Raw genomic sequence first — 57,074 nt, 5'->3', positions numbered from 1 at the left:
AGATGCGATGGTGAATCCGGCGCAGCCAAGGCCCAGAACGAATGGGCTTTTGAGGGAGCGTCATGGGAATTGAGCGCAGCTACTCACCCGAACATTTTCGCAAACGAGCCGAACAGTTCCGGGCCAAGGCGGAGAGCTCAGGTCAGGGCGAAACCAGAGACGCGCTGTTGAAGGCCGCAATGCGGTTCGATGAGCTTGCGCGTCGCGCCGAGAACGTCCGCAGCTTTGAGGACCTGGAAGAGTAGTCTTCTGGTCCGGATCAAACCTCGACGTACTCCGGAACGATCGTGAACGGGGCTCGTTGACTTGGCTCTTTGGCCAGGAAGATCCAACCGCATGAGAATGACGACCGTCACGTGGGCGCTGGGGACGGTGGTGGTGCTCAGTGCTGCAGCCGCCGCCAGCCCGCGAGTTGAGGCGCGAGTTGAGGTTCGACCTGCGCTGCACAGGCCGGTTTGGCGGCACAGGCTGGTCATCGTGCCCGTGGTGAGGCGAGATCCTTACTGGATTCCCGACTACAACATCGTTCCCCGTTATCGCTATCGTCCGGAGGACGACCGCGTCGACACCAGCCCCTACGCACCGCCCGTCGCGCCGGGCGATGTGGAGCCCGGCGGATTTGGCATCGGGCAGTAACGCTGATTTGGCAGAATGAGGAAGGTAGATTTGCAGCATATGTTGTAGCGCTGACGGCGATTAGATGCGTCGATAGTCGGGAAACAAGGCTCGTCCGCGATGCAATCCCAAAGGGCACCGTGGAGATCCCGTGTCCAAAGTGGACCTTGTGGCGTCTCAGCCGGATCGGCGAGCAGCCGGGCTGCCTTCACTTCGAACAGCCGGCGCTACCGCGTTCCTGCATCACCTCCGCCAAGTGGACTGCGGCCAGCATGGATCCAGGCATGCCCCACATCAGCTCCGAATTGGAGGTCCAGTATTCGCTTCCGCGCCCGCATGCACCAGATCGGCGAGGCTCGATGTGGGAGCAATGCGCATGGCGAGAAGTGCGGCGCTCACGTCCGCAAACAGCAGAGAGCCGTGTTTCGCATCATCGGTCGGCGAATTGCTTTGGAAGTGGGCAATCGCCCGCTCGAGGAGCTTGGGCATGACGGGACGAAATCCTCGGTGATGCCGGTCGCGCCAATCCGACATGCTGGCTTCCGCGGCAACTGACATCTGGCGCTGCCGTCAAACTACGCGGGCTCACTTTGCGATCGACGTCCGAATGCGCTATCCACTTCGAGGTGGGGTAGGAAGGGCATGGGCATGATGGGCTCTGTCGCTTGCGCCGGTTCCCGCCCGAAGGTTCGAACGGGAGCGGAAGGATTGGCATGAAACTTTCGCAGATCGATGTCGGCGGCGCAGAACTTCAGGTCGCAGAGACGGGCCACGGCCGCGCTGTCCTGTTCTGTCACGGCTTTCCCGCCATCTGGTCGGTATGGCGCTCACAGATGCTCGCATCGGCAGATGCCGGGTGGCGGGCGATCGCGCCCGACATGCGAGGCTATGGTGGCAGCAGCGCTCCAGCAAGTGCTGAGGCCTACACGCCGTTCGACACGGTCGGCGACCTCGTCGGCCTTCTGGACCGGCTGGAGATACCCTCGGCCGTGGTCGTCGGGCATGACTTTGGAGCCAATGTGGCGTGGAACGCCGCGATGATGCGTCCGGATCGCTTTTCGGCAGTGTTCGGCTTGAGCGCTCCATTCCGATCGCTTCGCGGCCCGAGCTTTCTTGAACAACTCCGACTTGCCGGAAAACACGACTTCTACATGTTCGCGCAGATGCGTCCTGAGGCTGAGGACGCATGGGCAGATGCGGCGACCACGATTCCGGGTGTTTACTATTGGACATCGGGCCAAGCACCTGATGAGACCCGCTGGGATCCCTTCGATCGAGCGAGAGGGTTGCTTCGGCGAGCGCCCGAACCGCTCCGGACGATCGATCCGACATACATCGCGGAGGCAATCAGCGCGTTCTCTCGAACAGGATTCCGAGGCGGTCTAAACTATTACCGTGCGATCGATCCGTTCTTTGCCCGCGCCCGTGCATTCGCGGGGGCCACGATTCGGCAGCCTTCCTACTTCCTGACCGGCTCAAAGGACGGTCTCAATCGCGTTTCGCAGCCAAGCGAGACCGCTCTCCGGGCTTCTCTCTCTGACCTGCGTGGTTTTCAGATGCTCGAAGGAGTTGGCCATTGGCCTCAACTCGAAGCCGAGGAACAGGTGAACGAGGCGCTGCTCTCTTTCCTGGCCGGGTTGTAGTTGTTCACCGCAGGGAGGGGGCGTTCCGCTTCAGGCAGCGAGCAGGTGCCTCGCATGAGTTGGCGATATGCGGGTCCTTCGCAGCTATGAGTGCATCCTTGCGCCGCCACGGCCCCGGATATCGCTGCGGCAAGTGATATTGGCGTGGCCGGCAACCCGGACATCGCTTCGCTCCTCCGGGCTAGGTCTGCTGTTCTGATCGGAGCGCTATCTTCGATTCCGTCATTGGAAAGCGTTCGATAAGACTTCGGCGGTGCGGTTAGCCAACCCCGCGAGCCCAAGCTTCCTTTTGATCGATTTCCGGCTGAAGGGACTCCAGCGCGGCTGCTTGCCAATGCCGCCTCAGTTCACCGAACGGCAGCGCGTCCGTCTCGTAGGCAATGCCAACGAGGGGCAGCAGATCGGCATCCCTTTCGTCATGTCGCGTGGTCGTCCAGACCGCCAGGATTTCCCGTTCGCCTTTGATGTAAGACAGCTTGGCGGCCAGCATGTCCTGCTCAAAAAGGTGCGCGCCAAAACACGAAGTTCGCGAGCGTTTTCAACATGACTCGGCCTGTCCAGATCTCCAGCGAAAAATATTCTTGTTTCGCAATTTCAGAAATCGTGGTTCTCTACCGGCAACCCGCCTCATGCAGAGGGGCGTACGCGTCGTCACGATACGTAGAGGCGGGCTGTGATGGACGCTTCGGGACCGTCAGACGAACGGTCTTCGAGGCGTACGGTCAAGTCGCGCGGTCCTGATACTCCGACGCTAGTATCAAGTTCGCGACGAGGCTCTGTCTCGCGCGGATGACGGTGGCCAGAAAGCCCGGCGCACCGGGGAGAACGCGAAGCAGCCGTTAAAACCGTCGCGCAGGGAAGGCCGGGATGTCTCGGCCGATCCTGTGGTGACTGCCGCCTGCTTTTTTTGTTGCAGGCGGGCCATGGGAGCGGCGAGCTCCCGGCCTTCCCTGCGCCCTCGCATTTGAAGAGGGTCATGAAGGATACATCCCTCGGGCGTCAGGCGCCGCGAGATCGCGCAGCTATGCCCGGTGACGATGACAGGATGAATGGCAGCTTCAATCGGCAGGAGGACGTGATGTTCTCACGCGCTCTGTGCCGCAGCCGGCTCACCCTTGTAGACGCGCGTATAGCGCTTGCCGAGGCTGGTCAACACCTCATAGCCGATGGTGCCGAAATGATGCGCGAGTTCGTCGACCGTGATGCCCTCGCCGAGCAGGGTGGCCATATGGCCGCGCTTGACGGTTTTCGGCGGCACATCGGTGATGTCGGCCGCGATCAGATCCATCGAGATGCGCCCGGCGATCGGGCAGCGCTTGCCGGCGATGATCACGTCGGCGCCGCGGGTGCCGTCGTTGGAGCCGGCGGCGCGGAAATAGCCGTCGGCATAACCCGCCGAGATCACCGCAATCCTGGTCGGGCGGCGCGCGGTCCAGGTGCCGCCGTAGCCGACGGTGTCGCCGCGCTCGAGTTCGCGGAGCTGAACGATGCGGGCCTTGATGTCCGCGACCGGCTGCATCGGGTTGTCGGCTTCGGGGGTCGGGTTGACGCCATAAAGCGCAGCGCCCGGCCGCACCAGATCGAACTGGAACTGTGCGCCGAGGAACGTGCCGGACGAATTGGCGAGCGAAGCCGGCACGCCGGTGAATTCACTGGCGATCTCACGGAAGGCAGCGAGCTGGCGTGCGTTGATGGGCGCCTGGAGCTGTTCGGCGGAGACGAGATGGCTCATCACCAGAGTGATGCCGTGGTCGCCGGCTCGGATCCGCGGCACGATGCTCTGCGCCTCGCCGATGGTGAGACCAAGCCGGTTCATGCCGGTGTCGATGTGGATGGCGGCGCCGCCGTTCCAGCCGGTGCGGCGGCAGAACATGTCCCACTCGGCGAGCTCATGAAGGTCGCCGATCACCGGCCGGCAATTGTATTTTGCGTACTCGTCGCCGGTGTTCTGGAAGAAGCCGTTGAGCACATAGAGCGCGGCCGCGTCGGGCAGCGCAGCGCGGGCAGCACGCGCCTCCGACAAAGTGGCGACGAAGAAGGTCTTGCAGCCGGCGGCGGCAAGCGCGCGTGCCACTGGCGCCGTGCCGCAACCATAGGCATCGGCCTTGATCAGGCCGGCGCATTCCGCGGGCACCGCGGTCTTCTCCAGCTTGCGCCAGTTCGCCGCCAGCGCATCGAGGCCGACGGTCAAAACGCCGGTGGCGCTGGGCGGCACGTGATCCGGTTCGAGCGCCGGCGCGTCCACGTCGCCAGCCGGTTTCGGGCTTGGAACTGTCATGGAGGGCTTTTACGCGCCGCAGCGTTCCCGTTCAACCGCGCAAGGTTAGTAATCGTGGCTGGGTGCCATGCCGTCATGAGCGAGGTCACCGAACCGCGTGACCGAGGCGTCGAAGTGCAATTCGACCGTGCCGGTGGGACCGTGACGTTGCTTGCCGATGATGACCTCGGCCTTGCCGAGAGCCAATTCCATTTCGGTCTGCCACTTGGCGTGTTCCTCGGTCCCCGGGCGCGGCTCCTTGGCGGCGAGATAATATTCTCCGCGGTAGACGAACAGCACGACGTCGGCGTCCTGCTCGATCGAGCCGGATTCACGCAGGTCGGAAAGTTGCGGGCGCTTGTCGTCGCGGTTCTCGACCTGGCGCGAGAGCTGCGACAGCGCGATGATGGGGACGTTGAGCTCCTTGGCCAGCGCCTTCAGGCTGGTGGTGATCTCGGTGATCTCCTGCACGCGGTTGTCATTGCCGCGCTTGCCGGAGCCGCTCAAGAGCTGGATGTAGTCGATGACCAGCAGGTCGAGCCCCTTCTGCCGCTTCAGCCGCCGCGCCCGGGCCATCACCTGCGAAATGGAGATGCCGCCGGTCTCGTCGACATAGAAGGGCAGGGACTGCAGCTCGATCGAACATTCCCGCAGTTTTTCGAAGTCGGCTTCGGTGATACCACCGCGGCGGATCAGGCTCGACGGGATGCCGCTGCGTTCGGCGACGATACGGGTGGCGAGCTGCTCGCCGCTCATTTCGCAGGAGAAGAACCCGACCACGCCGCCATTCACGGCCTTCATGGAGCCGTCGGGCTGCAGCTCGCCGCGATAGGCCTGCGCCACGTTGTAGGCGATGTTGGTGGCGAGCGAGGTCTTGCCCATGCCGGGACGGCCGGCCAGGATGATCAGGTCGGAGTGCTGCAGGCCGCCCATCTTGGCGTCGAGATCGCGCAGGCCGGTCGAGATGCCGGACAGCTTGCCGTCGCGCTGAAAGGCCTTGGCAGCCATGTCGATGGCGACGGTCAGCGCCTGGGAAAATTTCTGGAAGCCGCCATCGTAGCGGCCGGATTCCGCGAGCTCGTACAGCCTGCGCTCGGCATCCTCGATCTGGGTGCGGGGTGTGAAATCGACCGGCGCATCATAGGCGACGTTGACCATGTCCTCGCCGATGCCGATCAGGTCGCGGCGCAGCGACAGGTCGTAGATGGTGCGCCCATAATCCTGGGCGTTGATGATGGTGGTGGCTTCCGCCGCGAGCCGTGCCAGATACTGGCCGACCGTCATGCCGCCGATGTCGACATCCGCGGGCAGAAAGGTCTTGAGCGTCACGGGCGTGGCGATCTTGCCCATCCGGATCAGGCTGGAGGCCGTCTCGAAGATGGTCTGGTGAATCGGCTCGAAGAAATGCTTCGGCTCGAGGAAGTCGGAGACGCGGTAGAACGCGTCGTTGTTGACCAGGATGGCGCCCAGGAGACCCTGCTCCGCTTCGATATTGTGCGGTGCGCTTCGATAGGCTGGCGCCGAAGCGTCGGGAGACAGTTTCAGAACGTTCGAATCAGTGGCGGCCATGACAGCGTGTTTAACAGCTTTCGAGGGGAGGCGATAAAGCGCCCGTCCTCACCGAAGCGAAAGCGAAAGCTCGCCGATATTCACCGCCGGGTAATAGCAGTGGATGAATCCGGCTTCGCCGGATGCCAAGCTTGACCGGAGGAGGCCGAGGTAAGTTCCGCGCAATGCAGGAGCCGTCACGAGTTTGGGAATTGGTCCCGCCGATCTGAACCGGGAACGTTTCGCCCCGACCAAAGTTTGAAAGGTTTCGTTAACCTCGTGGCGGATCGTTCGGCCGGCTCAGACAAGCAGGAGATAGAGCAACGCGACGAGGGAAGCGCCCACGCCGGCTGCGATCAGCGCGTAATCGGTGCTGAAGTCGGTCTGGGGGTCCAGCATGGCCTGGTGCGTGTTCCGCGTCATTCCGCTGGCTTTACGGAAAGGCGCCGGCATTCTCTGTGAGCCAGTTCACACGGACCGGTATTTCTTTGGGAGCAGGGCGTTCCCGCGGGCAGGAGGCGGCAGATGAAGCGCCGATTTCGGAACTGGCGGTCGGAGCGGCAGAGCCGGAGCTGGCTGGCCCTGCTGGTGCGCACCTTCGATGACGTCGCGGAGTCCCGTGCCTCGGCCCAACCGGTCCCGACGCCGGAGGCGCTGCGGGCGCAACTGCTGCGCCCGCCGGCGGCGGCCCGGCTCGGCCGCGGTTCACTGCATCGGATTTTGGGCGGAACGAGCCCGCGAACTGCCGCACGCGGGACTTCCGGCGGGACGGTGTGACTATTCGCCGGCCATCTTGAGCACGGGGCGGCTGCCGCGCTCCCGCGCGCGCAAGCGGGCCTCTTCATGCGGGATGTAATCGCGGGTCATCGGCACGACGTCCTGCCGCTTCGTGAGCTGGATCTGGAAGTTCATCATGTTCTGCTTGCGAAAGGCCATTTCCGATGCGGCCAGGTAAAATTCCCACATCCGCGCGAACCGCTCGTCGTAGAGCTGCACCGCTTCTTCGCGCCGCGCCATGAAACGCTCCCGCCACGCCTTCAGCGTTTCGGCATAATGCAGGCGGAGGATTTCGATGTCGCAGACCAGGAGCCCCGCGCGCTCGATCGCCGGCAGCACCTCCGACAATGCCGGGATATAGCCGCCGGGGAAAATGTATTTCGCGATCCACGGATTGGTGGCATCCGGTCCTTCGGAGCGGCCGATCGAATGCAGCACCATGACGCCATCGTCGGAGAGCAATTCGGCGCAGCGGCGGAAATAGGTCTCGTAGAAATCGACCCCGACATGTTCGAACATGCCGACCGAAGCGATGCGGTCGAACGGGCCGGGCACGTCGCGATAGTCCTGCAGGATGAAGCGGGCCCGGTCGCTCAGACTCTTCTCGGCCGCGCGGGCATTGGCCACCTGGACCTGCTCGGTCGACAGCGTCACACCGGTGACTTCGACGCCGGCAGTCTCCGCAAGGTACAGGCCGAGCCCGCCCCAGCCGCAGCCGATGTCGAGCACCCGGTCGCCCTTGTCGAGCAAGAGCTTCGCGGCGAGATGGCGCTTCTTGGCGAGCTGCGCGTCGTCGAGCGTCGTGTCCGGCGTCTCGAAATAGGCGCAGGAATATTGCTTATCGGCGTCGAGAAACAGCGAGTACAGCCGCCCGTCGAGATCGTAGTGATGCGCGACATTGGTACGGGAGCGGCCACGGAAGTTGAACTGCCCGAAGTGCCGGGTCAGATAGCGCAAGCACCACTGCAGTTTGGCCCAGCGCGGCAGCACGTCGGGCTGGTCCATCACGATCGCAAGCAGGTCGGCAATCGAGCCGCGCTCCATGACGAAGCTGCCGTCCATGTATATCTCGCCCAGCGCGAGCTCCGGGTTGGTGATCAACCTGCGTTGGGCTTGCCGGGTCAGAAACCGCGCCGCCACGGAGGCTTCTGCGGCATCGCCGCAGCGGAATCTGACGCCGTCCGCGGTCGTGAACTCGACCGAACCACGGCGGATGAAGCCCCTCAAGAGGCTACGCAACAAACGGTCCATCTACACCACCCAACGAGCTATCCCGTGAGATGCTGACTTTCCCGGCCGTCGCACTCGACGCGTTGGGAACCGATTGGTTCCCTTTCAACAGATTTTTATGATAGTAAGCTCCCAGTTCGGACGGTACTGCGTTGCAGACAAAGCGGATATTCCAAAAGTGACATTCGCCCGTACCGCATCTGCGCGCTTTCCTTCGCACGATATTGCGCTAAAAGGTGACGCCGCAAGCGCCGATGCGGCGCTCCGCGCTTATCGCTCCTCACGGCACGCGCATGTGAGGGATGAGGGATCGCCGGCAAAGACATGAATTTGAGGCGGTTTCGGATTTGATCTTCGCCATGATGGTGAGCGAAAGCACGGGCGCGACTATTCCCTTGAACGATCGCGAGGCGCGCGGTCGGGACCGCAGCTGGAGAACGAGAATGGTGGGCCGGGCGCTGGGTTTGGGCGCGGTGATGCTTACGCTCTGCATGGCAGGGCCGATACAGGCGCAGGAAAATCTCGAGGCTGGCAAGAGCCCGTCGCAGATCTTCGCCGGAACTTGCGTGGCTTGCCATAAGAGTCCGCGGGGCCTCGTGAAGAGCACTGCACCGGGATCGTTGCCGGGCTTCCTTCGTCAGCACTACACGACGAGTCCCGAGATGGCCGGCGTGCTCGCCAACTACCTGCTGTCGAACGGGGCAACCGACGCCCGCTACATGGGCAAAGGCAAGGACGGCAAGGAAGCAAAGCCGGATCCGAAACCGGAGTCTCGTTCGGAGACGGGACCGGGCGGCCCCGAACAAGCGCAACCTTCGCGGCGCGGGCGCCGACACCATCCGGCCGCCGCGTCGGAGGTGCGTGAAGCTGCTCCGGAATCCGAGGGAGCGGCTTCGCAAAACGAGCCGGCGCCGCGCAGCGGCCACCGCAAGCGCATGTCGCGGCATGGGGCTGCGACGCAGGCGGGGACCGATGCCGACGGTCAGCAGCCTGCGGCCGAACATCCCGCGGTCGAGGGCCGCAGGTCCGTCACCAAGCGGAAACACGGCAAGCCGTCCGGCGACGACGCTTCAAAGCCCGATGCATCGGCCGGGCAGCCGTCCGACGCTGCGCTGGAAGCTCCGAAGACGGAGCCGTCGCGGACTGAGAATACGGGGTCAGTGGATCGTGTGGAGACGCCGAAGGTTGAGGCGCCCGCGACCGAGAGCTCGAAGACAAGGGAGTCAGCCGTGCAGCCGGCCGATCCGGTGCCGCCGGCCGCTGCGCCGACGGTCACACAATCGATCCCGACTGCACCGCCGCCATCGAGCGCAGCGAGCGATCCGGCCGTCCCGTCATCGCCGGCCTCGCATTGAGGGCGTGGCCGTTGTCAGGCAAATATTAGCGATTACGCAGAACGTAAAAGAGCCCGGCCGTCGAGGCCGGGCTCTTGCTTTGACACGCTTTGAGAAAACTATGACGCGGACTCGCCAGCCGGGACAACATCCTCTTGCTGGGCTTCCGGATCGAAGAACTCGCCGGCGGCCGCTAGCGCTTCGGCCGCTGCATCGAGATCCTCCTGGCGCGTCGAGATGTCTTCACCGCGCTTGATCCGCTCGGCTTCGTCGGCGCTGCGAGCCACGATCACGGTGATCGATGCCTCGACTTCCGGGTGAACAGCGATCGTCACCTTCTGCAGACCGATCGCCTTGATCGGAGCGTCGAGCCAGACCTGCGGGCGGCTGACGGTGATGCCATCCGCGTCAAGCGCCACAACGATGTCGCGCACGGAGACCGAGCCGAACAGCTGGCCGGCTTCGGAGGCCTGGCGGATGATGATGATGTCGCGCCCGTCAATCTTCTCGGCGACTTTGCTCGCTTCCGACTTGGCCTTGATGTTGTTGGCCTCAAGCTCGGCCTTCATGCCCTCATACTTGGCTTTGTTCTCGGCCGTCGCACGAAGCGCCTTCTTGCGCTTCAAGAGGAAGTTGCGGGCAAAGCCGTCCTTCACCTTTACGATCTCGCCCATCTGGCCGAGCTTGGCGACGCGTTCCAACAAAATGACGTCCATCGGTATTCTCCTTGTCGTACTGTTCAGGTTCGAGGGTTGAAGTTAGGGGACTGGCAAAGGTGGCGGCCGGCGCTGCCAAAATCGCTGGCGTAGCCCAAATGCAAGATCGGCGAGGCCGAGCACGGCTAATGCGCAAAACAATATCGGCCAGATCGGTGTGAAGATGAGCGCGTAGATCAGGCCGAGCCAGAGCGGACGGGCGCTCCAGGTGAGCGACAGCGTATGGAGCACTGCAAGACCGGTCAGCGCATAGGCCGCCAGGAGCACCGACGTGACGATCGTTGCGATGATCGCGACCAGACCTCCGACAAAACTGAAGCCGATCGCCGCAAACAGTGCAGCGACCGTCAGCGGCGGCAAGGCGACGCTGCGGAGGTCGGGCCAGGGACGACGGAGCAGGCCGGAGGTCGCGGCGATCTTGGCGGCCAGCCATAGGTTCACGGTCAAAGTCGCCGTGGCAAAGATAGCGGCAAAGGCCGGCGCGACCTTGATCAGCGCATCGATCCATTGATCGGCATCTGCCGATATCGGCGAATCCGCCGCGCTTGCGACGCGCGAGAGCGCCCGGTGCAAGGTGCCGGTGATTGTCGCGGCGTCGCTGCCGAGTGTGAGCAGGGCGGCAAAAGTCGTCAGTGAAGCAACCCCGGCGATCCAAAGCAGGATGCGCTCGATCGGGTACCATTGAAAGGCGGCTGCAGCGTCTGCCGGCTGAAGTGGCGCCCCAGGGGCATGGTTGTCGGCCGGACGTCCGAGCAGGGCAAGATGGCCGAGCCACCACGCCGGCAACGCCACCGCGATGGAAAAAGCAATGCAGTAGGAGAAGCTGACCGCTGCGCCGAGGCAAGTCGCGGCCGCAATGCCGCCAATCGCGGCGTAAAGCGGGCCCCAGGCGATCGCCGCAACCATCAGGGGCAGCGGAGCCAGGCAATAGAGCACGAGCGAGATCAGCGCGCCCGAAATGATCGAGGCGAACATCAAGGCCGACGCAGCGCCGGCCGCAAGCGCAATGGCGAACAGTCCAATCATCAGCTGTCCCGCTCCTTTCGAGCGGTTAGAGGTCAGCTTGACCCCAACCATCGGCGACCGGACGATCCGGAAGCCTTATGAGCAAGTGAGATGCAGTCGGCAGCCTACGCGGCCGCCGACTGCAGACGTCTTAGCGAATGACGTAAGGCAGCAGACCGAGGAAGCGGGCGCGCTTGATCGCGCGCGCAAGCTCACGCTGCTTCTTGGCCGATACCGCGGTAATCCGGCTCGGCACGATCTTGCCGCGCTCGGACACATAACGCATCAGGAGCTTGGAATCCTTGTAATCGATCTTCGGCGCGTTGGGACCCGAGAACGGGCAGGTCTTGCGACGGCGGAAGAAGGGGCGACGTGCAGGAGCTTCAGCCATTGTTCTTACTCCTCGTCCGGAGTTTCTTCGTCACGGGGCCGGCGCGGGCCGCGATCGCCGCGGAAACCGCCACCATCGCGATCGCCGCGGAAGCCTCCGCCGTCACGATCGCCACGGAAACCGCCGCCACGGTCATCGCGCTCGCGATCGCGGTCAGCCTTGCGCATCATGGCCGACGGGCCTTCCTCGAGCTCTTCGACGCGGACGCTCAGATAGCGGAGGACGTCCTCGCTGATGCGCTCCTGGCGCTCGATCTCGGCGATCGCCGCTGACGGTGCGTCGATGTTGAGCAGGACGAAATGAGCCTTGCGGTTCTTGTTGATGCGGTAGGTGAGCGAGCGAACGCCCCAGTTCTCGGTCTTGGTGACCTTGCCGCCGAGTCCCTCGACGATGCCGGTCATTTGGGTCGTCAGTTCTTCCACCTGTTGGGTGCTCGCGTCCTGACGCGCGAGAAAGACATGCTCGTAAAGCGGCATGGATGTCCTTTCCAAGTTGGCGCGGAGCCCGGCGTCAAGCCCTTCGAGCCCTTCATGGAAAGGACTCGTAGACGTCAGCTCAGAAGGCGGAAACACGGGACGACGGGCCGACTGGCCCTGCCACATCAAAGTCGCCTGATCGAGGTGATTTTGCTGAGACCGTCCGTTCAGCTCCCGGCTCGGGACCCACGGATGGCGCGCTTATACCCATTTTCGGCCCGATGGCAAGGGAATCCTGCCTGATTCGGTGGGGGGAGAGCGGCTGAAACGTGACATGCGCTTGACATCCGCGCCTCCGGCGGTGTCTTTCCGGCCAAAGTCAGCGGATTCCAAATTTAGCGGATTCTAGGGATTTCGGAACGTTTCGAGGAGCGGCCGATGACGGCAGCATTTACTTTTCCGGGGCAGGGCTCTCAGTCGGTTGGCATGGGCAAGGCCCTTGCCGACAATTTCCCGGTGGCGCGTGCCCTGTTCGACGAAGTCGATGCCGCGCTGGGCGAGAAGCTGACTGCGATCATCTGGGATGGGCCGGCTGAGACCCTGCAATTGACGGAGAATGCGCAGCCGGCGTTGATGGCCGTGTCGCTCGCGGCATTGCGCGTCTTGGAAACGGAGGCGGGTTTTTCCGTTGGCCGGGATGCGGCGTTCGTTGCTGGGCATTCGCTCGGCGAATATTCGGCGCTGGCTGCGGCGGGCAGCCTGACGGTTGCCGACACGGCCCGGCTGTTGCGGACCCGCGGGTTGGCCATGCAGAAGGCGGTACCCGTCGGGGTGGGGGCGATGGCCGCGCTTTTGGGGTTGGAGTATGAAGTCGCCGTGGCCGTGGCCGCGGAGGCGGCGCAAGGCGAGGTCTGCCAAGCCGCCAATGATAACGGTGCGGGCCAGGTCGTGGTGTCCGGCAATAAGGCCGCCGTCGACCGTGCGGTGGAGATTGCCCGCGCCAGGGGAGCCAAACGCGCAATGCTCCTGCCGGTGTCCGCGCCGTTCCACTGCAAGTTGATGCAGCCGGCCGCCGAGGTCATGGCCGAAGCTCTTTCCAAGGTGACGATCCACAAGCCGGTTTCGCCGCTGGTTTCCAACGTCCTGGCGTCGCCCATCAGCGATCCCGACGAGATCCGGAGGCGCTTGGTCGAGCAAGTGACGGGGACGGTGCGCTGGCGCGAGTCGATCGCCTATATGTCCGCCCAGGGCGTCACCCGGTTCTTCGAGATCGGAGCCGGGAAGGTGCTGAGCGGCTTGGTCAAGCGTATTGCAGATGGGGCGGTTGGAATTGCCGTTGGGGGACCTGCCGACATCGCGACTGCGAAAGATGCTTTGATCGCCGCGACGGCGGCGTAAGTGCGGCCGCAACTGACGCGGCGTTGAGGAGAGTTGGATGTTCGATTTGAGTGGCAGGACCGCGCTGGTCACTGGGGCAACCGGGGGCATCGGAAACGCGATCGCCAAGGCGCTGCATGCGCAGGGCGCCACGGTTGCGATTTCCGGTACGCGGCGCGAGGTGCTGGAAACGCTGGCTGTCGAGCTCCGTGAGCGTGTTCATGTGCTGCCCTGCAACCTTTCGGACACTGCCGAGGTCGAGGCACTGGTCCCGGCTGCCGAGCAGGCCATGGGGCAGCTCGATATCCTGGTGGCCAATGCCGGCATCACCCGCGACAACCTGTTCGTCCAACTCCGTGACGAAGACTGGGACGAGGTCATCAAGGTCAATCTGACTGCAACCTTTCGCCTGGCGCGCGCCGCCACCAAGCTGATGATGCGCAAGCGATTTGGCCGAATTATCGCGATCACCTCGATCGTGGGGGTGACCGGCAATCCCGGGCAGGGCAACTACAGCGCCTCCAAGGCGGGAATCATTGGCATGATCAAGACGCTCGGGGCCGAATACGCCAAGCGCGGCGTGACCGCCAACTGCATCGCCCCAGGCTTCATCAAGACGCCCATGACGGACGCGCTCAACGAGAAGCAGCGGGAAGCCATCCTGACCAAGGTTCCGGCCGCACGTCTCGGTACGCCCGAGGATATTGCTGCAGCTGCGGTCTATCTCGCCTCGAACGAGGGCGGCTACGTGACGGGGCAGACCATCCACGTCAATGGCGGAATGGCAATGATCTGAGCCGCCGGGCATCTGGATGGTCCCTGGGACGAATGCGGCGAAAAGACGTCCCAGGCCGTGCTGATAATGAAGGTTTTGTGGGTATGATAACCGAACCGCCAACGGAGGGACAAAGAACGCCATTGCAGGATTTCCAAACCCTGTATATTGGCGGGGCGAAGCTTGCCGTCGTTCGCCGGGCCTTCCGTCGGCTGGTGCGACCGATCTGAGGTCCCTCTGCGGGACCATCAATCGGAGGTGCACTGGATTTATGGAGTTTGTGGTGGTCCCGCTTCCGAAGTCTTGGTCCGCAGGGGTCGGCGGATTTCGGAAAGGGGCTCACTGCGGGGCACATCTGTTTTGCGCGATCGCGAAGGAAGTTTACCAGCCGGGATGACGCCATCATCCGGGGGTCGGATCTTAAGGGAACAAGCACGAGGTTTGGACGATGAGTGAGATTGGCGAGCGGGTAAAGAAGATCGTGGTCGAGCACCTCGGTGTTGAGCCCGACAAAGTGGTCGACAACGCGAGCTTCATTGACGATCTCGGCGCTGACAGCCTCGATACGGTCGAGCTTGTGATGGCTTTCGAAGAAGAATTCGGCTGCGAGATTCCGGACGACGCGGCGGAGACCATCCTGACCGTCGGCGACGCCACGAAGTTTCTGGAAAAGAACGCCAAGAGCTGACGCCTCGGCGATCTCAAGCGAAACCGGCCGGACCGTTGCATGCGGCCGACCGGTTTCTTGCTATTGGCGGGCTGCGCGATCCGGAAGCGGCGCAATTTCCGTTACGTGATGCACAGCAAACAACAGCCTGACGCGCGCTTTCGATCAATTGGACGCGGTCGCGCCTCAGGCCCGGTCTGGAGAAAACAAAGATGAGGCGGGTTGTCGTTACGGGCCTCGGCATGGTGTCGCCACTCGGCTGCGGTGTTGAAACGACCTGGAAACGCATCCTCGAAGGCAGGAGCGGTGCCCGCAGGATCGAGACGTTCGACGTGTCCGATCTGCCCAGCAAGATTGCTTGCGTGGTGCCGCGGGGTGACGGCAGCGATGGCACGTTCAATCCCGACCAGTGGATGGAGCCCAAGGACCAGCGCAAGGTCGACGATTTCATCATCTTCGCGATGGCTGCGGCGCGCCAGGCGCTCGACGACGCCAACTGGCATCCGGCGACCGAAGAGGACCGCTGTGCTACCGGCACCATGATTGGCGCCGGCATCGGTGGACTGACGGGCATCGCCGAAACGGCAATTCTTTTGAAGGAACGCGGCCCGCGCAAGGTCTCGCCGTTCTTCATCCCCGGGCGCCTGATCAATCTTGCCTCCGGCTATGTCTCGATCGAGCACGGCCTGAAGGGGCCGAATCACGCCGTGGTCACGGCATGTTCGACCGGTGCGCACGCGATCGGCGACGCCAGCCGTCTGATCGCACTCGGCGATGCGGACGTGATGGTCGCGGGCGGCACTGAATCGCCGATCAGCAGGATCGGTATCGCGGGCTTCTGCGCTGCGCGCGCACTGTCGACCGCGTTCAACGATACTCCAGAGCGAGCGTCGCGGCCCTATGACAAGGATCGTGACGGCTTCGTCATGGGCGAGGGGGCCGGCATCGTGGTGCTCGAGGAATACGAGCATGCCAAGGCGCGGGGGGCACGGATCTACGCAGAGGTGACGGGATACGGCCTCTCTGGCGATGCCTATCACATCACTTCGCCGGCGCCCGACGGTGACGGCGGCTTCCGCAGCATGAGTGCGGCGATGAAACGGGCCGGCATCACCGCTGCCGATATCGACTATATCAACGCCCACGGCACCTCGACCCAGGTTGGTGACGAGATCGAGCTCGGTGCGGTGGAGCGATTGCTGGGCAACGCGGCCTCGAAGGTTACGATGTCCTCGACCAAATCCTCGATCGGCCATTTGCTCGGTGCGGCCGGGGCCGTCGAAGCGATCTTCAGCATTCTGGCGATTCGGGATAATATCGCGCCGCCGACCATCAATCTCGAGAACCCGTCGGTGCAGACAGCGATCGATCTCGTGCCGCAGGCCCCACGCAAGCGCGAGATCAACATCGTGCTGTCGAACTCGTTCGGATTTGGAGGCACCAACGCCTCTCTGATCCTGCGACGGGTCGTCAACTAAGTCGATGCGCGGCTAGGTCGATGCGCGGCGCAACCACCGTTTCGCCGTATTCGACAACGAATCGTTAGGTGGGCGTAGAGTTCGGGTCGCTTGCGTGAGGAATCGCAAGCCACGACTAGTGTTTCGATTCCGAGGTTCGCATCTTATCGCGGTTAGATTCGTTTGCGACATCGGAACCGTAGAGCGCTAGCAGAACCACCTGAATCGAGTGCGGCTTAGGATTTGAAGTTCCGATGAAGAACGCGCTGAGAAACCGGTCGGAACTTCAAATTCGCCGCACTTGGCGACAGGACTGAAGGTTGCATCGATGAGTGAACGGCCGCCCATCTCGCCCCGCAGTCCGCGCGCCGCGCTCGAGCCGGAGCAGGTTCCGCCACCGCCGCGGCGTTCGGATCGGGCGCGCAATCCGTTTGTGGTCGTCGGCAACGCCATCATTACTCTGCTGTTGTTCACGATGATCGGAGCCGGCGCCGTCTACTACTACGGCCGGCAGATCATCGAAGCGCCCGGTCCGCTGCAGGAAGACAAGATCGTCAACATCCCCGCGCGTGCCGGCAAGCGCGACATCGCCGACGTGCTGACGCGTGAGGGCGTCATCGACGTCAATCCCTGGGTGTTCATCGGCAGCGTATTTGCGCTCAAGGCGAGCTCGGACCTGAAGCCGGGCGAATACGCCTTCCAGAAGAACGCATCGTTGCGCGACGTGATCGGGGTGATCGTCGAAGGCAAGGTGGTGCAGCATTCGGTCACGATTCCCGAGGGGCTGACCTCGGAGCAGATCGTGGCCCGGTTGTCCGATAGCGACATCTTTTCCGGCGGCGTGCGCGAAATTCCGCGCGAGGGAACTCTGCTGCCGGAGACCTACAAATTTCCGCGCGGCACCAGCCGCGATCAGGTGATCCAGCGCATGCAGCAGGCGCAGAAGCGCGTTCTTGCCGAGATCTGGGAGCGCCGCAGCCCCGACCTTCCGATCAAGACGCCGGAGCAATTGGTCACCTTGGCCTCGATCGTCGAGAAGGAGACCGGCAAGCCGGACGAGCGCAGCCGTGTCGCTGCGGTGTTCGTCAATCGATTGAAGCAGAGGATCAAGCTGCAGTCGGATCCGACCATCATCTACGGTCTTGTTGGGGGCAAAGGCACGTTAGGACGACCGATCAAGCGCAGCGAGATCACGCAGCCGTCGCCTTACAACACCTATGTGATCGAGGGCCTGCCGCCCGGGCCGATCTCCAATCCAGGGCGTGCCTCGCTCGAAGCCGCCGCCAATCCTGCGCGCACGCGCGACCTTTATTTCGTCGCCGACGGCAGCGGGGGCCACGCCTTCACCGAGACCTACGACCTGCACCAGAAGAACGTCGCCCGGCTGCGGGCGATGGAGAAGCAGACCCAGAACGACACGGTCGAGCCGGAAGACGCGCCACCGGCCAACGCCAATGCGGCTGCGACGGAGCCGACCGCGAGCGCCCCCGCTCCAAAGCCGGCTGCCAGGAAGCCGGCGTCGCGCACGGGCGGGGCTGGTGCACGACAAGGGGCGGTTCAACCGGCGGCGCCTGCGGTTCCGCAGTAGCCTTGCACCCACCATTCGCAGCTGCAGAACCGGACTTAACATTTCGGCAAAAGGCCTTAAGGTTCGCGCAACTTTTATGCGGCGAATCTGCCGCCACCTGATCTGCCGGAGAAATTGATCAAATGGGGCTGTCGAGCATGACCGGCTTTGCCCGAAGTCACGGGGCGAGCGGACCTTACGCGTTCGAGTGGGAGTTGAAGTCGGTCAACGCCAAGGGGCTGGATGTGCGGTTGCGGTTGCCGCAGGGCTGGGACGACGTCGAGGCCTTCGCCCGCAAGCGGGTCGCCGAGGTGCTGTCGCGCGGAACGATTTACGCCAATCTGACCGTCAAGCGCGCCGATGCCGGCTCGACCGTGCGGGTCAACGAGGATGTGCTCGCCTCCATCGTCAAGGTCGCAAGCTCGCTTGCCGGCAAGCTGGATGCGGTGGCGCCCAGTATCGACGGGCTGCTTGCGATCAAGGGTGTGATCGAGGTGGTCGAGCCGGAGAGCGACGAGGCCGAGGACAAGGCTGCACGGGATGCGGCGATTGCCGCGTTCGACGCGGCGCTGAGGAATCTGGTCGAGATGCGACGCCGCGAAGGCGAAACGCTCGGGCAGATCCTGAACCAGCGGGTCGCCGAGATCGAGGCGCTGGCGCAGAAGGCCGAAGCATCGCCAGGCCGCAAGCCGGAGGCCGTGAAGGCTCGGCTCGCCGAACAGGTTGCGGCGCTGCTGGAAACCTCCGACCGGTTCGATGCCGACCGCCTTGCCCAGGAAGCCCTGCTGATCGCCGCGAAGGCCGATGTGCGCGAGGAACTCGATCGCATCGCCTCGCACGTCGCGCAGGCGCGCGAGATGCTCAAGAAGGGGGGCGCTGTCGGCCGCAGGCTCGATTTCCTCTCCCAGGAATTCCATCGCGAGGTCAACACCTGCTGTTCGAAATCGAACGATATCGAACTGACCAATACGGGCCTCGAGATGAAGACGGTGGTCGAGCAATTCCGCGAGCAGGTTCAGAATTTGGAGTGACGGATGACGGCTCACGGCGGCAGCTTCGATGGAGTGGAGCGGCGCGGGCTGATGTTCGTGCTGTCGTCTCCGTCCGGCGCCGGCAAAACCACGCTGTCGCGCCTGTTGATCGAGCGCATGCCGGGGCTGCAGATGTCGGTGTCGGCGACGACACGCGCGAAACGACCTGGTGAGGTCGATGGCCGCGACTATCTGTTCGTCGACTTGGCCCGCTTCGACGACATGGTGAAGCGCGACGAACTCCTCGAATGGGCGACTGTGTTCGGCAACTGCTATGGCACGCCGCGCGCGCCAGTCGAGGCGGCGCTGTCGGTCGGACAGGATGTGTTATTCGACATCGACTGGCAGGGCACCCAGCAGCTGCGCGAGAAGGCGCGCGCCGACGTCGTCAGCGTCTTCATCCTGCCGCCCTCAGCCGCCGATCTTGAAAAGCGCCTGCACACCCGCGCCCAGGATTCCCACGAGGTGATCCGTGCCCGCATGAGCCGCGCCAGCGACGAGATGAGTCACTGGGCCGAGTACGATTACATCGTGATCAATCACGACATCGACGAGGCATTTGCAGAGGTTCAATCGATCCTCAAAGCCGAACGGTTGAAGCGCGAGCGTCGCGTCGGACTCACCACATTCGTTCGCAAGCTGCAGCGCCAGCTGGATTTCTGACGCGCGAGTCTGGCGCAGGTTTACCCGTGGCGTGCAAGCCGCGCCAAGATGTCCTGGATGCCGTCGAGGGACTGGTCCTGTTTCACGTCTCGGGTGCGGGGACGCAATGCTTGCGGGCGCGGGATGAAGTCGAGCGGAGGCAACGCTGCGTCATCGTCATTGGACGCTGTGATCGGAATGCGCTGCCATGGCGGCAACTCGTCGGAGCGCGATTGAGCGGCGGCGGCCGCGAACTCGGCGGCCGGCGGGCGATCTTCAGGCGGAGCGAAACGCGATTCGAGGAGATCTATCAGTTCGGCGGCTGGGTCGGTGTCTTCCAGCGCCGCTTGCTGGCCGCCGCCAGATGCGACGTGAAGGTTTGCGGGAGGTGTCGCTGCAGCGGGCCGCACCGCTGATGCGCCGGCGGATTCCAGCAGGTTTTCAATTTCAGCGGCGCGATCGAGGATGGTCGGCGCTGCGCTCGGGCGCGCTGCGGACGGATCCGCCTCGTAAGCTGCGGGATTGGCCGGTTTGACGGCACGAGATCCTAGCAGATGTTCCAGCTCCTCGACCGTATCAGGATGGATGACCCGCCGATCGAGCGCGACAGCTGCAGAACTGCCGGGCGTCATCGGATCGAAGGCTCGGACGGCGGACTGTCCACCGCGGGAGTCTAGATTGTCCTCGATCGCCGCAGCATGATCGGGGGCGTTCGCCGGAGCCAGGCCGGAGCCGGTCACCTCATGGGCCCGAGCGGTTGCCGGCAAGTCGGCCGGCGTTGTCGCTGATTTGACCGCGCGGGTTTCGAGCAGTTCTGCAAGTCCGCTTCTGTTGTCGATGGTCGTTGAGGCCTGCGCCATCTCGACGGGCGCCGATGCGTGCGCAACGACGCGCGGCGCGGCTGCCCTCACGGGTTTCTTCTTGCCGCCTGTGGGCCGGCTAGCGACATGGGCAGGCTTTGCCTTTGTACGCATTTTGCTGCGCGCGCGGCGTGTCCTGGCGATCGCCATCTGCCAGTTCGCATTGCGCCGTCGCCGTTGTCCAATCCTGCCCAAGCGATAAAGGCCGCTCGCCATCAGGCCCGAGATCGACAGGGCGCCGACCACGACCAGCAGCAGCATGGGAATTGGCGCGACGGGCTTTGACGGCTTGGCCGGGGGGATCGTAGCCGCCTCCGGCTGCGGTGCGCCGGCGTTCGTGTCCGGATCGAGCGCGGCATCGTCGCCGGTGAGCGTGGCCGCTGCCGGTCCGGGGTCGGGCATGGCAGCGTCGAGCAGCTGCGACTGAGCCGCAGGCGATGGCATGGCCGCCATGGCATCGGCCGGGCTTTCGAGGCCCGCTCGTTCGGTTGTCGTGGCGGGCGCCGAGATCGCGGTCTTCTGCGCCGTTCCGGCATCGTCATCGTTGCGCAGACGCATCGGCGCGTCGGTGGATGCCGCGGAAGAGCTGCGCGGTGCGGCCGTATCCGTTCGGCGCGGCCCGGCCTTCGGCGGCGCCGGCTGAGCGAAGTCCCAGGCGGACGGCTGCTGCGCCTGCTTGACGACCGGCGTCCCGTTCGACGCCCGCTCTTTCAGATACCAGCAGCGCTGGTTCTTGGCGCGGTCGAAGCGGTAATACCAGTGCTGGCCGTCAGGCTTGTCGCCGGTGGGTTCGGGGAGGCAGTCGTCGGCCGCAACGGCGAGGGTGGCGCAAGCCAGCGAGATCAGAAGGGCGCTACCAGCGATCGCGGGAATGATGGCGAATGCAAATCGTGCAGTTCGTTTTGCCATTCATCACTCCGGATACGCGATCGAACGCTGCGTTCTCGGAGAGAAGTTGGGTCGCAATGAGCCGCAAATCCGGATTAATTCCGGCTCGGTGTTTTCAATTGTGGATGCGGCATTTTTCCCACATCGCGACGTGAGAATGGTGCGGTTTGGGCATCATTTCGAGCGCAGATCTGTGACCTGTGAGATCACAGGCCGCATCCTTCGCCTCCTCGTTTTGATCACAGCTACCAGCAACCTTGGCTAGCTGCTCAGACGTTGCGAGATGCTGCTGCGCCGCAGAGCCGAACCTCCGCTTGGCGGAGGTGGATGCGCGGTCGTCAGTTCTTGAGCAGCACACGTCCCACCACTTGGCCGGCGCGCAGCGCGTCGATCCATGTCTGCACGTCGCTCATCGGCTCTTCCCGCATCGGCGGCGGCTTGATCTTGCCGGCGCGCGCAAGCGCCATCAGTTCGTGGCTCTCGGCGAGGGTGCCGACCATGAAGCCCTCGATGGTCATCCGCTTGTAGACCCATTGCACCATCGGCAGGGTGAATTGTCCGCCCATCAGGCCGGAGACCACGATCTTGCCGCCCCGCGCCAGGACGGAGACTGCGAATGCCATCGACTTCTCGTTGCCGGCGAAATCGACCACCTCATCGAAGCCGCCGTCGGTCTCCTTCAGGATGCGCCTTGCGACCTCCGGCTCGGCCGGATCATAGGCGACCGCCGCGCCGTTCTGCAGCGCGGTTTCGCGCGCGGCCGCGCTGAGATCGGCAACCGAGATCGGCTGCTTGAACATAGCCTGTGCGAACGACAGGCCCATCATGCCGACGCCGCCGAGGCCGATCAGCAGCAGATTGCGCTGCCGCGGGCGGTCGACCAGCCGCTTCAGCGCGCCGTAGGCGGTGACGCCGGAGCACATCAAGGTCGCGGCCTGGTTGACCGGAAGCGGGTCGTATTCGAGCAGGTATTTGGCGTCCGGCACCAAGACGTGGGTGGCGAAGCCGCCGTCGATCGAAACACCGAGAAACCGCTGCCTGGTGCAGAGATTCTCGTCGCCATTGGCGCAGTCGCGGCATTGGCCGCAGCCGATCCATGGAAAGACGGCGCGCTTGGCGCCGAGCAGCTCCCGCGGGGCGTCGGGACCCACTTCCTCGACGATCCCCGCGATCTCGTGCCCAAGCGTGAACGGCAGGGTCATGCCACGCGTCGTGTCCAGCCGCTTGCCGCCGCCGAGATCGGCATAGCCGTCCTGGATGTGCAGGTCGGAATGACAGAGGCCACAGCGCTCGACGCGGACCAGGACCTCGCGTCCCTGCGGCTTCGGGGTTTCGACGATGGTTTCGCAAAGCGGCGCGTCAAACTTGACCAGCGACTGCCGGCGCATCAATGCCATCGGTTTTCTCCCTTGAATTGATTGGATTTGATCAGCTGTTTTCGGCCCGAATATTCGTCAATTCGCGCGCCATGGCAACAAAGCCTGATACCGGAATGGTCTCCGCGCGGCGGGTCGGGTCGACACCGGCTGCGGCAGCAAGCCGCGCCGGATCGGCAGGCAATGACTTCAAACTTTGCCGCAGCATCTTGCGACGCTGGCCGAACGCGGCCGCCGCGACCTGCTCGAGCGCGCGGCGCTCGCACGGTTCGGGCACGGGGCGCGGCACGAGGCGCACGACGGAGGAGGTGACTTTCGGTTGCGGCACGAAGGCCGATGGCGAGATATCGAACAGGATCTTGGTTTCGCAGCGCCAGTTCGCGAGCACGCCGAGTCGTCCATAGGCTTCCTCGTTCTCGCGCGCGACAATGCGTTCGGCAACCTCGCGCTGAAACATCAGCACCATCGTCTCGTACCAGGGCGGCCAGGGTTCGACCGAGAGCCAGCCGATGAGGAGATTGGTCGCGATGTTGTAGGGCAGGTTGGCCACGATCTTGGCCTTGCTCGTGCCAAGATAGGGCTTCGGATCGAAGGTCCGCGCATCGGTGCAGACGATCTCGAGCCGGCCGGGATAGCGCTCGGCGATCATCTCCAGCGCCGGAATCGCGCGCTCGTCGTGCTCTATGGCGATCACATGCCGCGCGCCGAGCGCGAGCAGGGCGCGGGTCAGGCCGCCCGGTCCGGGGCCGATTTCGACCACGGTGGCCTCGTCGAGCGGTCCTGCTGCGCGCGCGATCCGCGCGGTCAGGTTGAGGTCGAGCAGGAAGTTCTGGCCCAGCGACTTGCGCGCCGAAAGCGAAAGCTCGCGAATGACCTCGCGCAAAGGCGGGAGATCATCGATCGCGCTCATGAGACGGCGGCGGCCATGCGCGCGGCAAGCTTGATCGCTGCGATCAGGCTGTCAGGGTTCGCGCTGCCGGTGCCTGCGATGGCAAAGGCCGTGCCGTGATCGGGCGAGGTGCGGATGAAGGGCAGGCCCAAGGTAACATTGACGCCCTCGTCGAAAGCCAGCGTCTTGATCGGGATCAGCGCCTGGTCGTGATACATGCAGATCGCACAGTCATAGGTCTTGCGTGCGGCCTCATGAAACATCGTGTCTGCCGGCAGTGGTCCTTGCACATCGAGCCCGGCGTTGCGCAACGTGGCGATCGCAGGCGCGATGATCTCATCGTCCTCGGTGCCGAGCGTGCCGTCCTCCCCGGCATGCGGGTTGAGCCCGGAGATCGCAAGGCGCGGCCGCGTGACGCCGAAATAACGGCGCAGGCTTGCCGCCACGATACGCGCCGTCGAGGTGATCAGAGGGCTCGAGAGCTGCTCGATCGCATCGCGCAGCGCCACATGGATCGTGACGGGCACCACCGCCAGCATGGGCGACCACAGCATCATCACCGGCTGCGGAACCTTGCCGTCCACGGCGGCGAGTTCGGCGAGGAATTCCGTATGTCCGGGATGGCGGAAACCGGCGCGGTAGAGCACGGCCTTGGCGATCGGATTCGTGACCACGGCACTGGCGCGACCCGCCGTGACGTCGCCGGCGGCGGCGCGGATCGAGGCGATCGCAGATGCGGCGCTGGACTGGTCCGGGCGGCCGGGAAGGGCAGTGGTGGCCACCCCGGTGTGCACCACAGGCAGCGCCTCGGCGAAAGCGCCAGCGGCGGCTTCCGGCGTCGTTGCTGCGATCGGAACGGCGAGCCCAAGCAGGTTGGCACGCTGCGCCAGAAAATCCGGATCGCCCAGAACATAGAAGGGCGGAAGCTGAAGCTCCTTGCGGCGTATCCAGGCCTTGAGGGTGATGTCGGGACCGATGCCGGCGGGTTCACCCAATGTCAGCGCGAGCGGCCTGACCATCAGCGATATTCGATCATGGCCGCTTTGCGGACTTCCTGCAGATAGGCCTTCGACGTCGCCTCATATTTCTCCGTGTACATCTTCTCGCGCATCTCGCGCCGCTTCGGCGTGTCGACGGTCGTCGGGTTGCGCGCGCACAGGGCGACCATTTCGACGCCCTGCTTGGTCACTTCCGGCGGGGTCAGATGACCGATCGGCGTGTCGTCGAGCAATTTGCGCAAGTTGGGCGGAATGTCGGCCGAGGTCTTGACCACGATTTCCTTGATCGCCGCGTTCTGCATGGAGCGGAAATAGGAATTGGCCTCCTGGCAGGTCTGCACGCGGGCGCGCAGGGCTTCCGCATCCTTCTGGCGTGCCTCGAACGTACTCTGCGGTGCCCCCTTCGGCACGATCAAAACCACCGGCTGCATCTTGTATTCGAAGGCCTGTCCCTGCTGCTCGGCGTCGCCGCCGGCAGCGGCCACCGCCGCTGCAACGTCCTTCTCGCCGACCTGCAGCCGCTCCTTGTAGCGTCCGCGCACCAGGCTGGTCCAAACGATTTCGGCCTTGATGCGCGCTTTCAGGGTCTCCGGCCGGATCCCCTGGCTCTCCAGCGACTTCGCCAGCTGATCGGGCGTTAGCCGCATCCGCGAGCCCATATTGGCGAAAGACTGGTCGATGTCGGACGAGGAGGGTTCGACGCCGAACTTCTTGCCTTCCTTGATCTTCACCCTTTCGTCGATCAGCTCGTTCAGCACGTCCTGGCGGCTCTGCTGCTTGTGCGTGCTCAGGAAGTTGAGCTTCGTGCGCTGCTCGATGTCGTAATCGGTGATCGGGTCGCCATTGACCATGACGACGATGCTTTGGGCGCGGGCCTCGAACGGGCCGCAGGTGAGACAGGCCGCGGCGATGCAGCCCGCCGCAACAAACCGAACGAGAGAGAGAGAAATCGTCATGACCAAGCTTCGCTGTTCGCAACGGATTCAAACGTGAAGCGGCGCATCTTCGATCCGCGACCGAACTCCCCCTCCGAAACACCGCTCCGCGCTGTTAGAAGCCAACGGACGTATTGGCAAGTGTCCGCAGGCCGATCGTCAGCATGTATGTGTGATTGAGCGTCGGGGCTGCGGTTCCCGCCGTGTAATTGTAGGACGTTACATAGCTCGCGGCCAGCGTGAAGCAATCGTCCACATAGCCTGCGCCGACGGCATATTGATTGATCTTGTTGGCTTGCAGGTCCCATCGGGCGGCGCCAGTAGCCACCCAATTCGACGTGATCTTGACCGAGCCGCTGCCGAGGATGCCTTCGCGCCGGGTCAGATAGCCGATATCGGGCTGGGCGGCATAATCGCCATAGGTCACGCCGACCGACCAGCGATCGAAATTGGCCCTGGCTTCGGCCTCGAAGCGCTGAATGGTCGCGGTCTGCTGGTCGAAGCGCGAGCGGACGCTGAACGTATAGGTCCGGTTGGGCGAATAATCGACGCTCGCGACATAGTCCGAGGCCGCGCGTTGCAGGCCGGAATCGACGCCGGTGTTGGTGACGTCCCGCACCGCGAAGGAGTTCAGCCCGAACAGCTGGTAGGACTGCCCGAACACCGCCTTGACGGTTCCGCCGCGGTCGAACTGGGTGGTGGCCTGGACGCCGACATTGGCGCGGCCGCCGCCTTCAACGCGGTCATAACCGGAGAATTTGTCCACCGCGAACAGGTTCGAAGTGTCGAACACCATGCTCTGGGCGTCTTCGTTCGGCAGCTTGCCGGCATAGGTCTCGTTGGGGCGGACGATGACCTGCGCGATCGGCTCGATCGTGGTGGTTCCCCACGGCTGCACGTTGATGAACGGATAGCGATATTCGAGGCCGACGGTCGGCATCACCCGCAACGCCTGGGTGTCTCCGGTCGGCAGGAAGTTCGACACGCCGGGCTGGTTCGAAATGCTCGCATTGATCGCATCCGCACGCAGGATCGCGAACGGTGTCCAGATCTGGCCGATCGAGTCGGTATAGGAGCGGCGCCACTGCGCCTCGCCGGTGAGGCGGGTATAGGTGCCGGGAACGCCGCGCAGCAGACATTGCGACGGCAGGCGCGCCAGCGGATCGGCCGAGGCGACCGCGCAGAGGCCGGTGGTGCTGGCCGTCGTGTTCACCGGATCGAACGCGGCGGTCTGCCGCGACAGGTTGACGAAATTGGTCTTGTAGCTGACCTCGCCACCCAGGATCGGATAGTTGAACACGTTCTGGTAGTCGATCACGGGATAGACGACCGGCACGGTCTGCTGGTTTCCTGAGAAGCTCAGGAAGTACATCGTGCGCGCGTCGAAGAAGCTGCGGTTGCCGACCCCGGTCAGATAGAGCTGCGAGATCGCTTCCGTCGGCAGGCTCATGAACGAGGTGTAGGGATCCTTGAACTGCGACAGCCGGTAATCCGACATGAAGAAATAGTCGGACAGCGCGACGCCGTCCCAGCCGAACGCCCATTTGTCGTTCAGCGCGAATTGGCCATGGGTCTCCACGCCGCCGCGGAACTGGCGGTCACCGGGCTGACCGGCCAGGGCGTTCCGATCGAGCTGGTCTATGCCATACAGCTTGACCTGGTAGGCGCCATTGTTCAGCCGCTGGCGGAACTCAGCCTGCAGCAGAACGCCCTGCTTGGAGGTGATGCGCGGGGTGAAGGTCGCGTCGTAGTCGGGCGCGATCGCCCAATAATACGGGATCTCGACGCCGAAGCCGAAAGCTGTCGACGAGGAAAAGCCCGGCATCAGGAAGCCGCTCTTGCGCTTCACCGTCGGGTCCGGGGTCGAGAAGTACGGCATATACGCCATCGGAACGCCGAAGAATTCGAGCTGGGCGTTCTCGAAATAGAGCATCTTCTCGTTCTGATCATGGATGATCCGGGCACCCTTGACCTGCCAGAGCGGGGGCTTCTTCGGATCGTCCTTACAGGGCGCGCATGCCGTGTACACACCGTTCTGGAACACGGTGTAATTGCCGCTGGAGCGGTCGGCCCGCGTTGCCGCCATCCGCGTCTGATCCTCGGTCTCGACGCGGAGCGAATCGACGAAGCCGTCGCGATAATCATCCGAGAGGTCGAGGCTGTTGGCGTAGGTGATCTTACCCTCGGAGTCGGTCATGCGGATGTTGCCTTCCGCATGCAGGCGCTTGGTCTTCTGGTCGTAGATCACCCGATCGGCTTCGACGGATGTGCCGTTATAGAACAGCTGCACGTTGCCGACCGCCGACACCCGCGAGTTGTTGTAGTCGTAGTCGACCTCGGTCGCCTGCACCAGCATCTGGTTGTCGTTCGCCACCCGCGGCGGAGCCGGTTTCGGGGGGCGCGGATTGTAGGTGAAGCCCTGAGCCGAGGCGGGCGCGGCGGAGACCAGGTCGAGCGCGGCGGCAACGACCAGGGTCAACGCAAAGGCGAGCAGAGGTCCGAGGACAACGGACGAGAAAATGGACACGACAACAGACGCGCGCGCGCACGCGCAGCGCGCAACGGCTTGCTGCCGGGCTGCGGCAAGAGCTGATTGTCGGACGGCGACGAACGGCACTAACCGTCCTCCTGGTAGAGCAAGGCCAAAAATCCGGTGAGGCCGCCGACGAACACGGGCAGCCACGCCGCAGCGATCGGATGCATCAACTCAGCCTTGCTCAAATCTTCAGTTACTTTCGACAGCACATAGAGCAGAAAGCCGGCGCCCACGCCACTCAAAACCATTTTTTGAACGCCACCCATCCGGAAGAACCTGAGTGACACGGACGCAGCCAACATCACCATCGCAGCCAGCAAAAATGGCTGCGCGATAAGCTTATGATACTGCAGCCGATAGCCCGCGGTCGCGAAGCCTGAGCTTTCCGACGAACGGATGTAGCTCGGCAGTTGCCAAAACGACACAGTTTCGGGGGTGGAAAAGCTGTCGCGGACCTGGGCCGGCGTCAGAGTTGTCGGCAAAATGAAGGTCGGCTGATCGACCGGGGGCTCATCGAGCGAGAATCGGCGCACCGATCGGAACAGCCAGTGGCCTTCCTCGAGCGTCGCCTCTCTCGCTTCGATTCGTTCTTTGAACTGGTTGTCCGTATCGAACCGGAAGAGCGTGAGCCCGGTCAGTCGTGCGCCCTGCTGCTCGCTGCGCGCGGCGTTGATGATGACCTGGCCGTCACTGTTGATCTGGTTGAGCCAGAAGCCGGAGGCATCTTGGACGCCGCCGGCCGGCGCGGAGCCGAGCAGTTCCGCTTCCATCCGCTTGGACAACTCCCGCAAGTTGGCGGAGACCGGGTTGTAGACGGCGGTGGCGAGGATCCCGAGCAGGATCGAGCTGACCAGGGCCGGGGCGATGAATTGCCAGGCGGAGACGCCGGCGGCGCGCGCCACCACCAGTTCGAGCCGCCGCGACAGCGCCAGATAGCAGGTCATGGCGCCGATCAGGACGCAGAACGGCATCATCTTCTCGAGCAGCTGCGGCACGCGAAACAGCGACGTCTCCGCGACCATGATCGCCGAGGCCGAGGCAATGCCGGAGGTTCTGCGCACCATCTCGATGTAATCGACCAGCACGAGCAGCACGAAAATGCTCGCGAACACGCCGATGGCTGAAACCAGAAACCGGCCGGCGAAATAGCGCCCAAGCGTGTTGGTGACCATGCTCATGCGGTGGCCGGCCTTCCGAACAGCCGCGCGATGCGCGCATTGGACCTGTTGATCGCCTCCATCAGGGCCGGCGGCGGCTCGACCACCACGCCGCCAACGATGATCCAGACCGAGAGGCCGATGACGCCGAACAGCATGAGATACTGGACCAGTGCGGCAACCGGGGTCTTGACCGTCATCACCGAGCAGGCGAAGCCGGCCATGCGCACCCCGAACACGGTGAGAATTGCGCCGCCCATCGAGAAGTTGCGGCTCTGACGGGTGGTGCGTGGGGCCCCCAGAAACGCGAAGGTCAGGGCGGCGAAGGCGAAGGGATAGAGCGGCGCCAGGAAACGGTCGTGCAGTTCCTGCCGGAACTGTCCCGGGATCTGCTTGTAGATCGGGTCGTTCTCGTCCGGCTCCAACAATTCCCACAGATAGCGCTCGCGAATGCCGAGCGCGACATCGTGGCCTTGGCTGGAGAATTTCGACATGTCGAAGGCGTAGCGAGCGAACGCCACCAGCGCCGGCTCACGCTTGCCGATCTCGAATCGCTCGAGATTGCCGTCCTCGAGCACCAGGAACGAGCCGTCGCCGTTCTTCACGACAGTGCCGCGGTCGGCGATGATCGTGTTGCGCTCCTTGGGATCGCGCCGGTCGTCGATCATGATCCCGGCAAGCTCGCCCCCCGGCTTGCGTTCGCGGATGCGAATCGTCAGCCCCTGATCGAGCTGCTTGAAGCTGCCGGGCTGCAGAATGTTGGTGAGCACGTCGGCCGTGATCTCGGCGTCCCATTGCTTGATCCGGCGCAGGCCATCGGGCGCCATATAGGCGGCGATGAAGGTCACCAGCACCGCCACGACACAGGTAGCGTAGACGAATGGGCGGAATAGCCGGAATGGCGACATGCCGGCCGCGTTCATCACGATGATCTCTGAATCGGTCGCGAGCTTGTTCAGCGTGTGCGAGATCGAGATCATCACCGCGATCGGCGAAATCACCCCAATCAAGGACGGGATCACCAGACCCGTGATGCCCAGGAAGGTCAGGATCGTCTGGCCCTGGCTCGTCATCAGGTCGATACCGCGCAACGCCTGCGTAATCCAGATCACGCCCGTGAGGCTGATCAAGACCACCGCAAACGACGCCAGGGTCGTGCGGAAAATATACCTGTCGATCGACCCCATCCTGACCCGCACAACCCGCTCGCCGCCCCCCGACGAGCACCTGCAAACTACCCCGAAAGCGGCTCCGAGCCTAACGGGTTGAACACTTTCCCGAAGGCCAAGATTCTCACTACCATCCCTTTGATCTGTCAACAAAATGGCTGTGCCATGGCGCCGTTATAATACGGTTAAAATTTAACTGTTGTGGCGCGCTGGCCACGCGGCGCTTGGCAGCGGAGGCAACGGCGGGCCATAGTGTTGCGACGTCGCGTTCCGAAACGCCGCCAATCGTGCCTTGCCCCTCGATTGGGGGACGGATAAGGCGTCCGGCGGCTCATGATTATTGGAGGATTGCTTGATGTCCGACGCCGTCAAGGTCGGCTTCGTTCCATTGTCGACCGCGTTGCGCGGTATCGTGGTGGCGTTCTGTGACGACTCGTTGCGAATCGGTCCCGCCACCGCGAAGGCGCTCGGCGCCGCGCCCGAGTTGATCAAGCGCGCTGCGAGCGCCGGACAGTTCAAAGGCAAGGACGGGTCTGCCCTCGACCTGCTCGCACCCGATGGAATCAAGATTCAGCGCTTGATCGTGATCGGTACCGGGAAGGCCAAGGATGGCGCCAAGGACGGCAAGGACAAAGGCCCCAAGGACAAAGAGCCAAAGGAAAAGGATTTCCTGAAGTATGGCGGGGCCTTGGCGGGAAAGCTCAATGTAAAGAGCGAACCGGTGACCGTGCTTGCCGAGCTCCCCGAGGGGGCCATGACGCCGGATCAGATCGGCGCGCTCGCAGCCGGGATCCGGCTGCGGGCCTATCGTTTCGACCGGTACAAGACCAAGAAGAAGGACGATGACGGCGGGCTGCCCGCGAGCATTTCGATCGCCGTGGCCGACCCCGCGGCCGCCAAGAAGGCGTTCGCTCCACGGTCGCACATTACCGATGGCGTGATCATCGCCCGCGACCTCGTCAACGAGCCGCCCAACGTGCTCTATCCCGAAGAATTCGCCAAGCGGGCGGGGGCGTTGCGTAAACTCGGCGTGACCGTCGATGTCCTCGACGTGTCTGCGATGAAGAAGCTCGGCATGGGGGCGCTGCTCGGCGTCGCCCAGGGCTCGGCCCGGCCGGGTCGCACCGTCGTGATGCGTTACAACGGCGGCAAGCGCGGCGATCAACCGGTCGCCTTCGTCGGCAAGGGGGTCTGCTTCGATACCGGTGGCATCTCGATCAAGCCCTCCGGCAGCATGGAGGACATGAAGGGCGATATGGGCGGCGCGGCCTGTGTCGTCGGCCTGATGCATGCGCTCGCTGCGCGCAAGGCCAAGGTGAACGTCGTCGGTGCCATCGGCCTTGTGGAAAACATGCCCGACGGCAACGCGCAGCGCCCGGGCGACATCGTGACATCCATGTCGGGCCAGACCATCGAGATCATCAACACCGACGCCGAAGGGCGCCTCGTGCTCGCCGACGTGCTCTGGTACGTCGCGACCAAGTTCAAGCCGAAATTCATGATCGATCTGGCCACCTTGACCGGCGCGATCATGGTTGCGCTCGGCACCGAGCACGCCGGCCTGTTCTCCAACAATGACGAACTCGCGGAACGTTTGACCAAGGCCGGGCAGGAGACCGACGAGAAGGTGTGGCGGATGCCGCTCGGGCCCGAATACGACAAGCTGATCGATTCGCAGTTCGCCGACATGAAGAACACCGGCTCGCGCCATGGCGGCTCGATCACGGCCGCGCAGTTTCTGCAGCGCTTCGTCGGCGACACGCCCTGGGCGCATCTCGACATCGCGGGGACCGCGATGGGGGCGCCGAAATCGGAGATCAACCAGAGCTGGGGCTCCGGTTACGGCGTCCGTCTGCTGGATCGGCTGGTGGCCGATTTCTACGAGGCCAAACGATAGGGCGCGCGATGACCGAAGTCCTGTTCTACCACCTGCAAAACATGTCTTTGGAAAGCGTGTTGCCGCCCTTGCTTGAGAAATCGCTCGAGCGGGGCTGGCGGGTGGTGGTGCAGGCGACGTCGCCGGAGCGGACCGATGCGCTCGATGCCCATCTGTGGACCTATCGTGACGATTCGTTTCTGCCGCACGCAACCTGGCGGGTGGCCGACGTGGCCGAGCAACCGGTGGTGCTGTCGATGGAAGAGGGCAATCCGAACGGCGCGACGGTGCGTTTCCTTGTGGACAACGCGCCGCTGCCGGCGGATGCGCATAGCTATGAACGGATGGTCCTGGTGTTCAATGGTGACGATCCGGATGGGCTGGCAAACGCTCGCGCGGCGTGGACCGACTGCAAGGCTCGCGGATTCGAAGTCACCTATTGGCAGACCGACGAGCGGGGACGCTGGCAACGGCGCCAATAGCTACCCCATGCGGTTGATGATAATTTGCCGTTTTGTCGGCAGGGCGTTGGTATAGCCACGAACGTGCCGCAAAGTGGTGGTGGGACAACGGGTTAAATCGCTACTCGGTGGTAATTCGGCGGGGTTTATGGTGCGAGATCACACCCGAAGACTGACGCACATCTTGGTGTTCCTTGCGCTCGCGCCGGTCGTGTCCGGCTGCTCGGGCGCGTCCGATCTGCTTTCAAAGGACGCCGAGTGGTTCTCGCGGCCGAGCCGCTTGTTCATCCGCAACATCTCGATCGATTCGCCGCCGCTCACTCCTGACAAGCCGGTCACGGCCGACGACCTCGTCAGCGCGGAAGGTGGCTGTCCCGGGATGGCCCCTGCGGTCGCTCCTGCCGATGCCAATGCATCGACCGATGCCGCCGGCGGTCCGCCGCAGACCGCCGGCAGTGTCGCGCTTGGTCACACCGAATGCGACGTGGTGCGCGGCATCGGCGCGCCCGACAGCGTCAACATCTCCGGCGCGGGTGATGCGCGGGTTGCGACGGTGACGTGGCTGCATGGTGGGCGCGCCGGCATCTACACCTTCACCGGCGGCCGGTTGAGCTCGGTCGAGAAGGCCCCGGATGCCGGTCCGCCGCCGAAGGTTGTCAAACCGAAGGGCAAGAAGAAGCACGCGGCGACCTGAACGACCTCCGCGAATATTTGTATCGGGCAGGACCGAAATTGCCTTGAGAGGTTCAGGCCACGGACCTCTTTCGCGCTGCTTCGAGCGGATATTTTTTGAACGGAAACAGTCGGCTCTCCGCTAGCCCGCCGCTGCATCCTCATAGGCGCTGCTCGCCAGCAGCCATTGCTCTTCGGCGCGCTGCAGCGCTTCGGTCGCGTTGGCGCGCGCCTTCGACAATTGTGCCGCCTGTTTCGGATCACGGCTGAAAATATCAGGCATCGCCAGCGCCGTGTCGATCTTGGCGATGATGTCGGTAATGCGCGCGATCTCCGCTTCGGCCGCGGAGATCTTCTGCTTCAGTGCGCTCCGCCTGTTGTCGCCGCGTGGCCGCTCCGCCTTCTCGGCCGTCTGAGCACGTTCGTTCCCGCGCGCCGGCGCGCCGCTCCGCGTCGACAGCACCATGCGCCGGTATTCATCGAGATCGCCATCGTAGGTCTTCACGGTGTGATCGGCCACCACCCAAAGCCGATCGGCACAGGCCTCGATCAGATAGCGATCGTGCGAGACCATGATCACCGCGCCCGGGAATTCATTGATCGCCTCCGCGAGCGCGGCGCGGCTGTCGATGTCGAGATGGTTGGTCGGTTCGTCCAGGATGATCATGTTGGGACCGAAGAAGGTCGCGAGGCCCAGGAGCAGCCGCGCCTTCTCGCCACCCGACAGGCTCTTCACCAGGGTATCGGCCGCCTTGCCCGAAAAGCCGATCGCGCCTGCACGTGCCCGGATTTTCGATTCCGGCGCGTCCGGCATCAGCTTGCGCACATGACTGTAGGGCGAGCCGGCCTCATCGAGCTCATCGAGCTGATGCTGGGCGAAATAGGCGATGGAGAGCTTGTCGGCACGGGTGACCTTGCCGGAGAACGGCGCCAGCCGGCCGGCCAGCAGCTTCACCAGCGTGGACTTGCCGTTGCCGTTGGCGCCGAGCAGCGCGACACGGTCGTCATTGTCGATGCGCAAGGTGACGCGGTTGAGTACGGGCTGTGCAGGGTCATAGCCCACTGAGGCATTGTCGACGGCGATGATCGGCGGTGACAGCAACTTCTCCGGTGCGGGGAAGGTGATCTCGCGCACGTCCTGGGTGACGAGTGCGGCGATCGGCTTCATCCGCTCCAGCATCTTGACGCGGGATTGCGCCTGGCGCGCCTTCGAGGCCTTGGCCTTGAAGCGGTCGACGAAGGCCTGCAGGCGGGCGCGCTCCGCCTCCTGGCGCTTCACCGCCTTGGCGTCGAGCATCTCGCGTGTGGCGCGTTGCTCCTCGAACGAGGAGTAGCTGCCGCGATAAAGCGTCAATTTCCCGCGGTCGAGATGCAGGATCTGGTCGACCGAGGTTTCCAAAAGGTCGCGGTCGTGGCTGATCACGATCACGGTGCGCGGATAATGCGCAAGATGATCCTCCAGCCACAACGTACCTTCCAGGTCGAGATAGTTGGTCGGCTCGTCCAGCAGCAGGAGGTCGGGTGCGGCGAACAGGGTCGCAGCCAGCGCCACTCGCATGCGCCAGCCGCCGGAGAATTCGGCGCAGGCGCGGGCTTGGTCCTCGGTCGAGAAACCAAGGCCGCTCAGGATTGCGGCGGCGCGCGCCGGGGCCGAATGGGCATCGATATCCGTAAGCCGCGTCTGGATGTCCGCGATCCTGTGCGGATCGGTCGCGGTTTCGGCTTCGCGCAGCAGGGCGTCGCGTTCCAGATCGGCCTTGAGTACGACCTCGATCAGGCTTTCGGGGCCGTTCGGCGCCTCTTGCGCCAGGCTGCCCACCCGCCAGCGGGGCGGCAGGCTGATCGCGCCGCTTTCGAGCGCGAGTTCGCCGCGGATCGCCCTGAACAGTGTCGATTTTCCGGTGCCATTGCGGCCGACGAGGCCGACGCGGGCGCCGGGTACGATCTGCACCGAGCTGCTGTCGATGAGAAGCCGTCCGGCGAGCCGGATCGAGATGTCGGTGATGGAAAGCATGCGGGCGTTGTCACCGCAGCCGGCACCAAACGCAACCGCTTTGTGATCACGGCCTGCGATATGACCGATTGTGACCTCCGCGCCATACCGGGCTCACTCTGCCCGTCCCATGTCGCGATCCTGCTTTCCCAGTTCGTCGATCAGGCGCTGGAGCTGGCGGGGCAGGCGGCTATCCGGCGGCAGGCTGCGCTGCAGCCGTTCCCCCACGGCGTCGCAGATCGATCGGCTGGTCTTGCGATCCATCGCCTCGCTGAAATCGGTGGTACAGCCGGTCATGGCAGAGTTCCAGAAGCGTGTTCAATATGATGCCGTACCAAGTCATGGCGGGGAGATTGGTTTCCGCTCCCGCTGAGATTGCAGGGGATTTTAGTAAACAAGGAATGAAAAAAAGCCCCGGCGGGGGCTCGCCGGGGCTTCTCAAGATCGGCGCTGCGGGGGACCGGAGAGCTGCGCCGATACTCGCTTAATAGCAGCGGTTGATAAGGCGCCAGCGCGGCCCCCAGGGGGTCGGGACCAGGCGGCGAACGTAGCACCCACCATAGCCGTAGCTGTAATAGGGGCCACCGACGAAGACGCGCGGACCGTACCAGGGGCGGTGCCAGCCATAGCCATGCCATCCGCCATACCAGCCGCCGTGCCAATGAGCCGAGGCCGCCGTCGGGGCGAGGGCGGCTGCGCCCAAAGACACTGCGGCGACCGCCATGAGGGAGAGTTTGCGCAACATGATCGTCTCCTGGGTTACGGCGCTGATGGCGCCACACTGAACGACGCGTGAGGCTGGGAGATGGCGCTCCTGACGAGACAGCTCGCCACCGCCTGATGAAGAGGATCTTACGTCCGAGAAGGTGAATGCTGGTGGCACACGCCCTTCAGACTGGGTTCAGGATTGTGAAATTGTTGTAACCGCTACGCTGCTTCTCCCAGCGTCATTCCGGGCGATGCGACAGCATCGAACCCGGAATGACGAGATTCCGGGTTCGGCCCTGACGGGCTGCCCCGGACTGACGGCGCACTTTTGACGTGTCGGACTAATCCGTCCTGCTCGCTTGCGGTCGCCCGATCACGCCGATATAAGCCCGCAACCCACAAAACCTGCTCTTCTTGAGGACGATATCATGGCGATTGAACGCACCTTTTCGATCATTAAGCCCGACGCGACCGAGCGCAATCTGACCGGCGCGATCAACGCGCTGATCGAGAAGGCCGGCCTTCGGATCGTTGCCCAGAAGCGCATTCGCATGAGCCGCGAACAGGCCGAGACCTTCTATGCCGTGCACAAGGCGCGCCCGTTCTTCGGCGAACTGGTCGACTTCATGATCTCGGGTCCGGTCGTCGTTCAGGTCCTGGAAGGCGAGGGCGCGATCCAGAAGTACCGCGACGTGATGGGCGCTACCGATCCCGCCAAGGCTGCGGACGGCACGATCCGCAAGCTGCATGCGAAGTCGATCGGCGAGAACTCGGTGCACGGCTCGGATGCACCGGAAACCGCCGCGGTCGAAATCGCTCAGTTCTTCTCCGGCAACGCAATCGTCGGTTGAGCGCGGGGCGCGGAGCCCGAATGGCCTCCGCGCCGTGATCGCCGTCCTGCTCCGATGGGCGGCAGCGAAGGGGTAGGCCGTGAATTGGCTGTCGCAGGTCACTGATCCCGCCGGTCTCGGCCACGTCTTGGCGCAATTCCAGAACAGCGTTCAGACCGCCGGCTTCTGGCTGGCGCTCGGCAAGATCATCTGGATCAATATCCTGCTGTCCGGCGACAATGCGCTGGTGATCGCGCTGGCCTGCCGCGGCCTTCATGGCCGCCATCGTTTCTGGGGCATGGTCGCCGGCTCGGGGATCGCGGTCGCGCTGCGCATCGCCTTTACCGGAATCGTGGCGACGCTGATGGCGTTGCCCTATTTGAAGCTGATCGGCGGGCTGGCGCTACTCGTGATCGCGGCCAAGCTCGTGGTGCCCGAAGACGAAGACGACGAGATCGCTGCGGGTACCACGCTGTGGCACGCGATCCGGATCGTGGCGCTCGCCGACGTCGTCATGAGCCTGGACAATGTCATTGCAGTCGCGGCCGCCGCCAATGGCGATGCCTCGCTGTTGATCCTCGGCCTTGCCATGAGCATTCCGCTGATCATCGCCGGTGCTGCGCTGATCATGCTGGTGCTCGACCGTTTCCCGCTCCTGGTCTGGCTCGGCGCGATGCTGCTCGGTTGGGTGGCCGGCGAGGTGATCGCGACCGATCCGGCGATCGAGCCGCTTCTGCACTACCTGCTGGATGGCACGGTGATCATGAATGTCGAAGCTGCTTCGACGCTATTCGCCGGCAAGACTCATTTCGGCATCCATCTCGATGTGATGGAGACGGTGGTCTCGACCTTGGCAGCGCTCGTCGTCCTCATCGCGGGCTCGATCTGGCGCGGCCGCACCTTGCAGCGGCAGGCCAAGGAGGAGTTGCTGCAAGCCGCGCCTGCGCGAGGCATCGATCTGCCCTGATGGCAGGACGAGAGCGGCCACGCTTTCCGGTGACGGGATAACAAGATGAAGGCCGCTTGCCGGAGCGAGCGGCCTTCGCTGTATGTCGGTCGCTTCGATCAGGCCGGGCGTGCGCCGGTGTGAATGATCGAGCCGACGTGCTGGCCGCGTAGCGCAGCGCTAAGTCGGCCCGGCACCAGCCCGTTCACGATCTGCACGCGTGCGATATGGCGCGCGGAGGTCATCACCTCGAGCAGCGTCCGATCGAAGGGCAGGGTGCCCTCGAGCTTCGCAAGTTCAGCGGCGCTGGTCTCGGCCAACAGCTCCGCCTTCGCGCCGCCGGGTCCGTTCGGATCGCTGCTGTAGACCCCATCCACGTCCTCCACGATCGTGAGCCCGGCTGCACCGAGCGCGTCCGCGATCAGGAAGGCGCCGGTATCGGCGCGGTGCGAGGGGATGCGCGAGGTCGGGAATTCGTGATGATGATAGGGCGGAAACGCGCTGCCGATGACGGCACGTGCGGCAGCGAGGTGGATGGCGAGCTGGTTCGCGATCGTAGGATGCTCGATGTAGGAGACGCCCTCCGGAGCCAGCAGGCTTGCCAGGATGTGGCCGTTCTGGCCGGCCTCGCTGGCCGCGAGCGGGGCCAGTGAACCCACAGGCAAACCGAGGTCGAGACCCACGCCGTAGAGATGGCGGGCGCGGATGCCGGCACCGGTCAGGATCAGCATCCTGTGCTCGGGCAGCAGCTTCCGGAGTTCGTCCACGAGCGGCAGGATCGCCTCGGCGCCGCGATCCATGATCGAGCGGCCGCCGATCTTGACGACCTGGAGCCAGGGTAGAAGCGGGATCGGGCGCCGGCCGGCAACGGGGCGGGTGAGCTTGTCGTCGAGCAGGGTCTGGCGCGCGAGCGGCGAGGCGACGTGCTTGATGGTGTTGGTGGTGTCGTCCATGGCAGTCGGCCTTTCAGCTCGCAGTAATGATGGTGCCGACGTGCTCGCCGGCGAGCGCGCGGGTGAGATTGCCGGGGACGAGGCCGTTGACGACCTGAACCTGGTGGACATGGCGGGCCTGCTCGAGCAGGTCGAGCATCGGGAATTCGAGCACGGAATCGGCGAGCCCCTTGGCCTTCATCTCCGCCACCGTGATCTTCGGAATGAAGGTGGCCTTCTTCTCGGTCTTCGGGTTCGCGGTGTAGAGGCCGTTTTCGTCCTTCACGTAGATCATGGCCTTGCAGCCGAACTGCTCGGCGACCAGGAAGCAGCCGGCATCGGTGCGGTAGGGCGGGATGACGCCCTCAGGCGCAGGGCGCATCCAGAGGCCGTAAGGCGGCATGCCGCTGAAGACGACCGCGTTCACTTCGGCGAGATAGAGCGGCACCGCCGAAAGCCCGGCGCCATCGACTGCGGAGATGCCGTGCTTGGCCAAGAGCTGCCCGAGCATCACCGCGTTCTGGTCGGCAACGGAGGCGCCGAGCTGCGACAGCACGCCCGCCGGCAGATTGAGCCCTGCCGCGATCGAGTAGAGGTGCCGCGCCCGTGTGCCGGCGCCGGTCCCGATCAAGAGCTTATGGCTGTGACGAGCGGCGACGATCTCGTCGACGAGCGGGTAGACGGCAGCGCGGCCGCGGTCGATCACGCTCTGTCCACCGATCTTGATCACGGTGGCGTCGGGGAGGATTCGGAAATCGGCTGCCTTCTCCGTCGCCGCGATAAGCTGCGTGTCGGTGAGCGAGCGCTGCATCAGCAGTGCCTCGAGCTCTGCTGTCGTCGTTGCCATAAGACGTCCTTTCATTCTTCAATGCGCGAATGCGGGTCTTCGGCGAGCCGTAGCGGGCCGAAGACCACCCTTCTCTGCGCGTTTCCTGGATCGCTCTGCCTGTTTGTTGAGCAGATAAGACGGTACGGTGGGTACCTGGTGCCAACGGCTTTCTGCGAGCTCTGTTCGGCTCCGTGTCGGAACGGCGGCGAAAAATGATCCGTTAGCAGTCCGGCGTCAACGGTGATCGCCGAATATCTTTGATAATCAATAAGCTATATCTGATCCTATACAGGATGCGGAGTAGGCCGAACGGAACGGCTGCGATGAACGGCAAAACGCGTCTACGACAGCATCATGAATTGGCGGCGCAGATTGCCGGCCATGCTCTCATTTGAAGACTTCGCAAACGGTGGGAGCCCGTTGCTGGATTGGGACCGCATGGCGCCTCGAGACCCCGTGCCACCAGCCATCGAGTGCATCGCGATCGCAGCGAAGCTTGACGCTCATGCCCTCCGCAAACTTGATCCAGTCCGTGAAGCGGTGGCGAGGAACGGCGATCACCACGGGGATGTCGGCATCAATAGCCCGTTCGATGAGGTAGCGGAGGCCCCGGCCTGCGCACTCTTCTCGACCGAAGCGGTTGATGATCAGGATGTCGGCGCCGTCGTCGAGCGCACGCGCCACTCGAGCCCCCGCGTTCAGCAGACGGCTCACTTTCAGCCGGCGACCGGGAGAACGAGATCCAACATCCTGCAACAGCGCAAGCTCCGAGCCGTCGTGCAGAAGCATTGCCGAAATGTTGGGGACATCCACGTAATGGCGTCCGATCTGTACCAGACCGACCGCACGGAAGCCGTTTGCATTCGAGCTTGCGGCAAATTCGCGCAGCACCGAGTCCGGGTCTTCGCCGGGATCGAAGACCAAGGCAGCAAGATCGCACTGGGCATCGAACATCGCGCGGCTCCCTCTTGAGGATTGCGGCAACGGTTGTTTGAGGGGCTGCGGCTTGCCGCAGCCCCTATGATTGGCTCAAGCCGTCGCCGCCGGTCCGTTGATGATCTGCAACTGCGTGAACTCGGCCAAGCCTTCTTCGGCGAATTCGGTGCCGATCCCTGACTGCTTGGCGCCCCCGAATGGAATGTTCGGCGCCATGTCGAGATGCTTGTTGATCCAGACCGTCCCGGCCTCGATTCGGCCTGCAATGTCGTGCGCACGCGCGGGATTGGACGACCAGACCGAAGCGCCCAGGCCGTAGCTCGAGGCATTGGCGCGACGGATCACATCATCGTTGTCGGAATATTTGATCACGGGGAGCACCGGACCGAACTGCTCCTCGTCGACAAGCTTCGAGCCTTCCTTGATGTCGCGCACGATGGTCGGCTCGATGAAATATCCCGGGCGGTCCATGGCCGCGCCGCCGGCGATGACTTTGCCGTTCTTATGCGCATCCTCGAGAAACGCCTTGACCTTCTCGTACTGCATCTTGTTCTGCAGCGGCCCGAGCTTCGTCCCTTGCTTGGCGCCGTCATCGACCACGGTATTCTTGGCGATCGTCACCAGCTCGTTGCAGACGTCGTCATAGACGCTCTCATGCACGTAGAGTCGCTTGATGGCGAGGCAGACCTGGCCCGAGTTCTGGAAAGCGCCTTCGAAGATGCCTGGCGCGACCGTCTTCGGATCGACATCGTCGAGCACGATGCCGGCATCGTTGCCGCCAAGCTCCAGCGTGATCCGTTTCAACGTCTGGGATGCGCTCGCCATCACCTTCTGGCCTGTCGCGGTCGAGCCGGTGAAGGAGATCTTGCGGATATCGGGATGCCTGGTCATGTGGTCGCCAAGGTCGTTGGCGTCGGCGATGACGTTGAGGACGCCCGGCGGGAGCACATCTTTGACAAGCTCGGCAAAACGCAACGTCGAGAGCGGGGTCGTGGGGGCCGGCTTCACCACCAGCGTGTTGCCGGCAAGCAGGGCCGACGGCAGCTTGAAGCTGAGGATCAGAAGCGGGTAGTTCCAGGGGATGATCGCGCCGACGACGCCGAGCGGACGGCGATAGGCTTCGACGCGGCGTTCGCCGGAATTCTCGATCACCCGCATCGGCAGATCGAGCGAGCTGAGATAGCGGAAGAAGGCCGCCATGCCGAAGACTTCGCCGGTGGCGTCGGTCAGCGGCTTGCCCTGTTCACTGGTCAGGATGCGAGCAAGCTCGCTCGCGTTGGCTTCGACGATATCGGCCATCTTGCCGATGAGACGGCGTCGCTCCTCGATCGGGGTTGCAGCCCAGGCCGGGTAGGCGGCATTGGCGGCTGCGACTGCTTGGTCGAGCTGCTCCTTGGAGGCGCGCGGACATTGCGCCAGCACCTCCTCGGTTGCCGGGTTGAGAACAGGCATGATCAGATCGCCGGGAACCATTCGTCCGTCGATCAAAAGGCTATAGTCAGTCATAGGCATTGCACTCCCTGTCGAACGGGCCGTCTCGGCCTCGTTATATTCATGTATATATCACGATAGGATGAGGCGAGCCACCGCGATGAGCGGCGGCGACAGACGGAGCTTCGTGCTGGCCGGCGATGGGTGCGTTGAAATATAACAAAGAATTGAATCGGCGGCACGTAGTCGCGATGGATCCGGCATTTGTGGCGGAGTTAAGCTGGAAAGCGTCGCATCTTTCGTGATTCTGTGTCGTTTCGAGCCTGCGAGGGCGAGGGCGAGGGATGGAGATCGGCTGCGGACCTGAGAGCCAAGCGCGGTTCGACCGCCGTAACAGGGTAATCAGTGCCGTCCGATGCAGAGATTTCCTCCTTGACAGCCGTCAATACATGCCGGCTTCTCGGCAGAAGACCTGGAAAGCCGCAATTTGCCTACGGAGGAGTATGCGGCTGCCGATGCTATCGGCTTTCTCTGCGATCGAAAAACTATAAAGCTGGACTTTTAGCGTGACCAACTTCGAAGCACTCGTTGCCGGCTGGTTCGATATTGCGCCGGGAGCCGTGCGGATGATCACGGACGGGGTCAACAAGAATCTGCGCGTTGTGAGCGAACATGATGATTTGTTTGTTCGATTCTCGCCCGCCACTTTGCATAGTCGCGATGAGCTTGAAAGCGAAGCTGCCTTGATAGCGAGTTTGCGCAAGCATGACGTGCCATGCCATGAGCTCGCCGATATTGATGGAGTCTCGGTTCTTGGCCCCGAAACGGTCAATGGCATCGAGTACAATGTCTTGCTGAGCCGAACGATCCCCGGATGTGCGCTCACGACGACTGCGCAAGACGCTCGCGCTTTCGGGCAATCGCTGGCTCAGCTGCACCGTGCACCGATCGAGGGGCTGGCGCGCACACTGGCCATCAACGTCAACGGCGGGGACGACATTGACCCGGCCGTACGGGTAGTGTTTCGAGATCTGACCGATTTGGTCGACCAGTTGGCCGACGAGTCCGCCGCATTGTTTGGCATCTGCCACGGTGACGCCTGGCTGGGCAACGCAATCAACAGTGATGGGAAAGCGGTGCTTTTTGACTTCGAATTTTCAGGTCGTGGGCCGCTTGCATACGATATCGCGACATTCATCTGGGCGCTGCGTGCGGAAGGCAATGAAGATGAGGCTGCCATCTTTGCGAGCTTCGTAGAGGGGTACCGGTACGAATATGACCTGAATTTCAGTGAAGACGATATGAAGCTGAATTTGCTGCGCAAAGAGATCAATAACATCAGATTTCTTTGTCAGAACATCACCATGTCACGCGACGTTAAGCTTGCCACAGCCAAGTTCGCCCGTGAGACGTTCGACTTTGTCTTGAGCGGCGACCTTTCCCGATTTGCCTGGGCATGAGAACGAACCGCTCCCGGCCATGCTCCGATCTTGACGGGTTATGGAGGTCTATTGCCCCTCGACCTATCGAGCAGGCATCGTGTCGTTGTCCGCAGGGCTGGAGGCCACGGTTTCGACTTGGCGATGGCTTCACGCCTCGACCCTCGGAAGGCGGAAGCTCTCGATCGGCGCGATCTGATGCAGCCATTGGCCGAAGACCCGTTCGGCTTGCGCGAGAAGGCCGGCACGGTGGCGCTGTGTTTGCGCGCGCAGATCCGTCACCGCGATATTGGCGGCAGCAAGTTCGACGGCATGGCCGACGTACCATTCTTCGAGTTGTCGCGGATCGGCTTCAAGGTGGAATTGCAGGGCGAGCGCATGTTGGCCGTAAGCGAACGCCTGATTTTCATAATTTTCGTTGAACGCGAGCCGTACGGCCTCTGGCGGTAGCTCGAAGGTGTCGCCGTGCCAGTGTAGAACGACGGCGCTGCCGTCCTGCAGTCCCTTCAGGCACGACAATGCGCCTTGCTTGGTCAGTTCGACCTTGCCCCAGCCGATCTCCTTGACCGGGCCCTTGTGCACGCGGGCCCCGAGCGCGCGCGCCATGATCTGGCTGCCGAGGCAAATGCCGAGCGTCGGAAGGTTCCGCTTCAATCTGTGTTCCACGAGCGCGATCTCGTCGGTCAGGAACGGATAGCTCTCCGTCTCGTAGACCCCGATCGGTCCGCCCAGCACGATCATGAGGTCGGCATCCCTGATCGAGGCATGTGTCAGGTCTTCGACCGTGGCCTCACAGAAGGAGACATCCCAGCCGTTGCGCTCCATGATCGGCGCGAGCAGGCCAAGATCCTCGAATGCAACATGACGAAGGGCCACCGCGGAGCGACGAGAATGGATCATCAGGAGATTCGCTCCTCGGTACGGCGCTGCTGTACGTCTGCTTGACGGCTTACGTTGTATGAACGTGAATATAACGCGGAGAAGCGCGCTCCGTCCAGTCCGCTCCCGGTGGGGCAGGGCTATGCCCCGGTGTCGACGCGGTCGAGAAACTCGCGCACGGTATGGACCGACCCGGTCTCGGCGGGCTGATAACCGGGCAGTGCGGCGATCGCCTCGTGGAATTCGCGGCCTTTCATCAGCTCGATCACGCGGCGCATCGGCTCGGTGTCGAGGAAGGACTGGCGGCAGACGAAGAAATAATCCTCGGTCAGGACGCGGATGAAATCGAGCCCGAACTGCCGGGCGGCGGCCTCGACGCCGAAGCACGCGTCCGCCATGCCGCTTGCGACATAGGCGGCCACGGCGGCGTGGGTAAACTCGATCTGCTGCGCGCCGTTGATGCGGGTCTCGTCAAGTCCATGTGATGCCAGCAACTGGTCGAACAGCAGCCGCGTTCCGGAATCGTGGTCGCGATTGACGAAGCGGGCCCTGCCATCCGCGAGGTCGGGGAGCGCGCGGATGTCGAGCGGATTGCCGCGCTTGACCATCAATCCCATCTCGCGGGTCACGAAGCTGATGACGCGGTCGTGCCTCGGATCGAGCCATTCCCGGCAGGCCTGGATCCCTTGTGCGCGCAGCTCGCCGCGCGGCAGGTGGAGGCCCGACAGGTCGCAGGCCCCTTGAGCTAGCGAGGCCAGGGAATATTGGCTGCTGACATAGCGCAGGTCGACGCCGATGCCGGGCTCGCGGTCGAGCAGTTCTCGCAGCTTGGCCACGGCAAAGCCATGGCTGGCATGCACGCGGATTACCGAGGGACGCTGCTGCAGGAATGGCTTGATCTCGGTCGCCAGCTCCTGCGCGAGGTTCTCCAATTGCGGACCGAGCCTCGCCTGCATCCGTTCGCCCGCCCAGACCAGCTTCTCGCCGAAAGCGGTCAGTCTCGATCCCTTGCCACGACGCGTCTCGACCAGCGGCACGCCAAAGAAATCGGACCATTGCTCGATCAGATTCCACACATGCCGATAGGAGAGATGCGCGTCATTGGCGGCGCTGGTGATCTTGCCGGTCTTCCCGATCTCGCTGAGAACGCCGAGCATCACGACGATGCTCTGCGGACTCTCCTCCTTGTGAAACCGCCAGACGGGCTCAATCGTAATCCGCAGCATTGCCGAGCCCCTGTTATGAAGGCGAGTTCATATGTTCCGGCCGCCATAGGCAGAACATATCATATTTACGATCTCATATTTCTTCCTACCTTGGCATACAAGATACGGAGGGAATATGATGTCGACTGCATATGATTACGACCGGGAATCGAGCGCTGCGGCTTATCTTGCAAGGCCGCTTCAGCTGTTGATCGATGGGCGCCACGTGCCGTCATTGTCCGGGCGGACGTTCAAATCGCTCAATCCGGCGACCGAGGAGGTCATTGCGACGATCGCCGAGGGCAACGCGGCGGACGTCGATCGCGCCGTGGCGGCTGCACGGCGGGCCTTCGAGGGACCGTGGCGCACGATGAGGGCTGCCGAGCGCGGCAACATCCTGCTCAGATGGGCGCAGCTGCTCCGCGACCATGCCGATGAGATCGTCGAGCTGGAGAGCCTCGATGCCGGCAAGCCGATCGCGGCGATCCTGCGTCAGGACCTTCCTGCTGCGCTCGACACTCTGACGTATTATGCGGGCTGGGCCGACAAGATCAGCGGCGACGTCATCTCCACGCGCGACGATGCGCTGACCTACACCGTGCGCGAACCCGTCGGTGTGGTGGCTGCGATCGTGCCGTGGAATTTCCCGCTCATGATCGGCATGTGGAAGCTCGCGCCGGCGCTGGCCTGCGGCTGCACCGTCGTGATGAAGCCGGCGGAGCTGACGTCGCTATCGGCACTGCGGATTGGTGAGCTCGCGCTGGAGGCGGGCCTGCCGTCCGGCGTGCTCAACATCGTCACCGGGCCCGGCCGCACCGTGGGCGAAGCCCTGGTCAATCATCCCGATGTCGACAAGGTGACTTTCACCGGATCGCCCGGCGTCGGCCGCGGCATCATGAAGGGCGCCGCCGGCAACTTCAAACGTGTCTCGCTTGAGCTCGGCGGGAAATCGGCCAACGTCATCTTCGACGATGCCGACCTGGACGCGGCGTCGAAGGCGGCCGCCAGCGGCATTTTCTTCAACACCGGGCAGGTCTGCTCGGCCGGATCGCGCGTGCTCGCGCAGGAAGGCGTCTATGACGAGGTGGTCGCGCGGCTGGCGGCGCGGGCGAACGCCTTGCGGATCGGCGATCCGCTCGATCGCGCCACCTCGCTCGGCCCGGTGATCTCCGAACGTCAGATGCAGACGATCCTCGATTATGTCGACATCGGACAGAAGGAAGGCGCTTCGCTGGTGACAGGTGGCGAGCGTGCCGCCGGCCGTGGCTATTTCATCAGTCCCGCCGTGTTTGCCGGCGTCACGCATGAGATGCGGATCTCGCAGGAGGAAATCTTCGGTCCCGTCGTCAGCGTCATCAAGTTCACGGACGAGGCGGATGCGCTCAGGATCGCAAACGGCACCGCTTACAGCCTGGCGGCTGGCGTCTGGAGCCGTGACATGGGCCGGGTGCAACGGTTTGCCAAGCGGGTCCGGGCGGGCACGGTGTGGATCAACACCTATGGCTACACCGACGTACGGCTGCCGTGGGGCGGCGATCGCGATTCCGGGCTCGGTCGGGAGCATGGGACAGCGGCGCTGGAGAATTTCACCGAGCCAAAATCCATCTGGATGAACCTGAACGTCTGATCGTTCCTTGATCGCCTTCCAGTTAGAGCCTGCCTCGTCGGGGGTAGTCTGCAGAAGCGGAGTGCGTCGATCGCTCGTCTTGTCGTGGTCGACGCGGATCGGCGCGCTCTGCAGATCTGGAATCAGAGTCAGCCGTTGAAAATGACACGGCGGAAACGATACAGCGCAAGTCCGAAGAAGACGCCGCCGATCACCGCTGTGATCAGAATCTCCGGCCAGACGATCGAGGCGTCCGCGCCGCGGTATAGCACGTCCTGCGAGAAGATCACGAAATGCGGTGTCGGGCTGATGAACTTCATCAGATATTGCAGCCACACCGGCATGCTTTCGAGCGGGGTCGTGCTGCCCGACAGCAGCACCATCACCAGCAGGACCGGGATCGACAGCAAGCCGAACTGTGCCATGGTCGAGGCCACCGTTCCAAGCGCGATCCCGAGCGCCGCAACGGTGAACACGTAGAAGCAGGCTCCGCCCAGGAAGAGCAGCCGCGATCCGGAGACCGGCACCTGCAACCACCATTCGACGACGATCGCCAGCGACAGAGCGGCCGAGGCGACGATGACGATGCCGTTGGCCAGGATCTTGGAGAGCATGATCTCGGATGGAACCACCGGCATCACCAGAAGATGCTCGACCGTGCCTTGCTCGCGTTCGCGAATGAGCGCGGCGCCGCTGAGCATGACCGTGATCATGGTGAGGTTGCTGATGACCTGCATGACCGCGGTGAACCAGCTCGATTTCAGGTTCGGATTGAACTTGACCTCCGTCACCGTCTTGAGCAGCGCGCCGAAATTCGCTTCGCGCCCCGTGACGAACTGCGTCACGTAGTCGGTGATGACATTCTGGATATAAGTCATGCCGTTGAACGCCTGGGCCGCCGCCGTGGCATCGACGTCGATCTGGACCGAGGGCTGCCGACCGGCGAGGATATCGGCCTGGAATCGTGGCGGGATCTCGATCACGAAAATAACGCGCTGCGAGTTCATCGCTGCATCGATCTCGCTCGCATTGAGCGCGATCGCGGGCTTGAAGGTCGGTGGGGTGAGGCCGTCGGCGATCCGGCGCGACAGATCGGAATGGTCTTCGTCGACGATGCCGACCGAAAGATTTTTCGCTTCCGTGGAGGCGCCGGTGGCGGCGGCGTAGATCGCGATCGTGAAGGCGTAGGCGACAAGCAACAGCATGACCGGGTCGGAGCGAAAGCTGCGAAGCTCCTTGATCGTCAATCGGTAGATGTTGGCCAGGTGCAGCCGCAGCCTGGCCAGCCGGCTCGTTCGAGCCCGCTGCACCAGTGTCGGCGGTCGCCGTGAGGCCTCTGTTTCGCCTGCCGACATCTCAGTTCTCCTGTTTCTGCAGCAGGATGTGAGCCGCGCCGAAGAAGCCGACTGCGAACATCACGAGGATCAGCATGTTGAAGCCGAGATCGGAATAGCTGAGACCTTTGGTGAAGGTGCCGACACTTATCGGCTGAAACCAGGCGGCCGGAAAGATCAGCCCGATCAGGCGCCCCTGGCCGGTGAGGGATGAGACCGGGACGAGCAGACCCGAGAAATTCACGACCGGGATGATGGCGAGGATCGTGGTCGCGAACACCGCTGCGACCTGGGTCCGGGTGAAACTCGAGATGAATTGTCCGAAGCCGCAGGTCGCGAAGACATAAAGCAGGGATCCGAGAGCGAGGGCGCCGAACGATCCTTTGACCGGCACGTGGAACACGATCCGCGCCATCAGCACCAACAGGACGAAGGTCAGCATCCCGACGATCACGTAGGGAAATTGCTTGCCCATCAGGAATTCGAATTTGCTGACGGGCGTCGAGCGGAAATTGGCGATCGAGCCGGTTTCCTTTTCGCGGACGACACCGATGGTCGCCATGACCGCCGGGATCAAGACCAGCATGATCACGACGACGCTCGGAACCATGCTGAAGACGCTTTTGAACGCCTGATTGTAGCGGAAGCGATTTTCGATGTGCACGCTTCCGAGATACGGGCTGGAGAGGGCGTTGGGACCGAGGCGCTCGGTCGCGAGTTCCTGCGCGTAGCGAAGCAGCAGGCCGTTGACATAGCCCTTCGCGGTCTCGCCCCGAAAGGGCATGGCGCCGTCGATCCAGAAGGCAGCCTCGGGCGCGCGCAGGGCGGCCAAATCGCGGCCGAAGCCGGATGGGATCTCGACGACGACGGCGAGTTCGCCGCTCCGCATGCGCTGGTCCAGCTCGGCCGACGAACTGACCGGAGGCTGTTCGGAGAAGTAATGTGAACCGGAGAAGCTTTCGAGCAGCCGGCGGCTTTCCGGCGTCTGGTCCTGGTCGAAGGCTGCATATTTCAGGTTCTCGACATCGAAGGTGATGCCGAAGCCCATGGCGAGCATCAGAACGAGCGGACCGACGAAAGCAAAGGCGAGCCGGATCGGATCTCGGATCAGCTCCATCGTTTCGCGCCGCGCATAGGCCCACATCCGTCCCGCGTCAAATCGCTTGACCCTGGCCGGTTGCCCTGGCCTGGGGGCAGGCGAACTTGCATCAGCGTGTGCTTGCGGCGTCGGCGCGATGTTGCTCTCCTCGCCTTCGGCGGCTTCCTCGAGGTAGGAGATGAAAGCATCTTCCAGCGAGTCCTTGCCACGCGCCTTGGTCAGCTCCTTCGGCGCGCCAACCGCAAGCACCCGCCCTTGATGCATCAGCGAAATACGGTCGCAGCGTTCGGCCTCGTTCATGAAGTGGGTCGAGAGAAAGATGGTGACGCCATCGTTGCGGGAGAGGTCGATCAGCGTGCGCCAGAACGCGTCGCGCGCCACCGGATCGACGCCCGACGTCGGCTCATCGAGAATCAGCATCGCCGGACGATGCAGGACCGCCACCGCAAGCTGCAGTCGCTGCTTGACGCCGAGTGGCAGGCTTTCCGGCTTGGCGTCCACCACATCCGCGAGTTCATAGCGCTCCAGCAGCTCCTTGAGCCTGCCGTCGATCTCGTTCGACGGCAGGTGGTAGAGGTGCGCATGGAGCTCGAGGTTTTGCCGGACGGTCAGCTCGCTGTAGAGCGAGAATGCCTGCGACATGTAACCGACATTATGCCGCGCTTCCATGTCGTCAGCCGCCATCGGCTTGCCGAACAATTTGGCCGAGCCCTCGGTGACCGGCAGCAGGCCGGTCATCATCTTCATCGTCGTGGTCTTGCCGCAGCCATTCGAGCCCAGAAAGCCGAAGATCTCGCCGCGCCCGATGCGAAAGTTCACGTGGTCGACCGCGACGAAATCGTCGAACCGGCGCGTCAAATCTATAGCTTCGATGGCTGGGGTCAGGTCGTCGCTTTCGCTGCGCGGTCGGACGATGACCTCCAGATGCTGCGCGCGCTTTTCCGGCGGCAGCAGGGCAATGAAGGCATCGTCGAGCGTGGTCTTGTCGGCCTTGGCGAGGATCTCCTTCGGCGTACCGTGCGCGATGACCTTGCCCTCATCCATCGCGGCGAGCCAATCGAACCGGCTGGCCTCGTCCATGTAGGCCGTGGCGACGATCACGCTCATTTGCGGGCGCCGCAGCCGGATCGAGTCGATCAGCTCCCAGAACCGCCGGCGCGACAAGGGATCCACGCCGGTGGTGGGCTCGTCGAGGATCAGCAGGTCCGGGTCATGCATCAACGAGCAGCACAGGCTCGCCTTCTGCTTCATGCCACCGGAGAGCTTGCCGCATGGCCGGTCGGCGAAGGGTTCGAGGCCGGTCGCTTTCAGCAGTTCGTCGATGCGCGCGCGGCGCTCGGCGGCGCCTTGGCCGAACAGGCGGCCGAAGAAGTCGATATTGTCGAACACGCTGAGTGTCGGATAGAGATTGCGGCCCAGGCCCTGCGGCATATAGGCGATGCGGCCGTAACTCGCGCGGCGGTGGTCTTCATTGGCCATGTCGCCGCCGAGCGCCATGACCTTGCCGGTTTGAATCTTGCGCACGCCGGCGATGAGGGCGAGCAGGGTGGATTTGCCGACGCCGTCGGGCCCGATCAGGCCGGCCATGCAACGGGCGGGAATGTCGAGGCTCAGCTCATCGAGCGCAAACGTCTTGCCGTAGCGATGCGTGACGTGGGCGACCTTGGCGACAATGGTCTCGGTCATTGCGGCAGCTTGACCTCGAGCTCGCTCGGCCAGACGATCTTGGGGTCGGTACGCACGAAGCCGAGCCCGCGCACGCCGGTCTTGACCGACTTGTGATACTTGTCCAACACGTTCCGATCGATCTGGAGCTTGACGCGGAACATCAGCTTCTCGCGTTCCTCGCTCGTCTCGACGCTTTTGGGCGTGAACTGGGCGTCGCTCGCGACGAAGCTGATGCTTGCGGGAATCACGTATTCCGGAATCGGATCGGCGATGACGCGCGCCTGATCGCCGATGGTCAGCCGGCCGGCCTGGGCCGCCGGCAGATAGATCGTCATATAGACGTCGTTGAGATCGAGAATGGTGAGGACGCGCTGGCCGGAGGCGATCACCTCGCCGGCGCGTGCCAGGCGGTATTGCACGCGTCCGCTGCGTGGCGAGACGAGCGTCATGTCGACCAGCATCGATTGGTAGCGGTCGACGTCGGCCTCGGCGGCCTTGATCGATGACTCCGCCTGATCGCGCTGGGCATTGGCGGCCAGATATGCGGCTTCGGCAGCTTCGAACCTGTTGCGCCGCGTATCCACCACCTGCTGGGCGATATTGCCGCTTTGCAGCAGGGACTTGCCGCGGTCGTAATCGGTCCTGGCGAATGACAGGTCGCTCTCGCGCTGCGCGATCAGCGCAATCGCTTCCGCCAGTGCCTGCTTGGCCCTGAGCACCTGCGCCTGGGCAGCACGGAGCAGAGCCTCGGTCTCCGGTGATGCGATGGTGGCGACCACTTGGCCGGCCGTGACCTCATCGCCTTCGTCGACCGTCAGCGTCGCGAGGCGGCCCGGGTATTTCGCGGCCACGTCCACCTGCGTCGCTTCGATGCGGCCATTGGTCTTGACGATGCCGTCAGGCATATCGCGGCCATGCAGCCGGTTGATCAGTGTCTCCACCGCCTTCCGCGCATCTTCGATCGGTTTGGGCGAGAACGCGTCGGCGCGAGCTGTCGCGATCAGGGCCGTTCCGTCCCAACCCTGCAGCAGCGATGTTGCAACTGACAGCATGAGGCAAACTGGAATCGCTCGGCTGCACAATAAAAGAGCATTCCGTCGTGGAAGCATGATCGATCCTTGTCGTACCGCGCGGATGCGGCGAGCACGTGCCCGCCGGCACTTTGAACTCCAAGGACGATGACAGATGGGCGCAGCCGGTTGTTGATTTCAGTCAACGGGGGACGGCGCGCCAGCAAATAGGATGTTCGGCGTCTGGCGCCCTGCGACACGACCCGGCGCTTGCCGATATGAGCCTTGCGGGGATTCCCGCCGCGTGCCTCGAATGGAGAACGCAGTGACCCAGTCCATCGCCGATGCGAGCGCTCTTCGACTTTTGAGGCCACCGAGAGTGCTCGAACGACTATCGAGCCAGATCGGGGAAGCGGCGCCGACAGCGTTGAGTCGGTTGCAGGAGCACCAGCGCGTCTGGCAGCAGTCCGTTCCACCGAACGATCTCACCGACTATATTCGTGATGCCTGGGAGCGATCGGTCCTGTTCTTGGACATCTTGCGCCAGCGCGGTAACCAGCACGAGGAGATGCTGGCGCATGAGGTGAGTTCGGTCCTGATCTACGACAGCGAACTGGTGATGCGCGGTGATGAGTTGCCGAGGCCGGTCAATTATGGGCTCGTGCGCGTGATTCCGCCCGAGGGCGTCGAGAGCGATGACCGCAAGCGCCCGGTTATCGTGATCGATCCGCGGGCCGGGCAGGGGCCGGGGATCGGCGGCTTCAAGCAGATCAGCGAGATTGGCGAGGCGTTCAAGGCCGGTCATCCGGTCTATTTCGTAGGCTTTACGGCACAGCCGGTGCCGGGGCAGCAGATCGAAGACGTTGCGCGTGCGTTCGTCACCTTCGTCGAGAAGGTTGCGGAGCTTCATCCCGATGCACTTGGCAAGCCGTTCGTGTTCGGCAATTGCCAAGCGGGCTGGCACGCGATGATGGCGGCCTGCATGCGCCCCGACGTGGTCGGGCCGATGGTGATTGCGGGCGCGCCGCTGTCGTTCTGGGCGGGAGTCCATGGCGAGAATGCCATGCGCTATCTCGGCGGCTGGTATGGCGGGAGCTGGCTCGACCGCATGATCAGCGACATGGGCAACGGCATCTTCGATGCGGCCTGGCTGGTCGCCAATTTCGACAATCTCAACCCGGCGAATACGCTGTGGACGAAGCAATACACGGTCTGGGCCGATCCGGAGAAGGAGGCGGAGCGCTATCTGAAGTTCGAGAAATGGTGGGGTGATTTCGTCGTGCTGCGCGGCGAGGAAATGCAGTGGATGGTCGACAATCTCTTCATCGGCAACAAGTTCTCGACCGGTCAGATCGTCACCAGCGACGGCATCCGCCTCGATATCCGCGAGGTGAAGAGCCCGATCGTCTGCTTCTGTTCGCACGGGGACAATATCACGCCGCCGCAGCAGGCACTGGACTGGATTCTCGACAATTACCAAAGCGTCGACGAGATCCGGGAATTCGGTCAGCGGATTTTCTACACGATCGACGCGAAGGCGGGCCATTTGGCGATTTTCGTCGGCACCAGCGTTGCTGCGAAGGACCATGCCGAGTTCATCAACAACATGGAGCTGATCGACACCATGCCGCCCGGTCTCTACGAGATCGTGATCACCGATGCTGCCGAGGGCGGCTACGATCTGTCGATCGAGACGCGTGGGCTCGATGATATCCGCGCGCTGGGTTGCAACACGCTGCAGGACGAGCGTGAATTCGCCGCAGCCGCGCGGGTCTCGGAGATCAATAACGCCCTCTATCAGACCTTTGTGCAGCCTTGGATCAGGATGGTCAGCGGTCCGCAGGTCGCGCGCGCGGTTTTGGATTTCAATCCGCTGCGACTTGGTTACTCGGCCTTCTCGGACAAGAATCCGATGATGCGGATCGTCGCGCCGCTCGCCGAGTCCGCCAGGGCGGAACGCACCGCCATCTCCGCCGACAATCCGTTTCTCGCCATGCAGCGGCAATTCTCGAAGGCCATGGTGGACGCGCTCGATCTCTTCCGTGCACTGCGCGATGAACATGTCGAACGCAGCTTTCATGCCGTCTATGGCTCGCCGCTGGTCCAGGCTGCCTGTGGTGTTTCTCAGGACGATGGTCCGCCGCGGCCCCGGCCGGGGCTGTCGCCTTTCGTTCTTGCGGCTGCGGAGGCCGAGAAGCAACGCTTGCGGGACAGGATCGCAAAGGGAAGCGTGGTCGATGCCGTCGCCCGCATGCTGGTCTATATCGGCCGGGCACAGCGTCGGATCGATAAGAGGACCTTCGCTTCCTTGCGCCAATTGCTGCTCGCGCACCCGGAGGTGCCGCCAGCGGAGTTCAAGGCTGCGCTGCGTGAGCAATGGGCGATCCTGGCCGTCGATGAGCGCGCCGCGATCGATGCCTTGCCAGGGTTGTTGCCGCCGCCGGGGTCCGAGGGACGGCGCGCCTGTCTCGATGTGCTGGAGGCCTGCGTCGCTGCGGCCGGCAAGCTGAATGCCGACGGGCAGCAGCGATTGAACAGGTTGCGACGCATGCTGGTGGCCGGAGGCGGCAACGCCGAAGGGACAAGCTGAAGGACGCGACGGCGAAGCCGCCGCGGATTGACCTTGCAGCACGCGGAACGAGGATTCCGCCCGCCGTCGCGGCCATGTTCCCCACCGGCATCTCCGCTGGGCTGCCCGCTGTTCCGGGAGGTGCGCACCGGCACTGTGGCAGGCGTGCAGGCATCGTGCAGGCCTATTGTGTGCCCCTCGTAAGGGACGTCCCGTCCGTCCGGACACTGGAATTGGAGCCGTCCCGGCGGAATTGGGGAGTTGCAGCGGAACCGTAGGACTGTTGCTCAGTTAACACGCGTAGGTTGCTCCCTGATGGAGGCAATGATGGATAGATTGAACGCAAAGCTGTGCGACGTCGCCAACCTGATCCTTGGCGCAATCCTCCTGTTCTCACCCTGGATCTTCGGCTTTGAGGCCGGACACCTGTCCCAGAATGCAGTCATCTCCGGCATCGTGATCGCAGTCCTGGCGATTGCCGCCCTCGCCGCTTTTGCGGTCTGGGAAGAGTGGCTCAACCTCATCGTCGGCTTGTGGGTTCTGGTTTCCCCGTGGGTACTCGGATTCGAAGGGAACCGGACAGCCATGGCGGTCCATGTGGTCATCGGTGCGCTGGTGGCGATCCTCGCGGCGGTGGAAATCTGGATGACCCAGACGCCGTCGCGGATTACGACGAGCCGCTGAACGCGGTCGCAGGACCGCTCTCATCGTGACGTTGGCGCGGCCGCGAATGGCCGGATCAACGTCGGCGCAACGGACATTGCGGTGGCGACGGTACGTCGCCGGCGTGCAGCGTGCGCGCTGACCGTGTCACGTTTCATCAGCCGGCGCGTGAACGTTTGGCCAGGCGCCGGGCGGTATCGGCCGCCTTGTGTGCCGCGGGTCGCGTGCGGACATTCGTGAGACGATGTTTGACCGTTGGGAGGCGATCATGACTAACACTGTCAATGACGCTCTCACCGAGGCGCTTGACTCTCTCAAAACGGGTGGGTCGTCCGAAAATACAGCTTGGTCTGGAGCGGTCGGAGCGAAGCCCCCCGGATCGTGATCTGGAAGGCCGCCGATACGTCCGACGAAGAGCTCCGTCACTCCGTGGCGGAGTCGCTGGCCGGTTTGGCGGCCGAATCTCAGATCAGCGTGGAGCACGACTGATAGGCACGATGCCTGTGTGGATCCACGCACCTCTTACCTCGGTCTGGCACGCCACCTCCGCCGGTCCGCACCAGAGCTGCAGTAGGACCGATTGAATCCGCCGATGCAACACCGGCGCGCGCCCGAGCGCGCCTTGTAGATCGGCCACTGACAACCTGCCTGCCGTCGCGTTGACACCACTGGACCGGCGCACTACAACACACGCAAAATGCGAATGTATAATTCTTGGCAACTATTTACCTCGGGCAATTCCTTTAGCCTTTTGTTTTGAATAATTTCCACTCCAAAATTCCGAGCCGGCCATGCCCATCCGTCAGATTCCCCGCACGGACCTGCAATATTGCCTGATCATCTTCGATGAGAGCGGACGGGAGCGGCCTGAACCCGACGGCACGCTTCTGAGCGATGTGGTGTTGAAGCGCGTCAAGGACCCGGCCGCTCAGATCACCGACGTGTTCATGATGAGCCACGGCTGGATGGGCGATGTCCCCGCCGCGATCGATCAATACGACAAATGGCTTGGCGCGGTGGCTGCGCATCAAGCGGATCGCACCGCCGTTTTGGCGCAACGCCCGGGCTTTCAGCCGCTGATCATCGGCCTGCACTGGCCGAGTCTTCCGTTCGGGGACGAGACGATCCAGGGCGGCGCAGGCATGCTTCTGGGGGAGGGCGAGCCCGGCGCATCGATCGAGGCGCTGACCGAGTTCTACGCCACCCGCATCGCGGACACGCCAGCCGCGCGCGACGCGATCCGCTCGATCCTGCAAGCCTCCCGCGCCGACCTCGGCGCAACAACGCTGCCGCCAGCCCTCGGCGACGCCTATACGACTGTTTTCGCGGAGTCCGGACTGGTGACCGGCGACGCGAGCGCCGCTCCGGGCTCCGACCAGGTGGCCTTCGATCCTGCCGCCATCGTCGCCGAGGCGCACGCCGAGGCTGCGGAGCTCAACGCCGAAACGGCCGCGGGCCTGCTCGGCGTCGGAGAGAGCTTGCGCGATGCTCTGCTGGCGCCGCTCCGCGTGCTGTCGTTCTGGAAGATGAAGGACCGCGCACGCGCGTTTGGCGAAGGCGGCGCCCACGCATTCCTGGAGCAGCTGCAGCTCGCCGCACCGGCGGCGCGCGTCCACCTGATGGGGCATAGTTTCGGCTGTATCGTGGTCTCGGCGGCAGTCGCCGGACCGCCCGGTGCGGGTGCGCTGTCCCGTCCGGTTGACTCGCTGTTCCTGGTGCAGGGCGCGCTGTC

Annotated in this window: 52 protein-coding genes (1 of these 52 running past the window's edge); 22 read left to right on the top strand and 30 right to left on the bottom strand. The window is 63.5% G+C overall.

The annotated features are described in order from the left end of the window. The first annotated feature begins 62 nt into the window (after positions 1 to 62). Both QX071_RS19360 and QX071_RS19355 read left to right on the top strand, forming a co-directional pair. Positions 63 to 245 carry a hypothetical protein gene (locus QX071_RS19360; RefSeq protein WP_315767773.1) on the top strand — a complete coding sequence of 61 codons (183 nt, stop codon included), beginning with the start codon at positions 63 to 65 and terminating at the stop codon, positions 243 to 245. Positions 246 to 336: 91 nt separating this feature from the next. Continuing rightward, positions 337 to 636, top strand: coding sequence for a hypothetical protein (locus QX071_RS19355; protein WP_315767774.1), 300 nt, complete (start codon positions 337 to 339; stop codon positions 634 to 636). 273 nt (positions 637 to 909) lie between these two features. Here the strand turns inward: QX071_RS19355 and QX071_RS19350 are convergent, their stop codons facing one another. Then, the gene (locus QX071_RS19350; protein WP_315767775.1) at positions 910 to 1,104 is read right to left on the bottom strand and encodes a hypothetical protein; all 195 of its coding nucleotides are present in this window, start codon (positions 1,102 to 1,104) and stop codon (positions 910 to 912) included. 224 nt (positions 1,105 to 1,328) lie between these two features. On the opposite strand from QX071_RS19350, the gene QX071_RS19345 reads away from it, so the two are divergent. Beyond that, entirely contained in the window at positions 1,329 to 2,258 is a 930-nt protein-coding gene (locus QX071_RS19345) for an alpha/beta hydrolase (protein ID WP_315767776.1), read from the top strand. A gap of 259 nt (positions 2,259 to 2,517) precedes the next feature. Here the strand turns inward: QX071_RS19345 and QX071_RS19340 are convergent, their stop codons facing one another. From QX071_RS19340 to QX071_RS19325, 4 genes are all read right to left on the bottom strand, one after another. Then, positions 2,518 to 2,748 carry a hypothetical protein gene (locus tag QX071_RS19340; RefSeq protein ID WP_315767777.1) on the bottom strand — a complete coding sequence of 77 codons (231 nt, stop codon included), beginning with the start codon at positions 2,746 to 2,748 and terminating at the stop codon, positions 2,518 to 2,520. A gap of 594 nt (positions 2,749 to 3,342) precedes the next feature. Further along, positions 3,343 to 4,536, bottom strand: coding sequence for an alanine racemase (alr, locus tag QX071_RS19335; protein WP_315767778.1), 1,194 nt, complete (start codon positions 4,534 to 4,536; stop codon positions 3,343 to 3,345). A 45-nt stretch (positions 4,537 to 4,581) separates the two neighbouring features. Then, positions 4,582 to 6,084 (bottom strand): replicative DNA helicase, encoded by a 1,503-nt coding sequence (locus QX071_RS19330; RefSeq protein WP_315767779.1) that lies wholly within the window; start codon positions 6,082 to 6,084, stop codon positions 4,582 to 4,584. A 279-nt stretch (positions 6,085 to 6,363) separates the two neighbouring features. Further along, positions 6,364 to 6,486, bottom strand: a complete 123-nt coding sequence (locus QX071_RS19325; protein WP_315767920.1) for a hypothetical protein — start codon at positions 6,484 to 6,486, stop codon at positions 6,364 to 6,366. Positions 6,487 to 6,588: 102 nt separating this feature from the next. Between QX071_RS19325 and QX071_RS19320 the strand changes: the two genes are divergently transcribed. Beyond that, positions 6,589 to 6,840, top strand: coding sequence for a hypothetical protein (locus tag QX071_RS19320; RefSeq protein ID WP_315767781.1), 252 nt, complete (start codon positions 6,589 to 6,591; stop codon positions 6,838 to 6,840). Here QX071_RS19320 and QX071_RS19315 read toward each other — a convergent pair whose 3' ends face one another. Then, positions 6,841 to 8,091, bottom strand: coding sequence for a cyclopropane-fatty-acyl-phospholipid synthase family protein (locus QX071_RS19315; RefSeq protein ID WP_316171889.1), 1,251 nt, complete (start codon positions 8,089 to 8,091; stop codon positions 6,841 to 6,843). 422 nt (positions 8,092 to 8,513) lie between these two features. On the opposite strand from QX071_RS19315, the gene QX071_RS19310 reads away from it, so the two are divergent. Next, on the top strand, positions 8,514 to 9,425 hold the full coding sequence (locus QX071_RS19310; RefSeq protein ID WP_315704214.1) for a hypothetical protein: 912 nt from the start codon (positions 8,514 to 8,516) through the stop codon (positions 9,423 to 9,425). Between the two features lie 98 nt (positions 9,426 to 9,523). Here QX071_RS19310 and rplI read toward each other — a convergent pair whose 3' ends face one another. The 4 genes from rplI to rpsF form a co-directional block, all read right to left on the bottom strand. After that, positions 9,524 to 10,120 (bottom strand): 50S ribosomal protein L9, encoded by a 597-nt coding sequence (gene rplI / locus QX071_RS19305; protein WP_315704213.1) that lies wholly within the window; start codon positions 10,118 to 10,120, stop codon positions 9,524 to 9,526. A 42-nt stretch (positions 10,121 to 10,162) separates the two neighbouring features. Continuing rightward, positions 10,163 to 11,146: a DUF2232 domain-containing protein gene (locus tag QX071_RS19300; protein ID WP_315704212.1), complete on the bottom strand. Its 984-nt coding sequence runs from the start codon at positions 11,144 to 11,146 to the stop codon at positions 10,163 to 10,165. A gap of 130 nt (positions 11,147 to 11,276) precedes the next feature. Beyond that, complete coding sequence (rpsR, locus tag QX071_RS19295; protein WP_008963441.1) at positions 11,277 to 11,516, bottom strand: 30S ribosomal protein S18; 240 nt, start codon at positions 11,514 to 11,516, stop codon at positions 11,277 to 11,279. Between the two features lie 5 nt (positions 11,517 to 11,521). Continuing rightward, complete coding sequence (gene rpsF / locus QX071_RS19290; RefSeq protein ID WP_315704211.1) at positions 11,522 to 11,992, bottom strand: 30S ribosomal protein S6; 471 nt, start codon at positions 11,990 to 11,992, stop codon at positions 11,522 to 11,524. A 378-nt stretch (positions 11,993 to 12,370) separates the two neighbouring features. Between rpsF and fabD the strand changes: the two genes are divergently transcribed. The 7 genes from fabD (at position 12,371) to gmk (ending at position 19,469) form a co-directional block, all read left to right on the top strand. Further along, on the top strand, positions 12,371 to 13,330 hold the full coding sequence (gene fabD / locus QX071_RS19285; RefSeq protein WP_315704210.1) for an ACP S-malonyltransferase: 960 nt from the start codon (positions 12,371 to 12,373) through the stop codon (positions 13,328 to 13,330). A gap of 37 nt (positions 13,331 to 13,367) precedes the next feature. Then, positions 13,368 to 14,105, top strand: coding sequence for a 3-oxoacyl-[acyl-carrier-protein] reductase (fabG, locus tag QX071_RS19280; protein ID WP_315704209.1), 738 nt, complete (start codon positions 13,368 to 13,370; stop codon positions 14,103 to 14,105). Positions 14,106 to 14,532: 427 nt separating this feature from the next. Beyond that, positions 14,533 to 14,772: an acyl carrier protein gene (locus QX071_RS19275; protein ID WP_008969609.1), complete on the top strand. Its 240-nt coding sequence runs from the start codon at positions 14,533 to 14,535 to the stop codon at positions 14,770 to 14,772. A gap of 191 nt (positions 14,773 to 14,963) precedes the next feature. Then, a complete protein-coding gene (gene fabF / locus QX071_RS19270; protein ID WP_315704208.1) occupies positions 14,964 to 16,229 on the top strand; it encodes a beta-ketoacyl-ACP synthase II in 1,266 nt (421 codons plus the stop codon). Positions 16,230 to 16,536: 307 nt separating this feature from the next. After that, a complete protein-coding gene (gene mltG, locus QX071_RS19265; RefSeq protein WP_315704207.1) occupies positions 16,537 to 17,796 on the top strand; it encodes an endolytic transglycosylase MltG in 1,260 nt (419 codons plus the stop codon). Positions 17,797 to 17,918: 122 nt separating this feature from the next. Next, positions 17,919 to 18,806: a YicC/YloC family endoribonuclease gene (locus tag QX071_RS19260; RefSeq protein ID WP_315704206.1), complete on the top strand. Its 888-nt coding sequence runs from the start codon at positions 17,919 to 17,921 to the stop codon at positions 18,804 to 18,806. Between the two features lie 3 nt (positions 18,807 to 18,809). Then, the gene (gene gmk, locus QX071_RS19255; RefSeq protein WP_315704205.1) at positions 18,810 to 19,469 is read left to right on the top strand and encodes a guanylate kinase; all 660 of its coding nucleotides are present in this window, start codon (positions 18,810 to 18,812) and stop codon (positions 19,467 to 19,469) included. A gap of 20 nt (positions 19,470 to 19,489) precedes the next feature. Here gmk and QX071_RS19250 read toward each other — a convergent pair whose 3' ends face one another. The 8 genes from QX071_RS19250 to lptF form a co-directional block, all read right to left on the bottom strand. Beyond that, positions 19,490 to 21,217 carry a hypothetical protein gene (locus QX071_RS19250; protein ID WP_315704204.1) on the bottom strand — a complete coding sequence of 576 codons (1,728 nt, stop codon included), beginning with the start codon at positions 21,215 to 21,217 and terminating at the stop codon, positions 19,490 to 19,492. A 317-nt stretch (positions 21,218 to 21,534) separates the two neighbouring features. After that, positions 21,535 to 22,593, bottom strand: coding sequence for an alcohol dehydrogenase (locus QX071_RS19245; protein ID WP_315704203.1), 1,059 nt, complete (start codon positions 22,591 to 22,593; stop codon positions 21,535 to 21,537). A 31-nt stretch (positions 22,594 to 22,624) separates the two neighbouring features. Continuing rightward, positions 22,625 to 23,482 carry a 16S rRNA (adenine(1518)-N(6)/adenine(1519)-N(6))-dimethyltransferase RsmA gene (gene rsmA / locus QX071_RS19240; RefSeq protein ID WP_315704202.1) on the bottom strand — a complete coding sequence of 286 codons (858 nt, stop codon included), beginning with the start codon at positions 23,480 to 23,482 and terminating at the stop codon, positions 22,625 to 22,627. Next, positions 23,479 to 24,480: a 4-hydroxythreonine-4-phosphate dehydrogenase PdxA gene (gene pdxA / locus QX071_RS19235; protein ID WP_315704201.1), complete on the bottom strand. Its 1,002-nt coding sequence runs from the start codon at positions 24,478 to 24,480 to the stop codon at positions 23,479 to 23,481. Before pdxA ends, rsmA begins: the two co-directional genes overlap by 4 nt. After that, the gene (locus tag QX071_RS19230) at positions 24,480 to 25,442 is read right to left on the bottom strand and encodes a SurA N-terminal domain-containing protein (protein WP_315704300.1); all 963 of its coding nucleotides are present in this window, start codon (positions 25,440 to 25,442) and stop codon (positions 24,480 to 24,482) included. Before QX071_RS19230 ends, pdxA begins: the two co-directional genes overlap by 1 nt. 67 nt (positions 25,443 to 25,509) lie before the next feature. Continuing rightward, on the bottom strand, positions 25,510 to 28,011 hold the full coding sequence (locus tag QX071_RS19225; RefSeq protein WP_315704200.1) for an LPS-assembly protein LptD: 2,502 nt from the start codon (positions 28,009 to 28,011) through the stop codon (positions 25,510 to 25,512). Then, on the bottom strand, positions 28,011 to 29,108 hold the full coding sequence (gene lptG / locus QX071_RS19220) for an LPS export ABC transporter permease LptG (protein WP_315704199.1): 1,098 nt from the start codon (positions 29,106 to 29,108) through the stop codon (positions 28,011 to 28,013). The genes QX071_RS19225 and lptG overlap by 1 nt, the downstream gene beginning before the upstream one ends. Next, complete coding sequence (lptF, locus tag QX071_RS19215; RefSeq protein ID WP_315704198.1) at positions 29,105 to 30,274, bottom strand: LPS export ABC transporter permease LptF; 1,170 nt, start codon at positions 30,272 to 30,274, stop codon at positions 29,105 to 29,107. Before lptF ends, lptG begins: the two co-directional genes overlap by 4 nt. Positions 30,275 to 30,611: 337 nt before the next feature. Between lptF and QX071_RS19210 the strand changes: the two genes are divergently transcribed. The 3 genes from QX071_RS19210 (at position 30,612) to QX071_RS19200 (ending at position 33,287) form a co-directional block, all read left to right on the top strand. Then, positions 30,612 to 32,153, top strand: a complete 1,542-nt coding sequence (locus QX071_RS19210) for a leucyl aminopeptidase (RefSeq protein WP_315704197.1) — start codon at positions 30,612 to 30,614, stop codon at positions 32,151 to 32,153. Positions 32,154 to 32,161: 8 nt separating this feature from the next. Further along, complete coding sequence (locus QX071_RS19205) at positions 32,162 to 32,614, top strand: DNA polymerase III subunit chi (RefSeq protein WP_315704196.1); 453 nt, start codon at positions 32,162 to 32,164, stop codon at positions 32,612 to 32,614. A gap of 127 nt (positions 32,615 to 32,741) precedes the next feature. Further along, the gene (locus QX071_RS19200; protein WP_315704195.1) at positions 32,742 to 33,287 is read left to right on the top strand and encodes a hypothetical protein; all 546 of its coding nucleotides are present in this window, start codon (positions 32,742 to 32,744) and stop codon (positions 33,285 to 33,287) included. Between the two features lie 120 nt (positions 33,288 to 33,407). On the opposite strand, the gene QX071_RS19195 is transcribed toward QX071_RS19200, so the two are convergent. The 3 genes from QX071_RS19195 to QX071_RS19185 form a co-directional block, all read right to left on the bottom strand. Then, positions 33,408 to 35,279, bottom strand: coding sequence for an ABC-F family ATP-binding cassette domain-containing protein (locus QX071_RS19195; protein WP_315704194.1), 1,872 nt, complete (start codon positions 35,277 to 35,279; stop codon positions 33,408 to 33,410). Between the two features lie 93 nt (positions 35,280 to 35,372). Beyond that, the gene (locus tag QX071_RS19190; RefSeq protein ID WP_315704193.1) at positions 35,373 to 35,555 is read right to left on the bottom strand and encodes a hypothetical protein; all 183 of its coding nucleotides are present in this window, start codon (positions 35,553 to 35,555) and stop codon (positions 35,373 to 35,375) included. A gap of 187 nt (positions 35,556 to 35,742) precedes the next feature. Further along, a complete protein-coding gene (locus QX071_RS19185; RefSeq protein ID WP_315704192.1) occupies positions 35,743 to 36,003 on the bottom strand; it encodes a sulfur globule protein precursor in 261 nt (86 codons plus the stop codon). A 391-nt stretch (positions 36,004 to 36,394) separates the two neighbouring features. On the opposite strand from QX071_RS19185, the gene ndk reads away from it, so the two are divergent. Both ndk and QX071_RS19175 read left to right on the top strand, forming a co-directional pair. Continuing rightward, positions 36,395 to 36,817, top strand: a complete 423-nt coding sequence (ndk, locus tag QX071_RS19180) for a nucleoside-diphosphate kinase (protein WP_316201064.1) — start codon at positions 36,395 to 36,397, stop codon at positions 36,815 to 36,817. A gap of 79 nt (positions 36,818 to 36,896) precedes the next feature. Beyond that, positions 36,897 to 37,763, top strand: a complete 867-nt coding sequence (locus tag QX071_RS19175) for a TerC family protein (protein WP_315704190.1) — start codon at positions 36,897 to 36,899, stop codon at positions 37,761 to 37,763. Between the two features lie 98 nt (positions 37,764 to 37,861). Here QX071_RS19175 and QX071_RS19170 read toward each other — a convergent pair whose 3' ends face one another. The 4 genes from QX071_RS19170 to QX071_RS19155 all read right to left on the bottom strand — a co-directional run bounded on the left by QX071_RS19170 (position 37,862) and on the right by QX071_RS19155 (position 41,945). Beyond that, complete coding sequence (locus QX071_RS19170; RefSeq protein ID WP_315704189.1) at positions 37,862 to 38,695, bottom strand: molybdenum storage protein subunit alpha; 834 nt, start codon at positions 38,693 to 38,695, stop codon at positions 37,862 to 37,864. A 13-nt stretch (positions 38,696 to 38,708) separates the two neighbouring features. Further along, positions 38,709 to 39,521, bottom strand: coding sequence for a uridine kinase (locus QX071_RS19165; RefSeq protein ID WP_315704188.1), 813 nt, complete (start codon positions 39,519 to 39,521; stop codon positions 38,709 to 38,711). A 369-nt stretch (positions 39,522 to 39,890) separates the two neighbouring features. Further along, positions 39,891 to 40,457 (bottom strand): DUF2478 domain-containing protein, encoded by a 567-nt coding sequence (locus QX071_RS19160; RefSeq protein ID WP_315704187.1) that lies wholly within the window; start codon positions 40,455 to 40,457, stop codon positions 39,891 to 39,893. A 75-nt stretch (positions 40,458 to 40,532) separates the two neighbouring features. After that, positions 40,533 to 41,945, bottom strand: coding sequence for an aldehyde dehydrogenase family protein (locus QX071_RS19155; protein ID WP_315704186.1), 1,413 nt, complete (start codon positions 41,943 to 41,945; stop codon positions 40,533 to 40,535). Positions 41,946 to 42,436: 491 nt separating this feature from the next. Between QX071_RS19155 and QX071_RS19150 the strand changes: the two genes are divergently transcribed. Further along, entirely contained in the window at positions 42,437 to 43,330 is an 894-nt protein-coding gene (locus tag QX071_RS19150) for a phosphotransferase enzyme family protein (protein ID WP_315704185.1), read from the top strand. A gap of 129 nt (positions 43,331 to 43,459) precedes the next feature. On the opposite strand, the gene QX071_RS19145 is transcribed toward QX071_RS19150, so the two are convergent. Next, a complete protein-coding gene (locus QX071_RS19145; protein ID WP_315704184.1) occupies positions 43,460 to 44,209 on the bottom strand; it encodes a glutamine amidotransferase in 750 nt (249 codons plus the stop codon). 119 nt (positions 44,210 to 44,328) lie between these two features. Then, positions 44,329 to 45,414, bottom strand: coding sequence for a substrate-binding domain-containing protein (locus tag QX071_RS19140; protein WP_315704183.1), 1,086 nt, complete (start codon positions 45,412 to 45,414; stop codon positions 44,329 to 44,331). Between the two features lie 118 nt (positions 45,415 to 45,532). Here QX071_RS19140 and QX071_RS19135 point away from each other — a divergent pair, with 118 nt between their 5' ends. Further along, positions 45,533 to 47,020 carry an aldehyde dehydrogenase family protein gene (locus QX071_RS19135; RefSeq protein WP_315704182.1) on the top strand — a complete coding sequence of 496 codons (1,488 nt, stop codon included), beginning with the start codon at positions 45,533 to 45,535 and terminating at the stop codon, positions 47,018 to 47,020. A gap of 128 nt (positions 47,021 to 47,148) precedes the next feature. On the opposite strand, the gene QX071_RS19130 is transcribed toward QX071_RS19135, so the two are convergent. The 3 genes from QX071_RS19130 to QX071_RS19120 are packed head-to-tail and all read right to left on the bottom strand — an operon-like array spanning position 47,149 to position 52,152. Continuing rightward, positions 47,149 to 48,354: an ABC transporter permease gene (locus tag QX071_RS19130; protein ID WP_315704181.1), complete on the bottom strand. Its 1,206-nt coding sequence runs from the start codon at positions 48,352 to 48,354 to the stop codon at positions 47,149 to 47,151. Between the two features lies 1 nt (position 48,355). Then, a complete protein-coding gene (gene rbbA / locus QX071_RS19125; protein ID WP_315704180.1) occupies positions 48,356 to 51,118 on the bottom strand; it encodes a ribosome-associated ATPase/putative transporter RbbA in 2,763 nt (920 codons plus the stop codon). Then, the gene (locus QX071_RS19120) at positions 51,115 to 52,152 is read right to left on the bottom strand and encodes an HlyD family secretion protein (protein WP_315704179.1); all 1,038 of its coding nucleotides are present in this window, start codon (positions 52,150 to 52,152) and stop codon (positions 51,115 to 51,117) included. The genes rbbA and QX071_RS19120 overlap by 4 nt, the downstream gene beginning before the upstream one ends. 283 nt (positions 52,153 to 52,435) lie before the next feature. Between QX071_RS19120 and QX071_RS19115 the strand changes: the two genes are divergently transcribed. From QX071_RS19115 to QX071_RS19105, 3 genes are all read left to right on the top strand, one after another. Then, a complete protein-coding gene (locus QX071_RS19115; RefSeq protein ID WP_315704178.1) occupies positions 52,436 to 54,700 on the top strand; it encodes a DUF3141 domain-containing protein in 2,265 nt (754 codons plus the stop codon). 306 nt (positions 54,701 to 55,006) lie between these two features. Next, a complete protein-coding gene (locus QX071_RS19110; protein WP_409977502.1) occupies positions 55,007 to 55,363 on the top strand; it encodes an SPW repeat protein in 357 nt (118 codons plus the stop codon). 770 nt (positions 55,364 to 56,133) lie between these two features. Next, positions 56,134 to 57,074, top strand: partial view of a CHAT domain-containing protein gene (locus QX071_RS19105; protein ID WP_315704177.1) — the beginning only. 2,404 nt of this gene lie beyond the right edge of the window; 941 of the gene's 3,345 nt are visible here — the first part of the coding sequence; the start codon lies at positions 56,134 to 56,136; its stop codon lies off the right edge, out of view.

Origin of the sequence: Bradyrhizobium sp. SZCCHNS1022 (assembly GCF_032484835.1) — a bacterium.
Classification (GTDB): domain Bacteria; phylum Pseudomonadota; class Alphaproteobacteria; order Rhizobiales; family Xanthobacteraceae; genus Bradyrhizobium.
The sequence above is the reverse complement of the archived record's forward strand: the minus strand, read 5'-3'. Positions and strand labels throughout refer to the sequence as shown.

Coding starts and splice junctions, on each gene's coding strand:
- QX071_RS19330 (WP_315767779.1), bottom strand. CDS start 6,084: ATGGCCGCCACTGATTCGAACGTTCTGAAACTGTCTCCCGACGCTTCG.
- rpsR (WP_008963441.1), bottom strand. CDS start 11,516: ATGGCTGAAGCTCCTGCACGTCGCCCCTTCTTCCGCCGTCGCAAGACC.
- rplI (WP_315704213.1), bottom strand. CDS start 10,120: ATGGACGTCATTTTGTTGGAACGCGTCGCCAAGCTCGGCCAGATGGGC.
- alr (WP_315767778.1), bottom strand. CDS start 4,536: ATGACAGTTCCAAGCCCGAAACCGGCTGGCGACGTGGACGCGCCGGCG.
- QX071_RS19245 (WP_315704203.1), bottom strand. CDS start 22,593: ATGGCATTGATGCGCCGGCAGTCGCTGGTCAAGTTTGACGCGCCGCTT.
- QX071_RS19130 (WP_315704181.1), bottom strand. CDS start 48,354: ATGTCGGCAGGCGAAACAGAGGCCTCACGGCGACCGCCGACACTGGTG.
- QX071_RS19345 (WP_315767776.1), top strand. CDS start 1,329: ATGAAACTTTCGCAGATCGATGTCGGCGGCGCAGAACTTCAGGTCGCA.
- rbbA (WP_315704180.1), bottom strand. CDS start 51,118: ATGACCGAGACCATTGTCGCCAAGGTCGCCCACGTCACGCATCGCTAC.
- lptG (WP_315704199.1), bottom strand. CDS start 29,108: ATGAGCATGGTCACCAACACGCTTGGGCGCTATTTCGCCGGCCGGTTT.
- fabG (WP_315704209.1), top strand. CDS start 13,368: ATGTTCGATTTGAGTGGCAGGACCGCGCTGGTCACTGGGGCAACCGGG.
- QX071_RS19165 (WP_315704188.1), bottom strand. CDS start 39,521: ATGGCAACGACGACAGCAGAGCTCGAGGCACTGCTGATGCAGCGCTCG.
- QX071_RS19120 (WP_315704179.1), bottom strand. CDS start 52,152: ATGCTGTCAGTTGCAACATCGCTGCTGCAGGGTTGGGACGGAACGGCC.
- fabF (WP_315704208.1), top strand. CDS start 14,964: ATGAGGCGGGTTGTCGTTACGGGCCTCGGCATGGTGTCGCCACTCGGC.
- ndk (WP_316201064.1), top strand. CDS start 36,395: ATGGCGATTGAACGCACCTTTTCGATCATTAAGCCCGACGCGACCGAG.
- QX071_RS19340 (WP_315767777.1), bottom strand. CDS start 2,748: ATGCTGGCCGCCAAGCTGTCTTACATCAAAGGCGAACGGGAAATCCTG.
- QX071_RS19190 (WP_315704193.1), bottom strand. CDS start 35,555: ATGACCGGCTGTACCACCGATTTCAGCGAGGCGATGGATCGCAAGACC.
- QX071_RS19320 (WP_315767781.1), top strand. CDS start 6,589: ATGAAGCGCCGATTTCGGAACTGGCGGTCGGAGCGGCAGAGCCGGAGC.
- QX071_RS19140 (WP_315704183.1), bottom strand. CDS start 45,414: ATGCTGCGGATTACGATTGAGCCCGTCTGGCGGTTTCACAAGGAGGAG.
- QX071_RS19325 (WP_315767920.1), bottom strand. CDS start 6,486: ATGACGCGGAACACGCACCAGGCCATGCTGGACCCCCAGACCGACTTC.
- QX071_RS19205 (WP_315704196.1), top strand. CDS start 32,162: ATGACCGAAGTCCTGTTCTACCACCTGCAAAACATGTCTTTGGAAAGC.
- fabD (WP_315704210.1), top strand. CDS start 12,371: ATGACGGCAGCATTTACTTTTCCGGGGCAGGGCTCTCAGTCGGTTGGC.
- rpsF (WP_315704211.1), bottom strand. CDS start 11,992: ATGCCGCTTTACGAGCATGTCTTTCTCGCGCGTCAGGACGCGAGCACC.
- QX071_RS19260 (WP_315704206.1), top strand. CDS start 17,919: ATGGGGCTGTCGAGCATGACCGGCTTTGCCCGAAGTCACGGGGCGAGC.
- QX071_RS19350 (WP_315767775.1), bottom strand. CDS start 1,104: ATGCCCAAGCTCCTCGAGCGGGCGATTGCCCACTTCCAAAGCAATTCG.
- QX071_RS19155 (WP_315704186.1), bottom strand. CDS start 41,945: ATGACTGACTATAGCCTTTTGATCGACGGACGAATGGTTCCCGGCGAT.
- QX071_RS19200 (WP_315704195.1), top strand. CDS start 32,742: ATGGTGCGAGATCACACCCGAAGACTGACGCACATCTTGGTGTTCCTT.
- QX071_RS19250 (WP_315704204.1), bottom strand. CDS start 21,217: ATGGCAAAACGAACTGCACGATTTGCATTCGCCATCATTCCCGCGATC.
- gmk (WP_315704205.1), top strand. CDS start 18,810: ATGACGGCTCACGGCGGCAGCTTCGATGGAGTGGAGCGGCGCGGGCTG.
- QX071_RS19170 (WP_315704189.1), bottom strand. CDS start 38,695: ATGGACGACACCACCAACACCATCAAGCACGTCGCCTCGCCGCTCGCG.
- QX071_RS19135 (WP_315704182.1), top strand. CDS start 45,533: ATGTCGACTGCATATGATTACGACCGGGAATCGAGCGCTGCGGCTTAT.
- QX071_RS19195 (WP_315704194.1), bottom strand. CDS start 35,279: ATGCTTTCCATCACCGACATCTCGATCCGGCTCGCCGGACGGCTTCTC.
- QX071_RS19185 (WP_315704192.1), bottom strand. CDS start 36,003: ATGTTGCGCAAACTCTCCCTCATGGCGGTCGCCGCAGTGTCTTTGGGC.
- QX071_RS19315 (WP_316171889.1), bottom strand. CDS start 8,091: ATGGACCGTTTGTTGCGTAGCCTCTTGAGGGGCTTCATCCGCCGTGGT.
- rsmA (WP_315704202.1), bottom strand. CDS start 23,482: ATGAGCGCGATCGATGATCTCCCGCCTTTGCGCGAGGTCATTCGCGAG.
- QX071_RS19300 (WP_315704212.1), bottom strand. CDS start 11,146: ATGATTGGACTGTTCGCCATTGCGCTTGCGGCCGGCGCTGCGTCGGCC.
- mltG (WP_315704207.1), top strand. CDS start 16,537: ATGAGTGAACGGCCGCCCATCTCGCCCCGCAGTCCGCGCGCCGCGCTC.
- pdxA (WP_315704201.1), bottom strand. CDS start 24,480: ATGGTCAGGCCGCTCGCGCTGACATTGGGTGAACCCGCCGGCATCGGT.
- QX071_RS19210 (WP_315704197.1), top strand. CDS start 30,612: ATGTCCGACGCCGTCAAGGTCGGCTTCGTTCCATTGTCGACCGCGTTG.
- QX071_RS19360 (WP_315767773.1), top strand. CDS start 63: ATGGGAATTGAGCGCAGCTACTCACCCGAACATTTTCGCAAACGAGCC.
- QX071_RS19110 (WP_409977502.1), top strand. CDS start 55,007: ATGGATAGATTGAACGCAAAGCTGTGCGACGTCGCCAACCTGATCCTT.
- QX071_RS19160 (WP_315704187.1), bottom strand. CDS start 40,457: ATGTTCGATGCCCAGTGCGATCTTGCTGCCTTGGTCTTCGATCCCGGC.
- QX071_RS19310 (WP_315704214.1), top strand. CDS start 8,514: ATGGTGGGCCGGGCGCTGGGTTTGGGCGCGGTGATGCTTACGCTCTGC.
- QX071_RS19145 (WP_315704184.1), bottom strand. CDS start 44,209: ATGATCCATTCTCGTCGCTCCGCGGTGGCCCTTCGTCATGTTGCATTC.
- lptF (WP_315704198.1), bottom strand. CDS start 30,274: ATGGGGTCGATCGACAGGTATATTTTCCGCACGACCCTGGCGTCGTTT.
- QX071_RS19355 (WP_315767774.1), top strand. CDS start 337: ATGAGAATGACGACCGTCACGTGGGCGCTGGGGACGGTGGTGGTGCTC.
- QX071_RS19275 (WP_008969609.1), top strand. CDS start 14,533: ATGAGTGAGATTGGCGAGCGGGTAAAGAAGATCGTGGTCGAGCACCTC.